At 71.5% G+C, this 55,582-nt stretch carries 54 protein-coding genes, 1 pseudogene and 1 riboswitch (2 of these 56 running past the window's edge); of the genes and pseudogenes, 30 read left to right on the top strand and 25 right to left on the bottom strand.

Annotated features, from left to right (window positions below):
• Window positions 1-1,377: the 3' portion of an aminotransferase class V-fold PLP-dependent enzyme gene (locus tag ACFQ6S_RS31320; protein WP_383417127.1), read on the top strand. It extends 6 nt beyond the left edge of the window; 1,377 of the gene's 1,383 nt are visible here — the last part of the coding sequence; the start codon falls outside the window, past its left edge; it ends in the stop codon at window positions 1,375-1,377.
• Here the strand turns inward: ACFQ6S_RS31320 and ACFQ6S_RS31315 are convergent.
• From ACFQ6S_RS31315 to ACFQ6S_RS31305, 3 genes and pseudogenes are all read right to left on the bottom strand, one after another.
• Window positions 1,332-1,871 (bottom strand): annotated as a pseudogene (locus ACFQ6S_RS31315) (glycerate kinase); the annotation flags it as partial. The gene ACFQ6S_RS31320 and the pseudogene ACFQ6S_RS31315 overlap by 46 nt on opposite strands.
• Window positions 1,872-1,905: 34 nt before the next feature.
• Window positions 1,906-2,187 (bottom strand): Lrp/AsnC ligand binding domain-containing protein, encoded by a 282-nt coding sequence (locus ACFQ6S_RS31310; protein ID WP_328428302.1) that lies wholly within the window; start codon window positions 2,185-2,187, stop codon window positions 1,906-1,908.
• The gene (locus ACFQ6S_RS31305) at window positions 2,184-2,951 is read right to left on the bottom strand and encodes a rhomboid family intramembrane serine protease (RefSeq protein WP_383417124.1); all 768 of its coding nucleotides are present in this window, start codon (window positions 2,949-2,951) and stop codon (window positions 2,184-2,186) included. The genes ACFQ6S_RS31310 and ACFQ6S_RS31305 overlap by 4 nt, the downstream gene beginning before the upstream one ends.
• Before the next feature lie 163 nt (window positions 2,952-3,114).
• On the opposite strand from ACFQ6S_RS31305, the gene ACFQ6S_RS31300 reads away from it, so the two are divergent.
• The 5 genes from ACFQ6S_RS31300 (at window position 3,115) to ACFQ6S_RS31280 (ending at window position 8,465) form a co-directional block, all read left to right on the top strand.
• The gene (locus ACFQ6S_RS31300; protein ID WP_383417122.1) at window positions 3,115-3,354 is read left to right on the top strand and encodes a hypothetical protein; all 240 of its coding nucleotides are present in this window, start codon (window positions 3,115-3,117) and stop codon (window positions 3,352-3,354) included.
• Window positions 3,355-3,400: 46 nt separating this feature from the next.
• A complete protein-coding gene (locus ACFQ6S_RS31295; RefSeq protein ID WP_383417120.1) occupies window positions 3,401-4,744 on the top strand; it encodes an NYN domain-containing protein in 1,344 nt (447 codons plus the stop codon).
• Window positions 4,745-4,955: 211 nt separating this feature from the next.
• A complete protein-coding gene (locus tag ACFQ6S_RS31290; RefSeq protein WP_383417118.1) occupies window positions 4,956-5,987 on the top strand; it encodes an NlpC/P60 family protein in 1,032 nt (343 codons plus the stop codon).
• Between the two features lie 229 nt (window positions 5,988-6,216).
• The gene (locus ACFQ6S_RS31285) at window positions 6,217-7,239 is read left to right on the top strand and encodes an NlpC/P60 family protein (protein ID WP_383417115.1); all 1,023 of its coding nucleotides are present in this window, start codon (window positions 6,217-6,219) and stop codon (window positions 7,237-7,239) included.
• A 32-nt stretch (window positions 7,240-7,271) separates the two neighbouring features.
• The gene (locus tag ACFQ6S_RS31280) at window positions 7,272-8,465 is read left to right on the top strand and encodes a hypothetical protein (protein WP_383417113.1); all 1,194 of its coding nucleotides are present in this window, start codon (window positions 7,272-7,274) and stop codon (window positions 8,463-8,465) included.
• 41 nt (window positions 8,466-8,506) lie between these two features.
• On the opposite strand, the gene ACFQ6S_RS31275 is transcribed toward ACFQ6S_RS31280, so the two are convergent.
• Window positions 8,507-9,742, bottom strand: a complete 1,236-nt coding sequence (locus ACFQ6S_RS31275; protein WP_383417110.1) for a glycosyltransferase 87 family protein — start codon at window positions 9,740-9,742, stop codon at window positions 8,507-8,509.
• Window positions 9,743-9,862: 120 nt separating this feature from the next.
• On the opposite strand from ACFQ6S_RS31275, the gene ACFQ6S_RS31270 reads away from it, so the two are divergent.
• Window positions 9,863-11,005 (top strand): glycosyltransferase family 4 protein, encoded by a 1,143-nt coding sequence (locus ACFQ6S_RS31270; RefSeq protein ID WP_383417107.1) that lies wholly within the window; start codon window positions 9,863-9,865, stop codon window positions 11,003-11,005.
• An 87-nt stretch (window positions 11,006-11,092) separates the two neighbouring features.
• On the opposite strand, the gene ACFQ6S_RS31265 is transcribed toward ACFQ6S_RS31270, so the two are convergent.
• A complete protein-coding gene (locus ACFQ6S_RS31265) occupies window positions 11,093-12,889 on the bottom strand; it encodes an AMP-dependent synthetase/ligase (protein WP_383417104.1) in 1,797 nt (598 codons plus the stop codon).
• Between the two features lie 296 nt (window positions 12,890-13,185).
• On the opposite strand from ACFQ6S_RS31265, the gene ACFQ6S_RS31260 reads away from it, so the two are divergent.
• The 6 genes from ACFQ6S_RS31260 (at window position 13,186) to ACFQ6S_RS31235 (ending at window position 18,399) form a co-directional block, all read left to right on the top strand.
• Entirely contained in the window at window positions 13,186-13,983 is a 798-nt protein-coding gene (locus ACFQ6S_RS31260) for a metallophosphoesterase (protein WP_383417101.1), read from the top strand.
• Window positions 13,984-14,126: 143 nt separating this feature from the next.
• Window positions 14,127-14,567: an SRPBCC family protein gene (locus ACFQ6S_RS31255; protein WP_383417098.1), complete on the top strand. Its 441-nt coding sequence runs from the start codon at window positions 14,127-14,129 to the stop codon at window positions 14,565-14,567.
• Window positions 14,568-14,713: 146 nt separating this feature from the next.
• Window positions 14,714-15,892 (top strand): ArsA family ATPase, encoded by a 1,179-nt coding sequence (locus ACFQ6S_RS31250; protein ID WP_383417096.1) that lies wholly within the window; start codon window positions 14,714-14,716, stop codon window positions 15,890-15,892.
• A 57-nt stretch (window positions 15,893-15,949) separates the two neighbouring features.
• On the top strand, window positions 15,950-16,456 hold the full coding sequence (locus tag ACFQ6S_RS31245; protein WP_383417093.1) for a DUF5304 domain-containing protein: 507 nt from the start codon (window positions 15,950-15,952) through the stop codon (window positions 16,454-16,456).
• A 111-nt stretch (window positions 16,457-16,567) separates the two neighbouring features.
• Window positions 16,568-17,521 (top strand): ROK family glucokinase, encoded by a 954-nt coding sequence (locus ACFQ6S_RS31240; protein ID WP_383417090.1) that lies wholly within the window; start codon window positions 16,568-16,570, stop codon window positions 17,519-17,521.
• A gap of 128 nt (window positions 17,522-17,649) precedes the next feature.
• Window positions 17,650-18,399 (top strand): endonuclease/exonuclease/phosphatase family protein, encoded by a 750-nt coding sequence (locus tag ACFQ6S_RS31235; RefSeq protein ID WP_383417088.1) that lies wholly within the window; start codon window positions 17,650-17,652, stop codon window positions 18,397-18,399.
• A 1-nt stretch (window position 18,400) separates the two neighbouring features.
• On the opposite strand, the gene ACFQ6S_RS31230 is transcribed toward ACFQ6S_RS31235, so the two are convergent.
• Window positions 18,401-19,033 (bottom strand): hypothetical protein, encoded by a 633-nt coding sequence (locus ACFQ6S_RS31230; RefSeq protein ID WP_383417086.1) that lies wholly within the window; start codon window positions 19,031-19,033, stop codon window positions 18,401-18,403.
• Window positions 19,026-19,805, bottom strand: a complete 780-nt coding sequence (locus ACFQ6S_RS31225; protein WP_383417084.1) for an alpha/beta hydrolase — start codon at window positions 19,803-19,805, stop codon at window positions 19,026-19,028. Before ACFQ6S_RS31225 ends, ACFQ6S_RS31230 begins: the two co-directional genes overlap by 8 nt.
• A 191-nt stretch (window positions 19,806-19,996) precedes the next feature.
• Between ACFQ6S_RS31225 and ACFQ6S_RS31220 the strand changes: the two genes are divergently transcribed.
• The 5 genes from ACFQ6S_RS31220 (at window position 19,997) to ACFQ6S_RS31200 (ending at window position 25,019) form a co-directional block, all read left to right on the top strand.
• Window positions 19,997-20,728, top strand: a complete 732-nt coding sequence (locus ACFQ6S_RS31220) for a lysophospholipid acyltransferase family protein (protein ID WP_383417081.1) — start codon at window positions 19,997-19,999, stop codon at window positions 20,726-20,728.
• Window positions 20,729-20,823: 95 nt separating this feature from the next.
• Window positions 20,824-22,053, top strand: a complete 1,230-nt coding sequence (macS, locus tag ACFQ6S_RS31215) for a MacS family sensor histidine kinase (RefSeq protein ID WP_383417078.1) — start codon at window positions 20,824-20,826, stop codon at window positions 22,051-22,053.
• The gene (locus tag ACFQ6S_RS31210; protein WP_383417075.1) at window positions 22,050-22,742 is read left to right on the top strand and encodes a response regulator; all 693 of its coding nucleotides are present in this window, start codon (window positions 22,050-22,052) and stop codon (window positions 22,740-22,742) included. The genes macS and ACFQ6S_RS31210 overlap by 4 nt, the downstream gene beginning before the upstream one ends.
• Before the next feature lie 159 nt (window positions 22,743-22,901).
• On the top strand, window positions 22,902-23,930 hold the full coding sequence (locus ACFQ6S_RS31205) for a 6-phosphofructokinase (RefSeq protein ID WP_383417072.1): 1,029 nt from the start codon (window positions 22,902-22,904) through the stop codon (window positions 23,928-23,930).
• A 93-nt stretch (window positions 23,931-24,023) separates the two neighbouring features.
• Window positions 24,024-25,019 (top strand): 2-hydroxyacid dehydrogenase, encoded by a 996-nt coding sequence (locus ACFQ6S_RS31200; protein ID WP_383417070.1) that lies wholly within the window; start codon window positions 24,024-24,026, stop codon window positions 25,017-25,019.
• Here the strand turns inward: ACFQ6S_RS31200 and ACFQ6S_RS31195 are convergent.
• Window positions 24,971-26,851, bottom strand: a complete 1,881-nt coding sequence (locus tag ACFQ6S_RS31195) for an anthranilate synthase family protein (protein ID WP_383417068.1) — start codon at window positions 26,849-26,851, stop codon at window positions 24,971-24,973. The genes ACFQ6S_RS31200 and ACFQ6S_RS31195 overlap by 49 nt on opposite strands.
• 124 nt (window positions 26,852-26,975) lie before the next feature.
• A complete protein-coding gene (locus ACFQ6S_RS31190) occupies window positions 26,976-27,032 on the bottom strand; it encodes a trp operon leader peptide (protein ID WP_071528813.1) in 57 nt (18 codons plus the stop codon).
• Window positions 27,033-27,128: 96 nt separating this feature from the next.
• On the opposite strand from ACFQ6S_RS31190, the gene ACFQ6S_RS31185 reads away from it, so the two are divergent.
• Both ACFQ6S_RS31185 and ACFQ6S_RS31180 read left to right on the top strand, forming a co-directional pair.
• Window positions 27,129-28,481 (top strand): class II 3-deoxy-7-phosphoheptulonate synthase, encoded by a 1,353-nt coding sequence (locus tag ACFQ6S_RS31185; protein ID WP_383417065.1) that lies wholly within the window; start codon window positions 27,129-27,131, stop codon window positions 28,479-28,481.
• A 143-nt stretch (window positions 28,482-28,624) separates the two neighbouring features.
• Window positions 28,625-28,858, top strand: coding sequence for a bacterioferritin-associated ferredoxin (locus tag ACFQ6S_RS31180; RefSeq protein WP_383417266.1), 234 nt, complete (start codon window positions 28,625-28,627; stop codon window positions 28,856-28,858).
• Here ACFQ6S_RS31180 and bfr read toward each other — a convergent pair.
• On the bottom strand, window positions 28,855-29,331 hold the full coding sequence (bfr, locus tag ACFQ6S_RS31175) for a bacterioferritin (protein ID WP_383417062.1): 477 nt from the start codon (window positions 29,329-29,331) through the stop codon (window positions 28,855-28,857). The two genes, ACFQ6S_RS31180 and bfr, sit on opposite strands and share 4 nt — an antisense overlap.
• 176 nt (window positions 29,332-29,507) lie before the next feature.
• Between bfr and ACFQ6S_RS31170 the strand changes: the two genes are divergently transcribed.
• Window positions 29,508-30,140, top strand: coding sequence for a sulfite oxidase-like oxidoreductase (locus tag ACFQ6S_RS31170; RefSeq protein ID WP_383417060.1), 633 nt, complete (start codon window positions 29,508-29,510; stop codon window positions 30,138-30,140).
• 22 nt (window positions 30,141-30,162) lie between these two features.
• Here the strand turns inward: ACFQ6S_RS31170 and ACFQ6S_RS31165 are convergent, their stop codons facing one another.
• The 6 genes from ACFQ6S_RS31165 to thiO all read right to left on the bottom strand — a co-directional run bounded on the left by ACFQ6S_RS31165 (window position 30,163) and on the right by thiO (window position 36,017).
• The gene (locus ACFQ6S_RS31165; RefSeq protein WP_383417057.1) at window positions 30,163-30,648 is read right to left on the bottom strand and encodes a DUF4396 domain-containing protein; all 486 of its coding nucleotides are present in this window, start codon (window positions 30,646-30,648) and stop codon (window positions 30,163-30,165) included.
• Window positions 30,649-30,724: 76 nt separating this feature from the next.
• On the bottom strand, window positions 30,725-31,588 hold the full coding sequence (locus tag ACFQ6S_RS31160) for a deoxyribonuclease IV (protein WP_383417054.1): 864 nt from the start codon (window positions 31,586-31,588) through the stop codon (window positions 30,725-30,727).
• Between the two features lie 163 nt (window positions 31,589-31,751).
• Window positions 31,752-33,725, bottom strand: a complete 1,974-nt coding sequence (pknB, locus tag ACFQ6S_RS31155; RefSeq protein WP_383417051.1) for a Stk1 family PASTA domain-containing Ser/Thr kinase — start codon at window positions 33,723-33,725, stop codon at window positions 31,752-31,754.
• A gap of 118 nt (window positions 33,726-33,843) precedes the next feature.
• Window positions 33,844-34,638, bottom strand: a complete 795-nt coding sequence (locus ACFQ6S_RS31150) for a thiazole synthase (RefSeq protein ID WP_383417049.1) — start codon at window positions 34,636-34,638, stop codon at window positions 33,844-33,846.
• A 3-nt stretch (window positions 34,639-34,641) separates the two neighbouring features.
• Window positions 34,642-34,854: a sulfur carrier protein ThiS gene (thiS, locus tag ACFQ6S_RS31145; RefSeq protein WP_383417046.1), complete on the bottom strand. Its 213-nt coding sequence runs from the start codon at window positions 34,852-34,854 to the stop codon at window positions 34,642-34,644.
• Window positions 34,851-36,017, bottom strand: a complete 1,167-nt coding sequence (thiO, locus tag ACFQ6S_RS31140) for a glycine oxidase ThiO (protein ID WP_383417043.1) — start codon at window positions 36,015-36,017, stop codon at window positions 34,851-34,853. The genes thiS and thiO overlap by 4 nt, the downstream gene beginning before the upstream one ends.
• Window positions 36,015-36,126, bottom strand: a riboswitch (TPP riboswitch). It overlaps the preceding gene by 3 nt.
• A 52-nt stretch (window positions 36,127-36,178) precedes the next feature.
• Between thiO and ACFQ6S_RS31135 the strand changes: the two genes are divergently transcribed.
• The 6 genes from ACFQ6S_RS31135 (at window position 36,179) to ACFQ6S_RS31110 (ending at window position 41,255) form a co-directional block, all read left to right on the top strand.
• Window positions 36,179-36,529 carry a hypothetical protein gene (locus ACFQ6S_RS31135; protein WP_383417040.1) on the top strand — a complete coding sequence of 117 codons (351 nt, stop codon included), beginning with the start codon at window positions 36,179-36,181 and terminating at the stop codon, window positions 36,527-36,529.
• Between the two features lie 32 nt (window positions 36,530-36,561).
• Window positions 36,562-37,779, top strand: coding sequence for an NAD(P)/FAD-dependent oxidoreductase (locus ACFQ6S_RS31130; RefSeq protein ID WP_383417037.1), 1,218 nt, complete (start codon window positions 36,562-36,564; stop codon window positions 37,777-37,779).
• Between the two features lie 77 nt (window positions 37,780-37,856).
• Complete coding sequence (locus ACFQ6S_RS31125; protein WP_383417034.1) at window positions 37,857-38,222, top strand: Rv2175c family DNA-binding protein; 366 nt, start codon at window positions 37,857-37,859, stop codon at window positions 38,220-38,222.
• Window positions 38,223-38,500: 278 nt separating this feature from the next.
• On the top strand, window positions 38,501-39,163 hold the full coding sequence (gene thiE / locus ACFQ6S_RS31120; RefSeq protein WP_383417031.1) for a thiamine phosphate synthase: 663 nt from the start codon (window positions 38,501-38,503) through the stop codon (window positions 39,161-39,163).
• Between the two features lie 160 nt (window positions 39,164-39,323).
• The gene (metF, locus tag ACFQ6S_RS31115) at window positions 39,324-40,247 is read left to right on the top strand and encodes a methylenetetrahydrofolate reductase [NAD(P)H] (RefSeq protein ID WP_383417028.1); all 924 of its coding nucleotides are present in this window, start codon (window positions 39,324-39,326) and stop codon (window positions 40,245-40,247) included.
• A gap of 57 nt (window positions 40,248-40,304) precedes the next feature.
• Entirely contained in the window at window positions 40,305-41,255 is a 951-nt protein-coding gene (locus ACFQ6S_RS31110; protein WP_383417026.1) for a hypothetical protein, read from the top strand.
• 46 nt (window positions 41,256-41,301) lie between these two features.
• On the opposite strand, the gene ACFQ6S_RS31105 is transcribed toward ACFQ6S_RS31110, so the two are convergent.
• From ACFQ6S_RS31105 to ACFQ6S_RS31085, 5 genes are all read right to left on the bottom strand, one after another.
• A complete protein-coding gene (locus ACFQ6S_RS31105; protein ID WP_383417023.1) occupies window positions 41,302-42,816 on the bottom strand; it encodes a phytoene desaturase family protein in 1,515 nt (504 codons plus the stop codon).
• Between the two features lie 55 nt (window positions 42,817-42,871).
• Window positions 42,872-43,486, bottom strand: a complete 615-nt coding sequence (locus ACFQ6S_RS31100; protein WP_383417020.1) for a DUF4126 domain-containing protein — start codon at window positions 43,484-43,486, stop codon at window positions 42,872-42,874.
• A gap of 387 nt (window positions 43,487-43,873) precedes the next feature.
• On the bottom strand, window positions 43,874-44,503 hold the full coding sequence (locus ACFQ6S_RS31095; protein WP_383417017.1) for a TetR/AcrR family transcriptional regulator: 630 nt from the start codon (window positions 44,501-44,503) through the stop codon (window positions 43,874-43,876).
• A gap of 23 nt (window positions 44,504-44,526) precedes the next feature.
• The gene (locus ACFQ6S_RS31090) at window positions 44,527-46,611 is read right to left on the bottom strand and encodes a YhgE/Pip family protein (RefSeq protein ID WP_383417015.1); all 2,085 of its coding nucleotides are present in this window, start codon (window positions 46,609-46,611) and stop codon (window positions 44,527-44,529) included.
• Window positions 46,583-47,368 (bottom strand): ATP-binding cassette domain-containing protein, encoded by a 786-nt coding sequence (locus tag ACFQ6S_RS31085; protein ID WP_383417012.1) that lies wholly within the window; start codon window positions 47,366-47,368, stop codon window positions 46,583-46,585. The genes ACFQ6S_RS31090 and ACFQ6S_RS31085 overlap by 29 nt, the downstream gene beginning before the upstream one ends.
• A gap of 172 nt (window positions 47,369-47,540) precedes the next feature.
• Here ACFQ6S_RS31085 and ACFQ6S_RS31080 point away from each other — a divergent pair, with 172 nt between their 5' ends.
• From ACFQ6S_RS31080 to ACFQ6S_RS31070, 3 genes are all read left to right on the top strand, one after another.
• A complete protein-coding gene (locus ACFQ6S_RS31080) occupies window positions 47,541-48,113 on the top strand; it encodes an SAV_6107 family HEPN domain-containing protein (RefSeq protein ID WP_383417009.1) in 573 nt (190 codons plus the stop codon).
• A 243-nt stretch (window positions 48,114-48,356) separates the two neighbouring features.
• On the top strand, window positions 48,357-49,184 hold the full coding sequence (locus tag ACFQ6S_RS31075; RefSeq protein WP_383417006.1) for a methyltransferase: 828 nt from the start codon (window positions 48,357-48,359) through the stop codon (window positions 49,182-49,184).
• Window positions 49,185-49,475: 291 nt separating this feature from the next.
• Complete coding sequence (locus ACFQ6S_RS31070; protein ID WP_383417003.1) at window positions 49,476-49,868, top strand: DUF3040 domain-containing protein; 393 nt, start codon at window positions 49,476-49,478, stop codon at window positions 49,866-49,868.
• Window positions 49,869-50,036: 168 nt separating this feature from the next.
• On the opposite strand, the gene ACFQ6S_RS31065 is transcribed toward ACFQ6S_RS31070, so the two are convergent.
• The 4 genes from ACFQ6S_RS31065 to ACFQ6S_RS31050 form a co-directional block, all read right to left on the bottom strand.
• The gene (locus ACFQ6S_RS31065) at window positions 50,037-52,424 is read right to left on the bottom strand and encodes a DUF3488 and DUF4129 domain-containing transglutaminase family protein (protein WP_383417000.1); all 2,388 of its coding nucleotides are present in this window, start codon (window positions 52,422-52,424) and stop codon (window positions 50,037-50,039) included.
• Complete coding sequence (locus ACFQ6S_RS31060; protein ID WP_383416997.1) at window positions 52,421-53,794, bottom strand: DUF58 domain-containing protein; 1,374 nt, start codon at window positions 53,792-53,794, stop codon at window positions 52,421-52,423. The genes ACFQ6S_RS31065 and ACFQ6S_RS31060 overlap by 4 nt, the downstream gene beginning before the upstream one ends.
• On the bottom strand, window positions 53,791-54,834 hold the full coding sequence (locus ACFQ6S_RS31055) for an AAA family ATPase (RefSeq protein WP_383416994.1): 1,044 nt from the start codon (window positions 54,832-54,834) through the stop codon (window positions 53,791-53,793). The genes ACFQ6S_RS31060 and ACFQ6S_RS31055 overlap by 4 nt, the downstream gene beginning before the upstream one ends.
• Before the next feature lie 259 nt (window positions 54,835-55,093).
• A protein-coding gene (locus ACFQ6S_RS31050; RefSeq protein ID WP_383416991.1) for a beta-class carbonic anhydrase crosses the window boundary here: on the bottom strand, window positions 55,094-55,582 show its 3' portion. The gene runs 60 nt beyond the window's last position; 489 of the gene's 549 nt are visible here — the last part of the coding sequence; its start codon lies beyond the right edge, outside the window; the stop codon is at window positions 55,094-55,096.

Raw genomic sequence — 55,582 nt, 5'->3', positions numbered from 1 at the left:
GTCTCCACCGCTGCCACCGTTCAGTCCGTTTGTGCCCCGCTGCCCGTTCTGGGCCGTGATGTCACCGTCCCGCTCGTCACGGGCGGCGAGGTCAGCTATGCCGCGCTCGACTACGCCGCCAGCGCCCCCGCCCTCCAGCGCGTCTGGGACGACGTCGCCGCCTACGCGCCGTACTACGGCAGCGTCCACCGCGGTGCCGGGTACCTCTCGCAGCTCTCCACCGACCTGTTCGAGAACGCCCGCAGGACCGTCGTCGAGTTCCTGGACTGCCGAGCCGACGACCAGCTGGTCTTCACCCGGTCCACCACCGACTCGCTCAACCTCCTGGCCGCCGCCCTTCCCGCCGACTGCCAGGTCTTCGTCTTCGAGACCGAGCACCACGCCTCCCTGCTGCCCTGGCGGGACGCCCGTGTCACCTACCTCAACGCGCCCCGCACCCCCCGCCAGGCCGTCGAGACCCTGGAGCGCGCCCTCGCCGACCGTACTGTGTCGATTGAAGGGGGCCACGGCCCGGCCCTGGTCTGTGTCACCGGCGCCTCGAACGTCACCGGCGAGCTGTGGCCCGTGCGGGAGCTGGCGGCCGCCGCCCACGCCCACGGCGCCCGGATCGTGCTCGACGCCGCCCAGCTCGCCCCGCACCACCCGGTGAGCGTCCGTGATCTGGACGTCGACTGGATCGCCTTCTCCGGGCACAAGCTGTACGCCCCCTTCGGCTCCGGCGTCCTCGCCGGCCGCGCCGACTGGCTGCGCGAGGCCGAGCCGTACCTCGCGGGCGGCGGCGCCAGCCGCAAGGTCACCCGGCGTGCGGACGGGGGAGTGGACGTCGACTGGCACGAGAGCGCCGCCCGTCACGAGGCCGGCTCCCCGAACGTCATCGGCGCCTACTCCATCGCCTCCGCCTGCAAGGCCCTCACCGAGGCCGGCTTCGACACACTCGTCGCCCGTGAGCAGCACCTGATCGAGAAGGTGCGTGCGGGCCTCGCCGAGGTTCCCGAGGTCCGGGTCCTCTCGCTCTTCGGCGACGACGCCCCCCGCGTCGGCGTCATCTCCTTCGTCGTCGAGGGCTGGAACAGCTCCCACTTCGCCGCCGCCCTCTCCGCCGAGTACGGCATCGGGGTGCGGGACGGGCTGTTCTGCGCCCACCCGCTGGTGCGGACGCTGCTGGGCAGCGACCCGCAGGCCCAGGGCGAGTGCGGTGCGCCCGAGGCCGCTCCGGGCGAGAAGTCCCTCAACGCGATCCGGGTGAGCTTCGGGGCCGGTACGCCCGACGAGCACGTCGAGCGGTTCGTGAACGCCGTGAGGGAGCTCGTCACGGACGGCGCCCGCTGGAACTACCGCACCGAGGACGGCCGTTGCGTCCCGGACACCTCCGCGTGAGCCGGTAGCCGGGCGCCCAGCAGGATCATCCGCAGGGCGCGTTCGGTCGCGTCCGTGAGGAGTTCGGAGGCCCGCACCAGGGCCTCCGCCAGGGCCATCGGCGCCGGCAGGATGCCGCTGAACGCGTCGACCCCGGGCACCTCGTGCGCGCCCTCGCCCAGCGTGCCCGCCAGCACGAGCACCGGGCGGCCGTACAGCTTGGCCCGGCGGGCCACCTCGGCCGGGACCTTGCCCTTGGGCGTCTGGTGGTCCAGGGCGCCTTCGGCGGTGACGACCAGGTCGGCGCGGGCGAGGCGGGTGTCGAGGTCGAGGTGGTCCAGGAGGACGTCGAAGCGGGGGAGGAGGCGGGCGCCCAGGGCGGCGAGGCCCGCGCCCAGACCGCCGGAGGCTCCGGTGCCGGGGCCGAGGTGCAAGACGGTGCCCGCAGCGCCGAGGTCGCGGGTGAGGACGTCCGCCCAGTTCTCCAGGCCGGCCGACAGATGCTCGACCTGTGCGCTCTTCATCCGAGTGAGCGTGAGCGCGGGACCCTCAGCTGTCCAGGCCGATGGCGAAAGCGGCCTCGATGTCGTGCTGGGAGTACGTACGGAACGCCACGTGCGTGTCCGTCCCCTCGACGCCGGGGATCTTGCTGATCCGCCCGGGGATGACCTCGGCCAGGTCCTCGTGCTCCTTCACCCGCACCATCGCGATCAGGTCGTAGGTGCCGGTGACGGAGAAGACCTCGGTCACGCTCTCCAGCGAAGCGATCCGCTCCGCGATCTCGGGGATCCGGTCCACGCTGGTCTTGATCAGGACGATCGCGGTGATCACGGCTGGTTCTCTCCCTCGGGGGCCGGAGCTGGGGCGGCCTTCACTCTAGTCGGCCGCCCGAACCGGGCCCACGCGTAGCCGAAGCCCAGCCCGAAGCCCACCAGATGCGCCAGATACGCCACCCCCGGGCCCTGGGCCGCCCGACCCGCGGCCACCCACTGGAGGGCCACCCAGAAGGGCAGTACCACCCAGGCAGGGAAGCGCAGCGGCAGGAACAGCAGGAACGGCAGCAGGCTTGTCACCCGCGCTCCGGGGAAGAGGAACAGGAGAGCGCCGAGGACGGCCGAGATCGCGCCCGACGCGCCGACCAGGGACTGGGTGGAGTCGTCGTTGGCGGCGGCATAGCCCAGCAGGGCCAGATAGCCGCAGCCCAGGTAGAAGAGAGTGAACTGGATGCGGCCCATCCGTTCCTCGGTCATCACGCCGAACACAAAGAGGAAGAGCATGTTGCCGAGCAGGTGCACCCAGCTGCCGTGCACGAAGAGGGCCGTCGCGGGAGTGAGGGCGGCCCGGGGCGAGCCCTCGAACAGCTCCGCGGGCACCACGCCCCAGTGGTGGAAGTAGGCCCGCTGCGCCGTCAGCAGTCCCTCGCCCGAGCCGTACACCGGATTGAGCCCCGCCGCCGGTCCCACCAGGAACAACAGGCAGCACAGGGCGATCAGCCCGTAGGTCACCGGCGCGGAGGAGCCGAAGGCGGAACGGACCGATCGGCCCGCCCTGCCGAACCGAGCTCCGAAACGCGCCACGCTCCAGTTGCCGATCATGAATACAGAGCATGACGTAACGGGACGCAGCCGCACAGAGCGCCTCGCCGCCTGGTACGGACGGGCGACGAGTACCCGCCAGGCCGTAGGGTTACGAGCCACACGCACCGAGCACGACGCGTCACGGACAATAGAAGGCCTGGAAGAAAAGAGCGCAGTCACGATGACGGTTCCCCTGCCGACCGCCACGACGCGGTGGCGCTGCACCCTCTGCGGCAACCTCACGCGTTTCGACGTGACGCGCTCGTCCAAGGTCGTGGAGTACATGCACCTCGATCTGGCCGGTGAGCCGAAGGTCGAGGAGCGTGAGGTGCTCAGTGAGACGATCGAATCGGTGCGCTGCCGCTGGTGCAACGCGGTCGACAAGGTGGAACTCGTGGACAGGCCGGGCGCCGGCTCCTGACGACGGGGGTCCGGGAGGGCCCCGCACAGATAGTGGGGTGTGACGGATGGTGGAGACACAAGGCGGGGGGCCGGGCGACGGCGCCGCCGAGGTGCTCGACCGTCCGCTGCCCGACGGTGTGCGACGCAAGGTCGTACAGATCGTGTCCGACGGCTTCGGCGGGCTGACCGTCGGCGAACTGCCCGCGCAGCTTCGGCAGTACGCCAGATTCGCACCGAACCGGCGGGCCAAGTTCGCCGGCAACGCGATGGCCGCCGCGCTGGAGACCGATCCGCTGTTCCGCCAGCGCATCGGCGAGAAGCTCAGAGAGGCCCAGCCGGAGCTCACCGGCGCCCTCGACACAGGCTCGGCGCCCCCGGCCGCGGACCCGCTCGACGTGGCGGCCGCGGCCTATGTTCTGCGGCCCACCGGCTGGGTCAAGCTGGTCACCGCGGCCGGCGAGGAGGCCCAGCGCGCGGACGCCGAGCGCGCCGACGAGGAGACCCGGGCCGAGCTGGACCGGCTGCGCGAGGAGCTCGCCCAGGCCCGCGAGCACACCCGGCACGAGAACGAGCGGCTGCGCGCCGAGCTGGACGCGGCGAAGAAGGAAGCCGAATCGCTTCACCGCAAGCTGCGCTCCGCCCTCAGTGACGTCAAGCGCGGCGACGCCGCCCTGCGCAAGATCCAGGGCGAGATCGAGGCCGTGCGCGCCGAGGGGCACGCGCAGGTCTCCTCGGCCGAGAGTGAGACCCGTCGGCTCAAGGCGCGGCTCGGAGAGGCCGAGTCGGCCCTGGAGGCCACGCGCAGAGCGGCACGCGAGGGGCGCAGCGTCGAGGACATGCGCGTACGGCTGCTCCTCGACACCCTGCTGGACGCCGCTCAAGGGCTGCGCCGGGAACTGGCGTTGCCGCCGGTCTCCGTACGGCCCGCCGAGACCGTGGACGCGGTCGAACCGGGACGAATGACCCCGAAGGACATCGCCGCCCGGGCCCTGTCCGAGAACGACCCCGCGATCCTCGACCAGCTCCTCGCCCTGCCGCAGGCGCACTTGGTGGTCGACGGCTACAACGTCACCAAGACCGGCTATCCCCAGATGCCGCTGGAGAAGCAGCGCCTCCGGCTCCTCGGTCAGCTCTCCCAGCTCGCCGCGCAGACCGGCGCCGAGGTGACCTGTGTCTTCGACGGGGCCGAGCTGGCCGCGCCGGTGCTGCTGGCTCCGCCGCGCGGGGTGCGGGTGCTGTTCTCCAAGCCCGGCGTGACCGCGGACGAGTTGATCCGCCAGCTGGTGCGCGCCGAGCCGCCGGGCCGTCCGGTCATCGTCGCCTCCACCGACCGCGAGGTCGCCGACGGGGTGGCACGCGCCGGCGCGCGACCGGTGGCTTCTGCGGTGCTTCTGAAGCGACTGTCCTGAATCGGCCAACGTACGGACGCAATGCCCGAATTGGTGGGACCGTCACGCAACGTAGCGTCAACCGCGCATCACACCATGTGAGTTGTGTGTAAAGAATGATGTGTGTGACGAGATTTTTCCTGTGAGGATTTGATCTGATCACAAGAGGGTCACTAGGGTCTGGCGTCGAACCTCCGAGCGGGTGATCACTCACAAGAAGGGTTTCACCTCAGTGGCTTCCCACCGTCGACCCAAGCAGCCGAGCCGAGCACGCGTGACCGTGCTCACCACCGCGGCGGCTGCTGCCGTGGCCATCAGTTCGCAGGCGGCCAACGCGGCCCCCAGCGAGAAGCCGAGCAAGGACGAGGTCAAGGCCAAGGTCGACAAGCTCTACGAGCAGGCCGAGCAGGCCACCGAGAAGTACAACGGGGCCAAGGAGAAGCAGGAGAAGCTCCAGAAGGAGATCTCCACCATCCAGGACAACGTGGCCCGCGGTCAGGAAGACCTGAACGAGCTGCGTGACTCGATGGGCCTCGCGGCCGCCTCCCAGTACCGCACGGGCAGCATCGACTCCTCGATCCAGCTGTTCCTGTCGTCCGACCCGGACGACTACCTGGACAAGGCGTCCACGATGGACCAGCTGAGCGCTCAGCAGGTCGAGTCGCTGAAGAAGGTCCAGGAGAAGCAGCGCGAGCTCGCCCAGCAGCGCGCCGAGGCCGCCGAGAAGCTCAAGGACCTCTCCTCCACCCGCACCGAACTGGGCAAGAAGAAGAAGGAAGTCCAGGGCAAGCTCGCCGAGGCGCAGAAGCTCCTCAACAGCCTGACGGCCGCCGAGAAGGCCGCCCTCGCCGCCCAGGAGGACCGCGCCAGCCGCTCCGCCGCCGACCGCGTCGACCTCGGGAACACCGGGTCCGCCTCCGGCCGTGCCATGGCCGCCTTCCAGGCCGCCCAGAGCCAGCTCGGCAAGCCGTACGTCTACGGCGCCACCGGCACCGCCTCCTACGACTGCTCGGGCCTGACCTCCTGGGCCTACGCCCAGGCCGGCGTCGGCATCCCCCGCACCTCGCAGGCCCAGGCCGGGGCCGGGACGCACCTCTCGATGAGCGAACTCAAGGTCGGCGACCTGGTCATCTTCTACGGCGACCTGCACCACGTCGGCCTCTATGCCGGCAACGGCCAGGTCATCCACGCCCCGCGCAGCGGCACGGTCGTCCGCTACGAGTCGATCAACAACATGCCGTTCCAGTTCGGCGTCCGCATCTGATCCCGGCCCAGCGCCTGCAAGATCAACACAGAGTGCCGCCCGAACGAGCGAATTCCGGCATCGCCGACTGACCCCACGCCCCGCCGATGACCTGCGTCAGAGGCGGGGCGTCACTTTGCGTGTCCGGCGCGGTCGTTGGTCGCCGCCCCCGCACGGAGCTACTGTCTGCCGCGTTTCCCCGACGCCGGGGAAATGGTCCTGTCCGCCAGCGGAAGGAGAGCGGCTTCCCGTGGGGTCCCATCGTCGCCTTGCATCGCCCGGGTTCGACCGGGGCGCCAACGCAGCGCTCTGCGTCATGTCGGCCGCCGCCGCGGCCCTCGGGGTCACTCCGGCCACGGCCGCGCCACAGGACGACACCCGCGCCAAGGTGGACCGCCTCTACGAGGAGGCCGAGAAGGCCACCGAGGCCTACAACCAGGCGGACGAGCGCGCCGAGAAGCTCCATGAGCAGGTGGGCCGGGCGCAGGACCGGATCGCCCGCCAGCAGGAGCACATCAACTCCATGCGGGACGTGCTCGGTTCGCTGGCCGGCGCCCAGTACCGTTCCGGCGGCCTCGACCCCTCCCTCGCGCTGCTGCTCTCCGACGACCCCGAGGACTACCTCGACAGGGCCGCCGCGCTCGCCCGGATCAGCGCGCACCAGGCTGGCCAGCTCAGAAAGCTCCAGGGCGCCATGCGCGAACTCGCCCAGGAGCGCAGCGAGGCGACCGGCAAACTCCTCGAGCTGGAGAAGAGCCGCAAGGCCGTCGCCGCCCACAAGCGGACCGTCGAACGCAAGCTCGCCGAGGCCCGCAGACTCCTCAACTCCCTCACCGCCGGCGACCGCGCGGCCTACGAACGCGCCTCCCGCTCCGGTCGCGCCGGCATGCCGGGCTTCGACGGCTTCGGGGGAGCCCTGCCGGCCTCGGGCCGCGCGGCGGCCGCCGTCGCCGCCGCCCAGTCCGCGCTGGGCCGGCCGTACATCTGGGGTGCCAACGGGCCCTCCGGCTTCGACTGTTCGGGCCTGATCCAGTGGTCGTACGCCCAGGCCGGCGTCTCCCTGCCGCGCACCTCGCAGGGCCAGCGGTACGCCGGGCGGCAGGTCCCGCTCTCCGAGGCCCAGCCCGGCGACGTCGTCACCTACCGTTCCGACGCCAGCCATGTCGGGATGTACATGGGCAACGGCCAGGTGATCCACGCGCCCTACCCCGGCGCACCCGTGCGCTACGACCCGGTGGGCATGATCCCCGGGGCGACGGTCACCAGGGTCTGACCTTCGCGCCCCCGCCGCCGTACGATCGGGAAGTGGCTGGTCGAAGGCGGGCGTCGGGAACGCGAGTCGTCGTGGCGCTCTGTCTGCTTCTCATCCCTCTGGTGGGCTGCGGCGGGCGGACCACGACCGACAGCGCCAAGGCCGATGTGCAGAGCCTGCTCGACCGGCGGGCCGGCGCGATTCTCGACCACGACGAGACGGCGTACCTGCGCACGGGCGCGCGGGACCGGTTCGACAATCTGCGCGCGGTACCCCTGGCCGACTGGTCGTACCGGCTGACCGGCCTGCGCCGCACCGGCGACACCGCCGTCGCCGGCGCCGAGCTCCGCTATCGCGTCCAGGGCTACGACCGGGCCCCCGTCCGGGCCGGCCGCACCCTGAGCCTGGGGCTGGACGCGGCCGGCCGCTGGTACGTCGAGTCGGAGCGGCCCGCGAAGGGCTCCGCCGAGCAGCTGTGGGACCAGGGCGAGGTGAACGTCCTGCGCGGCGACGCCAGCCTCGTCCTGGGCGTCGGGCAGACCACCGCCCGGCTGCGGTCGTTCGCGGAGCTGGCCGACCACGCGGTGCCGGCCGTGGCCCAGGCCTGGGGCCCGAACTGGGCCCGGCATGTCGTCGTCCTCGTACCGAGGTCGCTGACCGCCATGGCGGCGCTGCTCGGCGCGCCCGCGTCCTCCTACCGCGGGATCGCCGCGGTCACCACCGGCGAGACCGGCGCCTCCGCGGGCGCCCCGGCGGACCGGATCATCCTCAACCCCGACGCGTACGGCGTCCTCGGCGCCACCGGCAAGCAGGTCGTCCTCACCCACGAGACCACCCACGTCGCCACCCGCGCCCACACCACCCCCGCCACCCCGCTGTGGCTCTCCGAGGGCTACGCCGACTGGATCGGCTACCTCGGCAGCGGCCGCTCGCCCTCCGAGGCGGCCCCCGAACTGCGCCGCGCGGTGGCGGAAGGCCGCACACCCGAGAGCCTCCCGACCGACCCGGACTTCGGCTTCGGGGGCGACGCGACCAGGCTGGCCCAGGCCTACGAGGGCGGCTGGATGGCCTGCCGCATGATCGCGAACCGCTGGGGCGAGGTCAGACTCGCCGAGTTCTACCGCGCCGTGGGTGCCCATGACCGCCGGGCGGGCGCGGTCGAGGCCGCGCTGAAGGACGTACTGGGGACTTCGCTGGAGGAGTTCACGCGGGAGTGGCGGGAGTATCTGCCGGCGCAGCTCGGCTGATCCGGCCGTGCCGCGGTGCGGCGCTCACGCCGGGCCGGTCGTCAGGAGGGCAGGGACGTTTCCTTGGCGCGGGTGGTCTGAGCCGGTACGGCGGCGGGGGTCGCCCGGATCGCCGTCGCGTGCCAGAGTTCGCGGGCCGCGAGGAGGGTGGCGACGACCAGCAGGCCGTTGCGGAGGAACAGCAGGGTGATGCCGAGCGAGTCGCTGGCGACGACGTGGGCGAACCAGACGGGGAACTCCAGGACCGTCACCAGCGAGGCCGCGAGCACCAGGGCGACCGGGCGCCGCATTTGGCTCTCCCGGAAGCACAGGCACACGGCCGCGAGGCCGACCAGCCACACCATGTACTGGGGGCTGATCACCCGGCTGGTCGTCGTGAACATCAGCACCGCCACGAAGGCCGCGTCCGCGAGCGTGTGCGCCTCGAACCGCCGGGCCCGCAGCCGCCACAGCAGCAGCCAGCCGAAGGCGAGCCCGCTCAGGGCCAGGGCGGCCGTACTGACGACGTCGACGTACGGGCCGAGGAACTCCACCGAGCCGTAGTTCAGCAGCACCTGGCCGTCCCAGCCGTGCTGCCGGGCCACATGGAAGACCAGCGCGCCCAGCGACTCCACCTCGGTGCCCCGGTCCCGCTGGAAGGTCAGGAAGGCGAAGGCGCCGGGCATGGCGAGGGCGAACACCGCGGACAGGACGCCGATGGTCAGCGCTGCCCAGCCCCAGGCGGCGCGTCCACGGGCCGCGAGCAGCAGCAGGACCGGCCACACCTTGACCATCGCGCCGAAGGCCGCCAGCGCGCCCATCAGCCGGGGACGCCGGGTGCCCGCGAGCAGCGCGGCCACGGCGACGGCGGTCACCATCACGTCGTAGCGCGCGTACACGGTGGGTCCGAGCAGCGGTACGCCCGCCACCCACACCCAGGTCCCGCGCAGGGTGCGGCCGGGGCGCAGGCCGGCGTACAGCAGGAGGAGCAGGACCACCAGGTCGGCGGTGAAGGCCAGGACGAAGAAGGCGGACGGGTAGTCCAGCCAGAACACCAGCGCGGGGGAGAGTATCGGCAGCGCCGCGGCGGGCGGGTACTGCCAGGTGACGTCGCCCAGGGGGAACGTTCCGGTGCGCAGCACGTCGTACCAGCCCTGGTAGATCACCGACACGTCGCTGGTGACGTCCGGCCCGGGGAAGACGTACACCTTGAACACGAACAGCAGCAGGACCACCCTGGTCAGACCCCAGACGCCCAGAAGCCACGCCATGGACCGCCGCGTGCCCGTCGTCTCCACCGGATCCCCTGCCGTTCGCTTCCGCCTTGAATGGAACATGATGTCGTGTCCGGCTGTGTGCGGGCCACAGGCGTGGCCGGGCCCCGGCTGTGAACAGCGGCTTCGGTAAGGTCGGCGGCGATGGACAAGACCCTGATCGTGACCAACGACTTCCCGCCCCGTCCCGGCGGTATCCAGGCGTTCCTGCACAACATGGCGCTGCGGCTGGACCCGGAGCGGCTGGTCGTCTACGCCTCCACCTGGAAGCGCGGCCGCGAGGGTGCCGAGGCCACGGCCGCCTTCGACGCCGAGCAGCCCTTCACGGTCGTACGGGACCGTACGACGATGCTGCTGCCGACGCCCGGGGCGACCCGGCGGGCGGTCGGGCTGCTGCGCGAGCACGGCTGTACGTCGGTGTGGTTCGGGGCGGCGGCCCCGCTCGGTCTGATGGCCCCCGCACTGCGCAAGGCGGGCGCCGAGCGCCTCGTGGCCACGACCCACGGTCATGAGGCGGGGTGGGCCCAGCTGCCCGCGGCCCGGCAGCTGCTGCGCCGGATCGGGGAGTCGACGGACACGATCACCTACCTCGGCGAGTACACGCGCTCGCGGATCGCGACCGCGCTGACGCCGGACGCGGCCTCGCGGATGGCGCAACTGCCGCCGGGGGTCGACGAGAAGACCTTCCATCCGGGGTCGGGCGGCGACGAGGTGCGGGCGCGGCTCGGGCTGACCGACCGGCCGGTGATCGTGTGTGTGTCCCGGCTGGTGCCGCGCAAGGGACAGGACACGCTGATCCTGGCCATGCCCCGCATTCTGGCCGCCGAGCCGGAGGCCGTGCTGCTGATCGTCGGCGGCGGGCCGTACGAGAACGACCTGCGCAAGCTGGCCGCCGAGACCCGGGTGACCGACTCGGTCCGCTTCACCGGCGCCGTGCCCTGGTCCGAGCTGCCCGCGCACTTCGGTGCCGGCGACGTCTTCGCGATGCCGTGCCGGACCCGCCGGGGCGGCCTCGACGTCGAGGGTCTCGGCATCGTCTACCTGGAGGCCTCGGCGACGGGACTGCCGGTCGTCGCCGGCGACTCGGGCGGGGCGCCGGACGCGGTGCTCGACGGGGAGACCGGCTGGGTGGTGCGGGGCGGCTCCGCCGAGGACACCGCCGAGCGCGTCGTCGCCCTCCTCGGCGACGCCGAGCTGCGCCGCAGGATGGGGGAGCGGGGCCGGGAGTGGGTCGAGGAGAAGTGGCGCTGGGACCTGCTGGCGGAGAAGCTCAAAGCCTTGCTGTGAGCGGGGCCGGCTCGCTCGCCGAACGCATCATGGCGCGGGTCCTCCTGGAGGACACCGCGCCATGAGCCGTCGTACGAAAGGGGCTTGCTACTTCTGGTAGATCGCCTCGATCTCGTCCGCGTAGTCCTTCGCCACGACGTTGCGCTTGAGCTTCAGCGACGGCGTCAGATGGCCCGAATCCTCAGTGAACTGGGCCGGCAGAATACGGAACTTCCGCACCGATTCCGCCTTCGACACCGCGGCGTTGCCATCGTCGATCGCCGACTGGATCGCGGCCAGCAGGTCCGGGTCCTCGCGCAGCGACACCGCGGTGGAGCCCGTCGGCTTGCCGTGGTCGGCGCACCAGCGGTCCAGGAACTCCTCGTCGATGGTGACCAGCGCGCCCACGAACGGCCGTCCGTCGCCGACCACCATGCACTCCGCGACCAGCGCGTGCGCCCGGATACGGTCCTCGATCACGGCCGGGGCGACGTTCTTGCCGCCCGCGGTGACGATGATCTCCTTCTTGCGGCCGGTGATCCTGAGGTAGCCGTCCTCGTCGAGGGTGCCGATGTCACCGGTGTGGAACCAGCCGTCGGCCAGCGCCTCCTCGGTCGCGCCCGGGTTGTTCCAGTACTCCTTGAACAGGTGCTCGCCGTGCAGCAGCACCTCCCCGTCGTCCGCGATCCGCACCACGGAACCCGGCAGCGGCTGACCGACCGTGCCGATCTTCTGCCGGTCCCAGGGGTTGAACGCGGTGGCGGCACAGGACTCGGTCAGGCCGTAGCCCTCCAGGACCGTGAAGCCGATGCCGCGGAAGAAGTGCCCGAGCCGCTCGCCCAGCGGGGCGCCGCCGGAGATGGCGTACTCGCCCTTGCCGCCGAGCACCGCGCGCAGCTTGCTGTAGACCAGCTTGTCGAAGACCTTGTGCTTGATCTTCAGACCGACGGCCGGGCCGGTCGGGGTGTCCAGCGCCTTGCTGTAGGCGATGGCGGTGTCCGCCGCCTTGTCGAAGATCTTGCCCTTGCCGTCGGCCTGCGCCTTGGCGCGCGCCGAGTTGTAGACCTTCTCGAAGACGCGCGGCACGCCGAGGATCAGCGTCGGCCGGAACGAGGCCAGCTCGTCGGTGAGGTTCTTGATGTCCGGGACGGTGCCCAGCTTGATCGGCGCCATCATCGGCGCGACCTGCACCAGGCGGCCGAAGACGTGCGCCAGCGGCAGGAAGAGCAGGACCGAGCACTCGCCGGTGCGGAACAGGGGCCGCAGACGCTCGACGATGTTGCCGCACTCGGCGAAGAAGCTGCGGTGGGTCAGCACACAGCCCTTGGGACGGCCGGTCGTGCCCGAGGTGTAGACGATGGTCGCCGGGTCGTCGGCCTTGGCCAGCGAGCTGCGCTCCTCGACCGCCGCGTCGCTGATGTCCTGCCCGAGCCGGCCCAGCTCCTCGACGCCGCCGGCCTCGATCTGCCAGACGTGCTTGAGGGCGGGCAGCCGGTCGCGCACCGACTCGACGGCGGCGGTGTGGCCGTCCAGCTCCGTGACCATGGCGGTCGCGCCCGAGTCGCCGAGGATCCACTGCACCTGCTCCGGCGAGCTGGTCTCGTACACCGGCACGGTGACCGCGCCCGCGGACCAGATCGCGAAGTCGAGCAGGGTCCACTCGTAGCGGGTGCGGGACATCAGGCCCACCCGGTCGCCCGGCTGGACGCCGGCGGCGATGAGCCCCTTCGCGGCCGTGTGCACCTCGGTGAGGAAGGTGGTGGCCGAGACGTCCTGCCAGGCACCGCCGACCTTGCGGGCGATGACGGCCACGTCCGGGTGCTGCGCGGCGTTTCTGCGGACGATGTCGGTCAGATTGCCGTCCGCAGGGACCTCGTACAAAGCCGGAAGGCTGAACTCGCGCAAGACTGCTGCTCCTCATAGGGCGCCGGCGCCACGACGTTGTGTGATGCGACGGTGCGGTCCAAGGCTCGGGCAGGTGCTCAGGAATTCACATGTTGAAATCCTGAGCACGACTGGACTGCCCGGACGTTACCCGCCGGTATGGCGTCTTCGACAGGGGGGTCCGGCGAGATGTTCGCTGCGTCACACGGATTGGTGTTTCTGCGCGCACAGTAGTCGAGCGGTCTGACGACTGGCCAGTAACCGTCGATTCGGCTGCCACTGTTCACGTATGCCGCACACGCCTACCCTTGATCGCCATGGCACCGACACCGACGGGAAACCGCAGAACGCGCGTTCATGTGGTCAGCGATGTGCACGGCAACGCCCGCGACCTGGCCAGGGCCGGTGAGGGCGCGGACGCCCTGATCTGCCTCGGCGACCTGGTGCTGTTCCTGGACTACGCCGACCACTCGCGCGGCATCTTCCCCGACCTGTTCGGGGTGGAGAACGCCGACCGCATCGTGGAGCTGCGCACCGCGCGGCGCTTCGAGGAGGCGCGGGAGTTCGGGGCGCAGCTGTGGGCCGGGATCGGCTCGGACCGGCGGGCCGCGATCGAGAAGGCGGTGCGCAAGCAGTACGCCGAGTTGTTCGCGGCGTTCCCGACGCCGACGTACGCCACCTACGGCAATGTCGACATGCCGCCTCTGTGGCCGGAGTACGCCGGGCCGGGCACGACCGTGCTGGACGGAGAGCGGGTCGAGATCGGCGGCCGGGTCTTCGGCTTCGTCGGAGGCGGGCTGCGCACCCCCATGCGCACGCCGTACGAGATCAGTGACGAGGAGTACGCGGCGAAGATCGAGGCCGTCGGGGAGGTGGACGTGCTGTGCACGCACATCCCGCCCGAGGTCCCGGAACTGGTCTACGACACGGTCGCGCGGCGCTTCGAACGGGGAAGCAAGGCGCTGCTGGAGGCGATTCGCCGGACGCGTCCTCGTTACTCCCTCTTCGGACATGTGCATCAACCGCTGGTCCGGCGGATGCGGATCGGCGCCACGGAGTGCGTGAACGTGGGGCACTTCGCCGGCTCGGGGAAGCCGTGGGCGCTGGAATGGTGAGCGAATTCGGATGCGGTGGGCGGTTTCGCGACGATGGCGCAGGTGGGGGTGAAGTCGGCCGGTCGGGCGCGCGGTAGCCTTCACGCGGCACTTGCGTGCGCACCACGACTTCCTACCGGCCCGCATCTGGAGGAGCCACGGCGATGGCGGAACACACCAGCTCGAGCATCACGATCGAGGCGGCACCGGCCGATGTGATGGGGGTGATCGCGGACTTCGCCCGCTACCCGGACTGGACCGGCGAGGTGAAGGAGGCGGAGGTCCTCAAGTCCGACGACCAGGGCCGCGCCGAACAGGTCCGTCTCGTCATGGACGCCGGGGCGATCAAGGACGACCAGGTGCTGGGGTACACCTGGACCGGTGAGAACGAGGTGTCCTGGACGCTGGTGAAGTCCCAGATGCTGCGCTCCCTCGACGGCTCGTACATCCTCAAGCCGGCGGGCGCCGGGTCGACCGAGGTCACGTACCAGCTGACGGTGGACGTCAAGATCCCGATGCTCGGCATGATCAAGCGCAAGGCCGAGAAGGTCATCATCGACCGGGCGCTGGCGGGGCTGAAGAAGCGGGTCGAGTCGGGCAAGTAGGCGGTTCGCCGCGGGTGGGCGGGGGTACGCGATACGCGTTGTCCACCCGTCCGTCTGCCGGGCCCGCTGTCGGGCCCACCCACCTGCCATGACGCCGGGTGACGCGAAATCGGCCCGAACTCCGACGTCCGTTACGGTTCACCCCCATGCGCACCATCCTGATCACGGGCCCCGGCGGCAGCGGCCGTACCACCGTCGCCGCCGCCACCGCGCTCGCCGCCGCACGTGAGGGCACCCGCACCCTCGTCCTCAGCGCCGACCGCACCGACACCCTGGGCGCGGCACTCGGCGTGCGCACGGGAGCGGCGCCGACCCGGGTCGCCGAGGGCCTCACCGCCTGGCGCCCCGACGCCGACACCGGATTCCGGGACGACCTCGCCGCCTTCCAGGAGCGCGCCACCACCGCCCTCGACCTCCTCGGCGCCTCCCGGCTCGACCCGGAGGAGGTCACCCCCCTCCCCGGCGCCGAGGAACTCGCGCTGCTGCGGGCCCTGCGGGACGCCGCGCTCACCGAGGCCCACGACCTTCTCGTCGTCGATCTGCCCGCCACCCCGCACGCCCTCGCACTGCTCTCCCTCCCCGAGGAACTGCGCCGCTATCTGCGCCGGCTGCTGCCGCCCGAGCGGCAGGCGGCCCGTGCGCTGCGCCCCGTCCTCGGACGACTGGCCGGCGTGCCGATGCCCGCGGAGTGGCTGTATGAGACCACTGCCCGCTGGGACCTCGAGCTCGCCGCCGTGGAGGCCGTCGTCGCCGACCGCCACACCGTCGTACGACTGGTCGCCGAACCCGGACCGGGCGGCGCCGACGCCGTGCGTGCCGCCGGCCTCGCCCTCGCCCTGCGCGGTCTGCGCCCCGACGTGCTGATCGCCAACCGCGTCCTGCCGGAGACGGAGGCGGCGGCCGGCAGCTGGCTCGCCGGGCCCGTGGCCCAGCAGCGCAAGGTCCTGGAGGAGTGGCGCGAGGACGGCTACGACGTCCGGGGCGTCGCCCACCTCGGGCGGGACCCGCGCGGCACCGACGACCTCGCCGCGCTCGCCGTGCCCGCCGTCAACGACACGTCGTCCACCGTCGAGTGGCCCGTCACCGACCGGCTCGCCGAGGACGGCGTCCTCGTCTGGCACATCCCGCTGCCCGGCGCCGCACGCGACGAACTCGACCTCATCCGGCGCGGCGACGAACTCGTCGTCACCGCCGGGCAGTTCCGGCGCATCGTGCCCCTGCCGTCCGCCCTGCGCCGGTGCGCCGTGGACGGGGCCGCGCTGCGCGACGGCGAGCTGCGGATCCGGTTCGCGCCGGATCCGGGTCTGTGGCCACGGACCCGGTGAAGCAGGTACGCCCGTTCGGGTAACGTCGGAGAGACGAACCGTAGTCAGGAGTCCGTCATGAGCGAAGAGCTCCCCCCGTCCGAGGGCACCGAGCAGGAGGCCGTCGACGAGGTACGGGCGAGCGACGCCGACGCCTGGGCGACGGCGTGCGCCGAGGACCTCGCCGAGGAGAAGGCCCGCCGTCGCGCCGAGTACGGGGCGCCGCCCGGCTCGGCCGCCGAGGAACTGCGCAAGCTCGTCGACGCCGTCGCGGACAAGCTGTCGACCATCCAGTCCCCGCTGCTCGGCGCGGTCGCCGGACCCGCCGCCCAGCAGGTGGTCAAGCAGGTCGTGCAGCAGGCCAAGGCCGCCGTCGAGCCCGTCATCGACCGCAACCCGGACGTCTTCGACCACCTCGCCGCGGCCGGCAACGAACTCCTCGCCGCCTACCGCTCCGCGGTCCAGAACCAGGAACGGCGCTGGACGAGCGGCCCTGACGACGCCCAGGAACTGGACGAGCTCGACGACGACAAGCGCGACCCGGGCGAGGGCACCGGCCCCGGCCAGCGCATCGACTTGGACTGACGCGGCACGACTCCCTCCCGGGCCCGTCCCGCCGGGCGGACGACGGGAACCCGGCCTCAGGGCCTCGGGTACGGTTGGCCGTAGCGGGGCTCGACCGAAACTGAGGGATTCATGGGACTCACCATCGGCGTCGACATCGGCGGTACCAAGATCGCGGCCGGTGTGGTCGACGAGGAAGGCAACATCCTCTCGACCCACAAGGTGCCGACCCCGGGCACGCCCGACGGGATCGTGGACGCCATTGCCTCCGCCGTCGAGGGAGCGCGCGCCGGACACCAGATCGTCGGCGTGGGCATCGGTGCGGCCGGATATGTCAACCGTCAGCGTTCGGAGGTCTACTTCGCCCCCAACATCGACTGGCGCAACGAGCCGCTGAAGGAGAAGGTCGAGGCCCGCGTGGGCCTCCCCGTCGTCGTGGAGAACGACGCCAACGCGGCCGCCTGGGGCGAGTACAAGTTCGGCGCCGGCAAGGGCCACCGCAACGTCATCTGCATCACGCTGGGCACCGGCCTCGGCGGCGGCATCATCATCGGCAACAAGCTGCGCCGCGGACACTACGGGGTCGCCGCGGAGTTCGGCCACATCCGGATGGTCCCGGACGGGCTGCTGTGCGGCTGTGGCTCGCAGGGCTGCTGGGAGCAGTACGCCTCCGGCCGCGCCCTGGTGCGCTACGCCAAGCAGCGCGCCAACGCCACCCCGGAGAACGCCGAGATCCTGCTCGGCCTGGGCGACGGCAGCCCCGAGGGCATCGAGGGCAAGCACATCTCCATGGCCGCCCGCCAGGGCGACCCGGTCGCCGTCGACTCCTACCGCGAGCTCGCCCGCTGGGCCGGCGCGGGCCTCGCCGACCTGGCCTCCCTCTTCGACCCCTCCGCCTTCATCGTCGGCGGCGGCCTCTCGGACGAGGGCGAACTGGTCCTGGACCCCATCCGCAAGTCCTACAAGCGCTGGCTGGTGGGCGGCAACTGGCGCCCCGTGGCCGATGTCATCGCCGCCCAACTGGGCAACGAGGCGGGCCTGGTGGGCGCGGCGGACCTGGCCCGGGAGCCGGACCCGATCATGTAGCGCCGGCTTCTCGGGGTGCGCCCACAGTGCCGACCCAAGGGGCGCGGGGAACTGCGCGACAAGCCACAACGAACCGGCAGTCGCGAACAAACCTCGCGCCCCGAGGCACTGGGCGTAAATTGATCGACATGGCGCTGCTCCCCGAGTCCCGCACAAACCCTGACGGTTCAGCCCTCATCCGCGTCCTCAGCTACAACATCCGCTCCATGCGCGACGACACGACGGCCCTCGCCCGCGTCATCACCGCCTGCGACCCCGACGTGGTCCTCATCCAGGAAGCCCCCCGCTTCTTCCGCTGGCGCAAGAAACTCGCCCGCCTGGCCCGCGCGGCGAACCTCGTCATCCTCACCGGCGGCGCCACGGCCGCGGGCCCGGCGATCCTGTGCAACCTCAGGACCACCGTGGAGCGGACGCAGGACGTGCTCCTGCCGCTCACCCCCGGACTGCACCGGCGCGGCTTCGCCACGGCGGTGCTCCGCTTCGGCGGCGCCCGCCTCGGCGTCCTGTGCTGCCACCTCTCCCTGCAGAAGGACGAGCGCTACGCACAGGGCGGCATGCTGCTGGACCGCCTCGCCGGCCTGGGCGTGGAGCACGCGATCGCCGGCGGCGACCTCAACGACCGCCCCACCGGCCGCACCTTCCGCCGCCTCGCCGACAGCCTCCAGGACTGCTGGGCCACCGCCCCCTGGGGCAGCGAGTACACCTCGACCCCGCTCGACCCGCACCAGCGCATCGACGCGATCTTCGCCACCAAGGGCGTAGAGGTACTCGGCTGCGGAGTGCCCCTCGGGCAGCCCGGCATCACGCAGAAAGACCTGAGGGCGGCCACGGACCACCTTCCGGTCCTGGCCGCCCTCAGAATTCCCGCAGCTCAGTAGGTCAGACGACCGCGCCCCGCCCCGGATCGTCGTCCTCGTCGTCCGTCTTCATCCGCATCACCAGCGTGGCGAACCCGCCCAGGAACCCGCCGATGCCGAGCGTGGCCAGCCACCACGTCATGTCCCAGCCGAGCACGACGGCGAGCAGCAGCAGGATCGGTCCGCCGATCACCGCGAGCCAGGCGAACTTCGCGGTCGGGTCGGCGGCGGGCAGGGGCGGTGGCTCGGGCGGGACGAAGTGGCCCTCGTCCTCGGCGTCGAGGTCGTCCTCGGACGGCTCGGGCACGCTGTAGTCGCGGGGGCCGATGCCGGGAGCGAAGGACACCGAGCTGCCGAGCGGCTTGGCCGGCTTGGCCTCGCCGGGCTCCTCGTCCTGTTCGTCCTGCTCGCCCTGGTCGGTCTTCTCCGTCTTCGGTCCCGCGCCCGTCCCGCCGCTGGTCCCGTCGTTCGCGTCGGACTCGGGCAACGCCAGGTCCTCGATCGACTTGAACGGCTTCGCGCCCGGCGGGTCCGTGGGCTCGTCGCCGTACCCGGCGACGATCGCGGCCCAGGCGGCGTCCTCGTCGAACGGGACGTGCTGCTCTTCCGGCTCGCGGTCCTCGCGATCCTCGCGGTCGGAGTCGTGCTCAGCCACGTGCAGTCGTCCCTTCTCTGCCGACGCCGGTCGCGACCCGGCCGATGAATCCGAGGCTCTCCTCGAAGATCCGGTCCGCGTCATGGTCCAACGTCGCCACGTGATAACTCTGTTCCAGCACGATCTCCGTTACGTCCGTGGACGACACCCGGCTCAGGATCCGCGCCGAGTCCACCGCCGGCACGGTGTGGTCCTGCCGGCTGCGCAGAAGCAGCAGCGGCTGGGTGACCTGCGGCAGTTCGCCGTCGACCTGCCGGAAGAAGTTCCGCAGGGAGTGGGCCGCGTGCAGCGGCACCCGGTCGTACCCGATCTCGGCGCCGCCCTCCTTGGCGATGTCGCTGACGATCCCCGGCGCCGTACGGACGAAGTGGCGGGAGACCGGGAGGGTGTACGCGGGCAGGCCGTGGACCTTGTTCGCCGGATTGACGACCAGGACGCCGGCCACCTTCTCGCCGTGCTTCGCGGCGAGCCGCAGGGCCAGGGCGCCGCCCATGGACAGGCCGGCCACGAAGACCCGCTCGCAGCGGTCGCGCAGACCGCGCAGCTCGCGGTCCACCTCGGCGTACCAGTCCTGCCAGCCGGTGAGCTGCATGTCCTCCCAGCGCGTGCCGTGTCCCGGCAGCAGCGGCAGCGAGACGGTGAGCCCGCGCTCGGCGAGATACTCCGCCCAGGGGCGCAGCGACTGCGGGGAACCGGTGAAGCCATGGCAGAGGAGGACCCCGACCTCCCCGCCCTCGTGGCGGTACGGCTCGGCTCCAGGAAGGACCGGCACCTTACGGTCTCCCGTTCGTGAGAGGGACGGCATGGACGGGTGCGACGACATGAACCCGCGCTGCGGAGCCGCACATCGAAACAGCAGGTGTCCTTCACCGTACGCGACCGCACTGACACCGACCAGGGCCGTCGGGCTCATTGACAGCGCTCCGGGTTAAGGTCTGACCGACACAAACAGGAGGCACTCGGTTGTTGTACGGCGCGATGAAGGTGACCATCGGGGGACCGCTGAAGGTCGCCTTCAGGCCCTGGGTGGAAGGCCTGGAGAACGTCCCCGCCGAGGGCCCCGCGATCCTGGCGAGCAACCACCTCTCGTTCTCCGACTCGTTCTTCCTGCCCGCGGTCCTCGACCGCAAGGTGACCTTCATCGCGAAGGCCGAGTACTTCACCACCCCAGGCGTCAAGGGCAGATTGACGGCCGCCTTCTTCAAGGGCGTCGGCCAGCTGCCCGTGGACCGCTCCGGAGCGCGCGGCGCGGGTGAGGCCGCGGTCAAGAGCGGCATCGAGGTCCTGGAGCGCGGCGAGCTGTTCGGCATCTATCCCGAGGGCACCCGCTCGCCCGACGGCCGGCTCTACCGGGGCAAGCCCGGCGGCCTCGCGCGTGTGGCGCTCGCCAGCGGAGCGCCGGTCCTTCCGGTCGCCATGATCGACACGGAGAAGATCCAGCCGCCGGGGAAGGTCATGCCCAAGCTGATGCGCCCGGGCATCCGGATCGGCGAGCCGCTGGACTTCAGCCGGTACCAGGGCATGGAGCACGACCGTTTCGTGCTCCGCGCGGTGACCGACGAGGTCATGTACGAGATCATGAAGCTCTCCGGCCAGGAGTACGTCGACATGTACGCGACCGCCGCCAAGCGGCAGATCGCGGACGCGGCGAAGGCGGAGAAGGAACAGGCGAAGAAGGCTCAGCAGGAGAAGTAGCGGGCTCAGCAGAAGCAGGCGGACGAGGCGGAGCGGTCCGGGCCGGGACAGGGCAGTCTTGGCCGGGGCGATCCGACAACAAGGGGGGTGGGGGCGTGGCCGAGCGTGAGCGGGTCATGCGCATGTCCGTCGAGCAGCCGCTGTGGCGTGCGCTCACCGGCTACCGGGTGCTGACGATGGTGTACGCCATCGGACTCTTCGTCAGCGCCTACGACGAGGTCGCCCGCCCCTGGGTGGCCATCGCCTACTTCGCCGTACTGGCCGTGTGGACGCTGGCCACCCTGCCGCGCGTCGCCAACGCCGCGAACTGCACCAAGCGGTTCCTCACCGCGGACCTCACCATCGCGCTGGCCGGCATCCTGCTCACCCGCATCGCCGAGTCGCCCGAGCGGATCGCGGCCGGGGCCCCGACCCTGCCGTCGATATGGACGGCGGGCTCGGTCCTTGCGTTCGCCATCAAGGGCGGCTGGCGCTGGGCCGCCTTCGCCTCCACGCTGGTCGCCGCCGCCAACCTGATCCACCGCTCCGGGGTCCCGACCCGCGACACCGTCCACATGGTGCTGCTGGTCTGGATCGCCTCCATCGCCATCGGCTACGTCGTCGAGGTCGCCCGCGCCTCCGAGCGCACCCTCGCCCGCGCCCTGGAGATCGAGGCGGCGACCCGTGAGCGCGAGCGCCTCGCCCGCGACATCCACGACGGCGTCCTGCAGGTGCTGGCGATGGTGCAGCGGCGCGGTGCCGTCATCGGCGGTGAGGCGGCCGAGCTGGGCCGGATGGCCGGCGAGCAGGAGGTGGCGCTGCGCACGCTGGTCTCGGGCGGACTGGTGCCCGTGTCGCGGCTGTCGGAGGACGCCGCCGAAGGAGCCGTCGTACGCGCCGTGCAGGAGCCCGACGACTCCACCGCTCCCGTCGATCTGCGTGCGCTGCTCGCCCCCTACGCGGGCGCGAAGGTCAGCCTCGCCGAGCCGGGCGCGCCGGTGTCGCTGGCCGTGGACGCCGCACGGGAGCTGGCCGCCGCCGTGGGGGCCGCGCTGGACAACGTACGCAAGCACGCAGGCGAGCACGCGCGCGCGTGGATCCTCGTCGAGGACGAGCCCGGCGAAGTGATCGTCACCGTAAGGGACGACGGCCCCGGCATCCCCGAGGGCCGGCTCGCTCAGGCCGAGGGCGAGGGCCGGCTCGGCGTCGCCCTGTCGATCCGGGGGCGGCTGCGGGACCTCGGCGGCAGCGCCGAACTGATCTCGGTGCCGGGGCAGGGCACCGAGGTGGAACTGAAAGTACCGAAGGCCGGCAGCGCTTCACGGGGGAAGGCGGAGCAGCGATGACCGACACCGCGCACGGACGGCAGGACCCGATCAGGGTCATGGTCGTCGACGACCACCCGATGTGGCGCGACGCGGTCGCCCGCGACCTGGGCGAGTCCGGCTTCGACGTGGTCGCCACGGCGGGCGACGGCGACCAGGCGGTACGCCGCGCCAAGGCCGCCGCCCCCGACGTCCTGGTGCTCGACCTCAACCTGCCCGCCAAGCCCGGCGTCCAGGTCTGCAAGGAACTCGTCGGCCACAACCCGGCCCTGCGCGTCCTCGTCCTGTCCGCGAGCGGCGAGCACGCCGACGTCCTGGAGGCCGTGAAGTCCGGCGCGACCGGCTATCTGCTGAAGTCGGCGTCCACGGAGGAACTGCTGGACGCGGTGCGCCGTACGGCCGTCGGCGACCCGGTGTTCACGCCGGGCCTGGCCGGGCTGGTCCTCGGCGAGTACCGCCGTCTCGCCTCCGACCCGGCGCCCGCCGCCCAGGACGCCGACCAGCCGGGCGCCCCGCAGCTCACCGACCGCGAGACGGAGGTGCTGCGGCTCGTCGCCAAGGGTCTGAGCTACAAGCAGATCGCCGAACGCCTGGTCATCTCCCACCGCACGGTCCAGAACCACGTCCAGAACACCCTCGGCAAGCTCCAGCTGCACAACCGGGTGGAGCTGGTGCGATACGCGATAGAGCGCGGCCTCGACGACGAGTGACCCGCGGTTCGAGGCCGAGTGATCGTCGGCCGTCCGTTTGACGGCGCGTAAACCGAACACCCGGCGGTTCACCGGAATTGCCGGTCCGACCCATCCCGCTGTGACCTGGCTCACCATTAGCGTGGCCTCACCAGGCAACCGCGGCGAAGGGACATTTCCATGCGGGTCGGAGTACTGACCGGAGGCGGCGACTGCCCCGGTCTCAACGCCGTCATCCGGGCCGTCGTCCGCAAGGGCGTGCAGGAGTACGGCTACGACTTCGTCGGCTTCCGGGACGGCTGGCGAGGTCCGCTCGAGAACGACACCGTCCGTCTCGACATCCCCGCCGTGCGCGGCATCCTGCCGCGCGGCGGCACCATCCTCGGGTCCTCGCGCACCAACCCCCTCAAGCAGGAGGACGGCATCCGGCGCATCAAGGAGAACCTCGCCAAGCAGGAGGTCGAGGCGCTCATCGCCATCGGCGGCGAGGACACCCTCGGCGTCGCCGCCCGACTGTCCGACGAGTACGGCGTGCCCTGTGTGGGCGTGCCCAAGACGATCGACAACGACCTGTCCGCCACCGACTACACCTTCGGCTTCGACACCGCCGTCGGCATCGCGACGGAGGCCATCGACCGGCTGCACACCACCGCCGAGTCCCATATGCGGGTCCTGGTCTGCGAGGTGATGGGCCGTCACGCCGGCTGGATCGCCATCCACTCCGGGCTGGCCGGCGGCGCCAATGTCATCCTCATCCCCGAGCAGCGCTTCGACGTCGACAAGGTCTGCGCCTGGATCACCTCACGCTTCAAGGCGTCGTACGCCCCGATCGTGGTCGTCGCCGAGGGCGCCATGCCCAAGGACGGCGAAATGGTGCTGAAGGACGGGTCGCTGGACTCCTTCGGGCACGTCCGGCTGTCCGGGGTCGGCGAATGGCTGGCCAAGGAGATCGAGAAGCGCACGGGCAAGGAGGCCCGTACGACGGTCCTCGGACACATCCAGCGCGGCGGCACCCCGAGCGCCTTCGACCGCTGGCTGGCCACCCGCTTCGGGCTGCACGCCATCGAGGCGGTCCGTGACCGTGACTTCGGCAAGATGGTCGCGCTGCGCGGCACGGACATCGTCCGGGTCCCGATCGCGGAGGCCACGGCCAAGCTGAAGACCGTGGACCCGAAGCTCTACGACGAGGTCGGGGTCTTCTTCGGCTGAGCCCGGAGCCGTCACGGCGGTCGTATTCCGCCCGGCGGCATAGGGCTATGGGCCGTAATATTCGGCCCATAGCCCTATGAAACGGGAGCGGCCTTGGAGATTCTCGCCTTCGGCGTGCAGGCGGACGAGAGGCCGCTGATCGAGCGGGCCTTCCGGGGCCACCACGAGGTGCGCTGCCTGGACGTCTTCCTCAACGAGGACACCGCGCCCATCGCCACCGGCCACGAGATCGTCTGCACCAGCGTCAACTGCGACCTCGGCGACCGCGTCCTGGGGACCCTCGCGGCCGGCGGCACCAGGATGGTCGCCCAGCGCTCCACGGGCTTCAACAACATCGACCTCAAGGTCGCCGGGCGCCTCGCCATGACCGTCGCCCGGGTCTCGTACTACTCGCCGTACTCCGTGGCCGAGTTCGCCTGGACCCTCGCCATGGCGGTCAACCGCCGTATCGTGCGCGCCTCCACGCGCACACGTGACTTCGACTTCCGCCTCGACGGCCTGATGGGCCGCGACATGCACGGCCGCACCGCCGGAGTCCTCGGCACCGGAAAGATAGGCGAGGCCTTCGCCCGCATCGCCCACGGCTTCGGCATGAAACTGCTCGGCTGGGACGTCGCCGAGAACCCCGCCTGTATGCAACTCGGCATGCACTACGTCCCCAAGGAACGCCTCCTCGCCGAGTCCGACCTGGTCAGCCTGCACGTCCCCCTGATGCCGGAGACCAGCCGGCTGATCGACGCGGACGCCCTGAAGGCGATGAAGGACGACGCGATCCTGGTCAACTCCAGCCGGGGCGGCCTCATCGACACCGCGGCCCTCGTCGCCGAGCTGCGCGAGGGCCGCTTCACGGGGGTCGGTCTCGATGTGTACGAGGCGGAGGCCGGGCTCTTCTTCCTCGACAAGTCCCTCCAGGCCATCGAGGACGACACCCTGGCCCGGCTCGTCACCTTCCCCAACGTCCTGGTCACCTCGCACCAGGCGTACTACACCGAGGACGCCGTCGGCCAGATCGTCGAGACCACGCTGCGGAACGTCCTGGACTACACCGCGGGCCGCCGCTCCGAGAACGTGCTGGTCCCGCGCAACTGACCCAGCAGATCGCGTACGACGGCGGCGCCGTTCAGCGTCAGGACCGACTCGGGGTGGAACTGCACACCGGCGAAGCCTGGCCCGCGTGCGGCATGCACCTCCCCGTTGTCCGCCCGGGCGACCTCGACGCCGTGCGCGGCGAGCTCCCGCCGGGCCTCGTCGTCGCAGCGCGCCACGAAGCTGTTGTAGAAGCCGACCGTCTCCGGCCGCCCGAACAGGTCGATCGTCGTCTGCGCGCCCTGGTACGGCACTTCCTTGCGCACGATCTCCAGGCCCAGCTCGGCCGCGATCAGCTCATGGCCGAGGCAGACGCCGAGGACGCCGTGCGGGTGGTTCCGGATCACTTCGGCGGTGAGGTCGCGCAGCAGGCGCATCTTGGGGTCGGTGAGATCGGAGGGGTCACCCGGCCCGGGGCCGAGCACCACCGGCCCCTCGTGCGCGAGCACCGCCTCCCGCAGCCCGGGCTCGTCGTAGCGCCGCACGGTCACGTCGAGGCCGCTGGACCGCAGCACATGGGCCAGCATCGCCGTGAAGGTGTCCTCACCGTCGACGACCAGGGCGTGTCCGGCGAGCTCTTCGGACCGCTCCTGCATCCGCAGCCAGAACGGGGCCAGCGAGGAGCGGCGCCCGTCGAGGGCGGCACGCACGCGCGGGTCGTCGGCGAGACGTACGCGCGCGTGCTCGTCCCGGGGCCGGGACGGTCGTACGCCCAGGGCCGCCAGTACTCCCGCCGCCTTGGCGTGTGTCTCCGCGACCTCGCTCTCCGGGTCCGACCCGCGCACCAGCGTGGCGCCGACCGGCACCCGCAGCCCGCCGTCCGCGTCGATGTCGGCGGTGCGGATCAGGATGGGGGAGTCGAGGGTCTGGGCGCCGCCGGAATCCCGGCCGATCAGCGCCAGCGCCCCCGCGTAGTACCCGCGCCCGCCGACCTCGTGCCGCTCGATGACCCGGCAGGCGTTCTGCACCGGCGAGCCGGTGACGGTGGCCGCGAACATGGTCTCCTTGAGGACCTCCCGCACATCCAGGGAGGACTTCCCGCGCAGCTCGTACTCGGTGTGCGCGAGGTGCGCCATCTCCTTCAGCCGGGGCCCGACGACGACCCCGCCCATGTCGCCGACGGTGCACATCATCTTGAGCTCCTCGTCGACGACCATCGACAGCTCCTCGATCTCCTTGCCGTCGGCGAGGAAGCCGAGCAGATGCTCGGGCGTCGGGCCCTCGGCGAGATAGCGGTACGTCCCGCTGATCGGGTTCATGACGACGGTGCCGCCGGACATCCGGACATGCACCTCGGGGCTCGCCCCGACCAGCGTCCGCTCCCCGGTGTGCACCACGAACGTCCAGTACGCCCCCCGCTCACCCTCCAGCAGCCGTCTGAACAGCGCCAGCGCGTCGGCGCGGGAGAACCCCGGGATGTCACCCTCGTACGTCCGCCGGATCACGAAGTTCGCGCCCTCGCCCCGCCCGATCTCGTCCCGCAGCACCCGCCCGACGATCTCCGCGTACTCCTCGTCACCGACATCGAAGCCGCCCCCCTCCACGCGCACGTCGTGGGCCGGGAGCCGCTCCAGGGCCTCGGCCAGCGGGATGCCGTACGACTCCTCGGGGGTCAGCACCGTCAGGGGCGTGCCGTCGTCGCGGACGTCGAAGCCGCGCTCGCGGATCTGGCGGAAGGGGACCAGCGCCAGGCCCTCGTCGGGGAGGTCGGCGAGACGGTCGTATGTGGCGACCGGGCCGATCAGGACCTCGATCAGGTCGTGGCCGTGGCCCGGGGTGCGGCGGCGCAGCAGGGCGAAAGGGCGGGGGTCGTGCAGGAGCCGTGCCAGGTCCATGGTTCCTCTTCCGTCGATGTCGATCGATGCCGATCGATGCGGTCGATCTCGGTGAGGAACGGACCCCGGGAAACGCCGAAGGCCGCCCCTCGGGCGGCCTTCGCGAAGTCTTTCGTACGCGCAGTCAGTGGGCCGCCGGATGAGCGGTCCACCACCAGTTCTGGGTCGAGTGCGCGAACATGCGAGGCACCCTACCCCATGTCCGAGTCGTGTACCTCGTGTCTCAATTGCTGGGCATGGGGCAGGACGCCCGACACGACCCCGTAATGTTGAGGTCGTGACCGTGAACGCTAAGACCAGCGCGAGTGCTGGCAACACCTGGCGAAACCTGCCCGCGGCGCAGCAGCCCGAGTACCCCGACACCGAGGCTCTGCGCGCAGTCGTTGCGGAGCTGGAGTCGTATCCGCCGCTCGTCTTCGCGGGCGAGTGCGACCAGCTGCGCGCCCGGATGGCTGCCGTCGCCAAGGGAGAGGCGTTCCTCCTCCAGGGCGGCGACTGCGCCGAGGCATTCGACGCGGTGTCCGCCGACCAGATCCGCAACAAGCTCAAGACCCTGCTCCAGATGGGCGCCGTCCTGACGTACGCCGGCTCGGTGCCGGTCGTGAAGGTCGGCCGGATCGCCGGCCAGTACTCCAAGCCGCGTTCCAAGGGCACCGAGACCCGCGACGGCGTGACCCTGCCGACGTACCGCGGCGACTCGGTCAACGGCTTCGACTTCAACGAGGCCGCCCGCATCCCGGACCCCGAGCGCCTGAAGCGGATGTACAACGCCTCCGCCTCCACGCTCAACCTGGTGCGCGCCTTCACCACCGGCGGCTACGCCGACCTGCGCCAGGTGCACGCCTGGAACCAGGACTTCGTGAAGTCGTCCCCGTCCGGCCAGCGCTACGAGCAGCTGGCCCGCGAGATCGACCAGGCGCTGAACTTCATGCACGCCTGCGGGGCCGACCCGGAGGAGTTCAAGACCGTCGAGTTCTACTCCTCGCACGAGGCGCTGCTGCTCGACTACGAGTCCGCGCTGACCAGGGTCGACTCCCGCACCGGGCAGCTGTACGACGTCTCGGCGCACATGGTGTGGGTCGGTGAGCGCACCCGGCAGCTGGACCACGCGCACATCGAGTTCGCCTCGCGGATCCGCAACCCGATCGGCATCAAGCTCGGCCCGACGACGACGGCCGAGGAGGCGCTGCAGTACATCGAGCGCCTCGACCCCGACCGCGAGCCGGGCCGGCTGACCTTCATCGTCCGCATGGGCGCGGACAAGGTCCGTGACAAGCTCCCCGAGCTGATCGAGAAGGTCACGGCCTCCGGCGCCACGGTGGCCTGGGTGACCGACCCGATGCACGGCAACACCTTCGAGGCGGCCTCCGGTCACAAGACCCGCCGCTTCGACGACGTGCTCGACGAGGTCAAGGGCTTCTTCGAGGTCCACAAGGGCCTCGGCACCCACCCGGGCGGCATCCACGTCGAGCTCACCGGTGACGATGTCACCGAGTGCGTGGGCGGCGGCGACGAGATCTTCGTCGACGATCTGCACCAGCGCTACGAGACGGCCTGCGACCCGCGGCTCAACCGCAGCCAGTCCCTCGACCTGGCGTTCCTTGTCGCGGAGATGTACAGGGACCAGTGACGGGCTCGCCTGTTACAGAAGCATGAGTGGGGCGCGGATCACATTCGATCCGCGCCCCACAGCACTTTTACCGATCCTGTGAGCCGGGTAAGGTTAGGTTAGCCTCACCGATCAAGGGGATGGCACATCGATCCCGCCGGGAGGTGAACCGCGTGTACGTCTGCAGTTGCTTCGGCATCACCGAGCAGCAGGTCAAGAAGCACGCGGAGGACGGTGCCTGCACTCCCCGCCAGATAGCTTCGGCCTGCAAGGCGGGCACGGACTGCGGGTCGTGTGTACGGCGCATCCAGGCGCTCCTGGGCAGGGATGCGTGCCCTCGCCGTGAGATGGCCGACCAGGGCAAGCCGATGCTCACCGGCCTGGCGGACGCCGCCTAGCTCGGCTGCTCGATCTGCTGCGCGATGTAGAGCGCCTCGCCGAGCTTGTCGATGAGCTCCAGCTGTGTGTCCAGGTAGTCGATGTGGTGCTCCTCGTCCTCGAGGATCGACTCGAAGATGTTCGCCGACGTGATGTCGCCCTTGGTACGCATCACCTCGATGCCGCGCTTGAGGCGGTCGATCGCCTCGACCTCGACCTGCCGGTCGGCCTGGAACATCTCCGTGACCGTCTGGCCGACCCGCACATGGAACAGCCGCTGGTAGTTGGGCAGGCCGTCCAGCATGAGGATGCGCTCGGTGAGCTTGTCCGCGTGCTTCATCTCATCGATGGACTCTTCACGCGTGTACTTGGCGAGCTTCGTCCAGCCTTTGTTGTCCTGGATCCGGTAGTGCAGCCAGTACTGGTTGATCGCGGTGAGCTCGCCGGTGAGCTGCTCGTTCAGGAATTCGAGGACCTCGGGGTCGCCCTGCATCGCTTCGGGCTCCTTCCAAGCGGGGGAACTGCCAGGTTGCGCCGCATGATTGCACCGGCGGCGAAGATCGTCCAGTAAGTCTTCACTTAGTAAGTAAGTGCATGCTTAGTCCAGTTTGGACGGAATTACGGAGGGTGGGGTCAGGTGCACTGCTTCGGGTCTGTCAGGATGGAGTCATGGGTCAGCCGGTGGAGCGCGAAAGCGGAGCAGCAGCACACTCCGAGCTTCCGCCGGGGCAGCGATTGCAGCGCGGCTGGCCGGTGACGCACTACGGACCGGTCCCGAAGTTCCGTCCCGAACGCTGGGAGTTCAGGGTGTTCGGCGCCACCGCCGACGGCGAGAAGCGCTGCTGGACCCACGAGGAGTTCGCGGCCCTGCCGTACACCACCGTCGTCGCCGATCTGCACTGCGTCACGAAGTTCAGCATGCTCGGTGCGGAGTGGGGCGGCATCCCGGCCCGTACGATCCTGGAGATCGCCCCGCCCGCGCCGGCCGTCACCCATGTGATGGTCTGGGCGGAGTACGGCTTCAGCTCCAATCTCCGCCTGGACGACTTCGCCTCCGAGGGCGCGATCTTCGCCACCCACAAGGACGGCGAACTGCTGACGGCGGAGCACGGTTTCCCCCTCCGTCTGGTCGTCCCTCATCTGTACGCCTGGAAGGGGCCCAAGTGGGTCCGTGGCGTCGAGTACATGACCGCCGACCGCCGTGGCTTCTGGGAGGAGCGCGGCTATCACAACATCGGCGATCCCTGGAAGGAACAGCGGTACTCGTACCAGGAGGAGCCCGGGGACGGCCCCGAGCTCTGACTCCTGATCCCTGCCGTGGCCGTCAGTGGTACTGGTGCACCACTGCATGCCCCTTGCCGCGGCCGATCATCCACTTGTTGACCGGCGTCGTCAGGACGAAGGCGACGGCCAGTGCGATGGCCAGTACCCACCAGAACAGCGGGTCGGTGAGCTCGGCGTCCATGGCGCCCGGCCACAGCACGATCACGCCGTTGTCGACCAGCTCCATCACCGCGATGGACAGGGTGTCCGCGGCCAGCGCCACCTTGAGCGCGGTGCGCAGGCTCACGCCCGCCTTCAGGACTCCGCGCAGGGTGAGCGCGTAGCCGAAGAAGAAGGCCAGGACGATCGCCAGGATCAGGGTCGCCACGGTGCCCCAGCCGAGCGCGGTGCCGATCACCATGCCCAGCACCTCGCCGATGGCACAGCCGGTGAGGCAGTGCAGGGTGGCCTGGGCGGCCATCGCCCAGCTGCTGGTGGCGGTCGCCTCGTGGTGGTGACCGTGTGCCGCGTGCGCTTCGTGCCGCATGAGTGCCCCCAATGTCAGGTCACGGTTCCCGCATCGAGCAAGAACCGTATACCCCCCTGGGGTATTCCGTAACGGACTATGCGTCGCGAAGTTTCTTCAGCCGCTCCACGTCCGCCGCGTGCCCTTCCTTCCCGCCGGGCGTCTCGATGATCAGCGGTACGCCCTCGGTGGCAGGGTGCGTCATCAGCGCCCGGAACGGGTCCTCGCCGATGTGGCCCGCGCCGATGTTCTCGTGCCGGTCCTTGTGAGCGCCGACGACGTCCTTGGAGTCATTGGCGTGGATCAGCTTCAGCCGGCCCTCGCCGACGGTGTCCACCAGCAGGTCGAGCGTCTGGTGCATACCGGAGGGGCCGGTCAGGTCGTGCCCGGCGGCGAAGATGTGACAGGTGTCCAGGCACACGCCCAGCTTCGGGTGGGCGTCCAGCGCCTCGAAGTACGGCCCGAAGTCCCAGGTGCGCGAGCACAGCGAGAAGCCCTGGCCTGCCGTCGACTCCAGCAGCAGGAACGGGTCGTCGTCGTGGGTCAGCTCGTCCAGCAGCGGCAGCATGTGCTCCCGTACCTGCTTCAGTGCCACCGAGCGCTCCCGGCCGCCGGTCGCGCTGCCCGTGTGCACGACCACGCCGAGCGCGCCGATCTCCCGCCCGCGCCGCAGCGAGTGCCGCAGCGACTCCACCGACTTCTCGACGGTCGCCTCGGTGTGCGAGCCGAAGTTGATCAGGTACGGCGCGTGCACATACGCCGGGATCGACTCGGCCTCGCACACCGCGCGGAACTCCTCGTCCTGCCGCGGGTTCCCGGCCGGGGTGGCCCAGCCGCGCGGATTCGCGACGAAGACCTGGACCGTCTCGGCCTTGAGATCGTGGGCGTAGGCGAGCCCGACGGAGCTGAGGCCGCCGGCCACGGGGACATGGCCGCCGACGGGGTTGCGCTGAGTTGTCACCGGTCAAGGGTCCCATGGGGGTGGGGCGCTTTCCGCGGTCGGGTGACTGCACCCAGCCGGGGGCGCGGGGAACTGCGCGAGCAACTCCCACCGGCCCGCAGGCGCCCGACGGCATGACGTGGCATGTCCATCGGCGCCCGGCGCAGGCCCGGCGCAGCGTCCGTCACCGGATGGTGATCGTGATCGTCGATCCCTTCGGTGCCGTCTTCCCGCCCTTCACGGACTGCTTCTTGACCGTGTCGCCGAACAGGCCGAGCAGACCGCGGTCCTCGTCGACCTCGAAGCCGGCGCCCTGCAGCTCGGCCTTGGCGTCGTCGACGCTGTCGCCGACCACGTCCGGGACCTCGATCATCTCGGGGCCCTTGGACAGCGTGAGCGTCACGGTGTCGCCCTCGGCGGCCTGCTTGCCCTCCGTCCGCGACTGCTGGGCGACCTGGCCCGCGTCGAACTCGGAGTTGACCCGTGCGGCGGCGATCTTCACCTTCAGGCCTGCCTCCTCCAGGTCGGCCCTGGCGTCGGCCGGGTCCTCGCCGGTGACGTCCGGGACGTCCACCGGGCTGCCCTTGCTGACGGTCAGCGCGACCGCGGAGCCGGAGCGGACCTTGGTGCCGTCACCGGGGTCCGAGGAGATCACCGAGCCCCGGGTGACCTCGTCGTTGAACTCCCAGACCGCCATGCCCGGTTGGAGACCGCTCTCCTTCAGCTCGCTCCTGGCCTTGGCCAGCGGGTAGCCCTGGAGGTCGGGCACCTTCACCGTCTCCGGTCCGGCCGAGATGACCAGCGACACGGAGTCGTTGTGCCGTATGCGGGCGCCGGTCTCCGGGTCCGTACTGATGACGGTGCCGCGCTTGACGGTGTCGCTGTAGGACCGCTCCACCTTGCCGACATCCAGCCCGGCCTCCTCCAGCCGGTCCCGGGCCTGCGCCTCGGTCTTGGACAGCAGCGGCGGGACCTGGGTGAACTGGCCGGAGTTGATGTACCAGATGCCGACGCCCAGGCCGAGGGCCAGCAGGACGGCGGCGACGATGACGAACGGGCCGCGCGGCCGGCGCGAGGCGCGCGATCGGTGCGCGGGCGGTGGGGGCGGCGGGGTCTCCAGCCGGCTGGTCCGGTTGAAGACGGCCTCGGGCTCGTGGCCGTTCACGGGCAGCGGCCGCGATGGGGGTCCCCCCGCGTGAGCGGAGCCGAGAGCGGGGGAGTTGAGCGCGCGCGGGATGACGCTCGTACGGTCGTCGGCGTTGCCGTGCTGCGTCGAGAGTGCCTGCGGCGGCACCGCGTCCAGCTGGTCCGCGCTGAGCGCGGCGCGCGTCTCCCGGGTCTGCGCGAGCAGCGCCACGGCGTCGTACGGGCGGATGTCCGGGGTGCGCGCGGTGGCCGAGGCGACCAGCTCGTCGAGCTCGTACGCCAGTCCCGGCACGGCCGCCGAGGGCGGCGGGACGTCCTCGTGCAGGTGCTTGTAGAGCACCACGGCGGGGGAGTCCCCGTCGTGCGGCTTGTCGCCGGTGAGCATCTCGTAGAGGACGACACCGCACGCGTACACGTCGACGCGGGCGTCGGCGGTGCCGGGCTGCTCTATCTGCTCGGGCGCGAGATAGGAGACGGTGCCGAGCACGGCACCGGTGGTGCTGGTCACGGTGTCCACCGACCGCACGAGCCCGAAGTCGGCGACCTTGACCCGCCCGTCGTCCCCTATCAGGACGTTCTCCGGCTTCATGTCCCGGTGCACGAACCCGGCGCGGTGCGCGGCGCCGAGCGCGGCCAGGACCGGCTCCAGGATGTCCAGGGCCGCCCGGGGCTGCAGCGCCCCGCGGTCGCGCAGTACGTCGCGCAGGGTGCAGCCCGCGACGTACTCCATGGCGAGATAGACGTACGACCCGTCGGTGCCCTGGTCGAAGACCTGCACCACGTTCGGGTGCGCCAGCCGGGCGACGGACTTCGCCTCCCGGATGAACCGGTCGACGAACACTCCGTCCACCGCAAGCGCGGGGTGCATCACCTTGAGCGCGAGCACGCGGTCCAGGCGGGTGTCCAGGGCCCGGTAGACCGTGGCCATCCCGCCGACGGCGATCCGCGCGTCCACGCGGTACCGGCCGTCGAGCACCTGCCCGACCAGAGGGTCCTGAAGGGTCGTATCCACGCAGGCGAGTGTACGAGCCGTCACCGACAGCCCCGCCCGTTCGGGCGTGATCGGAGCGGGACTGGAGCCGACCTGTGACGGACGCCTCACTGGCTCAATACCTTCGTCGAACATACGTTCAGAATGCGGGCCGCTCCGGATCCAGCCGCGCCAGGCCCTCCGCCGGAGACGACGCCTCCGCGAAGTGCCGCCGCGGGATCCGCCCTGCCCGATACGCCAGCCGCCCCGCCTCCACCGCGTGCCGCATCGCGTCGGCCATCAGCACCGGCTCCTGCGCCCGCGTCACCGCCGAGGCGAGCATCACGCCCGCGCACCCCAGCTCCATCGCGAGCGCCGCGTCCGACGCCGTACCGGCACCCGCGTCCAGAATCACCGGCACGCGCGCGTGCTCCACGATCAGCTGGAAGTTGTGCGGATTGCGGATGCCGAGCCCCGACCCGATGGGCGAGCCCAGCGGCATGATCGCCGCACAGCCGACGTCCTCCAGCTTCCGCGCCAGCACGGGGTCGTCATTGGTGTACGGCAGCACCGTGAAACCGTCGTCCACCAGTGTCTCGGCGGCGTCCAGCAGCTCGATCGGATCCGGCAGCAGCGTCCGCTCGTCGGCGATGACCTCCAGCTTGATCAGCTCGCTGCCGAGCGCCTCGCGCGCGAGACGGGCCGTCAGTACGGCCTCACCCGCCGTGAAGCACCCCGCGGTGTTCGGCAGCACCCGGATCCCGAGCTTCTCCAGCACGGACAGCACCGAACCGTGCACCGACGGGTTCACCCGCCGCATCGCGACCGTCGTCAGCTCGGTCCCGGACGTCACCAGCGCCCGCTCCAGCACCTCCAGGCTGGGCGCCCCGCCCGTGCCCATGATCAGTCGGGACGTGAAGGACGTACCGCCGATGACAAAGGGATCGTCGGCCATGGGTCAGCCTCCTTGGACGGCGGTGAGGACCTCTACGCGATCGCCCTCGGAGAGGGGCGTCGAGGGCCACTGCGCGCGCGGGACGACGGTTTCGTTGAGGGCGGCCGCCACTCCGGAGGGCGCCGCGGTGAAGGACAGTACGAGCGTGTCGAGAGCCGTGCCCGGCTCGATCTGCCGACGCTCGCCGTTGACCGAGATGGTGACCGGGATGCTCATACGGGCTGCTCCGTGAGTGCGGCGGGACTGAAGCGCCTGGGCGTGAACGGACGGGCCTCGTCCGGGAGTTCACCGGTAGCCAGGACGTGCGCCATGGCGTCCCCGGTGACGGGCGTGAGCAGCACGCCGTTGCGGTAGTGCCCGGTCGCCAGCGACAGGCCCGCCAGCTCGGTCGGCCCGAGCAGCGGCGCGTTGTCGGGGGAGCCCGGGCGCAGGCCGGCCCGCGTCTCGGTGAGCGGCAGTTCCGTGATGCCCGGCACCAGCTCATGGGCGTCGCGCAGCAGTTCGTAGACGCCGCCCGCGGTCACCGTCGTGTCCCAGCCCAGCTCCTCGCTCGTCGCCCCGACGACCAGCTCCCCGCTCTCGCGCGGCACCAGATACACCTGGCTGCCGCGCACCACGGCCCGCACGGTCCGGCTCAGGAACGGCGCGTACCGCTTCGGCACCGTCAGCCGCAGCACCTGCCCCTTCACGGGCCGCACCGGCGGCAGTACGTCGTCCGGGACGCCCGCGAACTGCCCGCTGAGGCTGCCACCCGCGAGGACCACCTGGTCCGCGCCCAGCCCGGTGCCGTCCGTCGTGGTGACACCGGCCGCCCGGTCCCCTGCGACGTCGAGGCGCTCGGCCCAGGTGCGGTGGAAGAGCACGCCGGCCCGCTCGCACGCCACCACCAGGGCTCCCGCCAGCCGCCGCGGGTCGATCTGGTGGTCGCCGTCGACCCGCAGCCCGCCGCGCACCCCGGGCGCGAGCATCGGCTCCAGTCGCCGGCACTCCCGCCCCGACAGCCACTCGGAGTCCAGCCCCGACTGGCGCTGCAGGGCGTGCAGTTCGCGCAGATGCGTGCGGTCGTCGGCGTCCAGCGCCACGGCGAGCGTGCCGCACCGGCGGTAGCCGAGGTCGTGGCCGGTGAGGTCGGTGAGTTCGGCCGCGAAGTCAGGGTAGCGGCGGGCCGAGGCGAGGTTCAGGCCCAGCAGGGTCTGCTCGCCGTAGTGCAGTTCCGTGACGGCGGCCAGCATTCCCGCGGCCACCCGGGCGGCGCCGCCACCCGGCTCGGGGTCCACGACGGCCGTCGTGAACCCGCGCTGCGCGGCCCGCCACGCCGTGACCAGGCCGATGATTCCGCCCCCGATGACGAGGACGTCTGAAGTTCGCGTACGCGACATGGGCGTCCAGCCCCTCCCTTCGCCGGCATGACCCGGATCAGGTTCGTACGGTCGGAGGCCGCCAGCCTCCCTCTCAGCCCGGTGCGTCCGGGCTCCCGCGAGTGCTCTACGTTGGCCACCCTAGCCCGCCCCCGCACCTCTCAGTAAGGGAGCCCGTGTCCATGGCCCGCTCGCTCGACGGTCTCGTCCTCGCCCCCGTCGCGGACCAAGCCCCAGGTCAGGTGGGTACCCGCACCCGGTTCACGTACCACGAGAAGGACGGCGAGATCTGGGCCGAGTACGCGGGCGGGGACGTCGTACGCGGGCACCTGGTGGGCACCCGGGAAGGCGACCGGCTGGACTTCCGGTACGTCCAGCTGAAGCGGGACGGGACGACGTCGTCGGGGCACTGTGAGTCCACGGTGGCCGAGCTCGCCGACGGGCGGGTGCGGCTGGAGGAGAGCTGGGAGTGGGAGTCGCAGGCGGGCCGCGGCACCAGCGTTGTGGAGCAGGTCACTGAGCACGACTCCTGACTGACGAATTGTCAGTTGTCTATGGTGATCAGGTGAGCGAGCAGACGACGCAGTCGCAGCGGTCAGTGGTCGTCGCCGGCGCCGGCATGGCCGGAGTGCAGACGGCGGTCGCCCTGCGGGAACAGGGCTTCACCGGCACCGTCACCCTGATCGGCGCCGAGCCCCACCAGCCGTACGACCGGCCGCCCCTGTCCAAGGCCGTACTGCTCGGCAAGGCCGAGGGTTCCGCCTTCGACATCGACTTCGACGCGCTCGGCGTCGACCTGCGGCTGGGGCGCGAGGTGCAGGGCGTGCGCACCGCCGACCACGAACTGGACACCGAGGCCGGGCCCGTCCCGTACGACGTCCTCGTGCTCGCCACCGGCGCCGAACCGATCCGGCTGCCGGGCGCGGAGGGCGTACCCGGCGTGCATCTGCTGCGCACCCTGGACGACGCCGAGCGGCTGCGGCCGGTGCTCGCCCGGCAGCACGAGATCGTGGTCGTGGGGGCCGGCTGGATCGGTGCGGAGTTCGCCACGGCCGCGCGTGAGGCGGGCTGCGCGGTGACGGTCGTGGAGGCCGCCGACCGGCCGCTGGCGGGTGCGCTGCCCGCCGAGGTGGCCGCGCCGATGACCGCCTGGTACGAGGACAGCGGGACGGTGCTGCGCACGCACGCGCGCGTGGCGCGCGTCGAGCCCGGCGCGGTGATCCTCGACGACGGCTCGCGGCTGCCCGCGGGCGCCGTCGTGGTCGGCATCGGGGCCCGCCCCGCCACCGCCTGGCTGGCCGGCTCGGGCATCGAGCTCGGCGCGTACGGCGAGGTCGTCGCCGACGACCGGCTGCGCACGTCCGTGCCGGACGTCTACGCGGTCGGCGACTGCGCGTCCTTCCCCTCCGGGCGCTACGGCGAGCGGCTGCTGGTCCACCACTGGGACAACGCCCTCCAGGGCCCGCGCACGGTCGCCGCGAACATCCTCGGCGAGACCTCCGCCGTCTACGACCCGGTGCCGTACTTCTGGTCCGAGCAGTTCGGCCGCTTCGTCCAGTACGCCGGCCACCACGCCGCCGCCGACACCACCCTCTGGCGCGGCGACCCGTCGGGCCCGGCATGGACCGTCTGCTGGCTGCGGGGCGACCGCCTCGTCGCCCTTCTGGCGGTGGGCCGGCCGAGGGACCTCGCGCAGGGGCGACGGCTGATCGAGTCGGGCACGCCCATGAACGCACAGCTGCTGACGGACCCGGCGAGGCCGCTGAAGGGGGCGACGGCGTAGCGCGTTGAGGCGACAGCCCCTCCCTGGTGGACCGGCCTGACTTCCGACTGTCAGTGGCAGATGGCAGGCTTGTTTCCGTGACCGAGATTGACGCAAAGATCGATGCTCTCGTCCCCGCCTGGCTCACCCTGCCCGACATCGCCGAACAGTTCGATGTCGAGGTGACCCGCGTCCGGCAGTTGGTCAAGGAGGGCCAGCTCATCGCCGTACGCCGTGGTGAGAACCGCGCGCTGCACGTCCCTGCCGCCTTCATCGACGGTGACAAGGTCGTCAAGGGCCTGACCGGGACCCTGACGCTGCTGCGGGACGACGGCTTCACGGACGAAGAGATGCTGGAGTGGCTCTTCACCCCCGACGAGAGCCTGCCCGGCACCCCCGCGCAGGCCCTCAGTGAGAATCGCGGCACGGAGGTGAAGCGCCGCGCCCAGGCGCTCGCCGTCTGATCCGACCAGTACATCCGAACATCGTCCGGCGTACGGGCCGGGGCCTGCGGGCCACGGCCGCGGTCGACCGCGGCCGGGTGCGGGGTGTGCCGCCCATGTGGCGGAGCACCCGCCGCGCCGGGTCTCCGGGTCCTCGGACCCGGCCCGTACGCCATCGACAGACGGCACCGCCGCAGCCGCCGGCAGGTGCCGTCCGCGCGCTCCGCTGCGGCTACCGTGCCACCGTCCGGCACCCGCCCGACCCACCCGCCCGGCAACCCGAACACAGGGGGCACCCCATGTCCGACACCGTCACCGCAGGCAGCGTCCGCAGTCAGCTCGCCGACGCCCGGCTCTACCTCTGCACCGACGCCCGCAAGCGGCAGGGCGACCTCGCGGAGTTCCTGGACGTCGTGCTGGCCGGTGGGGTCGACATCGTGCAGTTGCGGGACAAGGGCATGGAGGCGGCCGAGGAGCTGGAGCATCTGAAGGTCTTTGCCGACGCCTGCGCCCGGCACGGCAAGCTTCTCGCGGTCAATGACCGTGCCGATGTGGCGCACGCCGCGGGCGCCGACGTCCTGCACCTGGGCCAGGGCGATCTCCCGGTCCCCGCCGCCCGCGCAGTCCTCGGGGACGACATCCTCATCGGCCGCTCCACGCACGCCGACGCCGAGGCCGACGCGGCCGCGGCCCAGGACGGCGTGGACTACTTCTGCACCGGCCCCTGCTGGCCGACCCCCACCAAGCCCGGCCGCCACGCCCCCGGCCTCGACCTGGTCCGGCACACCGCCGCCCTCGGCACGGACCGTCCCTGGTTCGCCATCGGCGGCATCGACCTCGGCAACCTCGACCAGGTGCTGGAGGCGGGCGCCCGCCGAGTCGTGGTCGTACGGGCGATCACGGAGGCCACGGACCCGGGTGCCGCTGCGGCGGAGTTCGCGAAGCGGCTGCGGCAGGCGTAGGTCCAGCGCGTCTCATCCAGTGGTCGCCGTGGCCGTGTTCCGGTGAACTTGGCGCCCTGTTCGGTCCTTGTTTGTCCAAGGAGTGGACAACAGGCCGACAAATCGGGCAAATGTCCGGTGTGCGGTTGGGGGACCGGGGCCCCCTGGCTAACCTGCGGGTATGGCCCTCGGCACCGCATCCACCAGATCGGACCACGCTCGTACCGTGCGCGAGATGCTCGCGACCGGCAAAACGACGTATTCCTTCGAGTTCTACGCCCCCAAGACCCCGAAGGGCGAGCGGAACCTGTGGAACGCGCTGCGCCGGGTCGAGGCCGTAGGACCCGACTTCGTCTCCGTGACCTACGGGGCGGGCGGTTCCACCCGCGCCGGCACCGTCAAGGCGACCGAGGCCATCGCCTCGGACACCACGCTCACGCCGATCGCCCACCTCACCGCCGTCGACCACTCGGTGGCCGACCTGCGCAACATCATCGGCCAGTACGCCGACGCCGGGATCCGCAACATGCTGGCGCTGCGCGGCGACCCGCCCGGTGACCCGCTGGGCGACTGGGTGCGGCATCCGCAGGGCCTCACCTACGCCGCCGAGCTCGTCGAGCTGATCAAGGCGTCCGGCGACTTCTGCGTGGGCGTCGCGGCCTTCCCCGCGATGCACCCGCGCTCCGCCGACTCGGAGACCGACGTCGGGCACTTCGTCGACAAGTGCCGCGCGGGCGCGGACTACGCGATCACGCAGATGTTCTTCGAACCGGAGGACTATCTGCGACTGCGTGACCGGGTGGCGGCCGCCGGCTGTGACACCCCGATCATCCCGGAGATCATGCCCATCGCCAGCACGAAGACGCTGGAGCGGATCCCGTCCCTCACCAACGCCGCGTTCCCCGACGCCCTGAAAGAGCGGATCCTCACAGCCAAGGACGATCCGGCGGCTGTACGCTCCATTGGCATCGAGTTCGCCACGGAGTTCTGCGCTCGGCTGCTGGCCGAGGAAGTGCCCGGACTGCACTTCATCACGCTCAACAACTCCACGGCTACGCTGGAAATCTACGAGAACCTGGGCCTGCACCACCCACCGCAGGCCTAGACCGGCCGTCCTGACATACGTCACACTGCGTAGGCGGCCACTGGGAGAGGGGCGTACATGGGCTGGACGGTCCTCTACATCGCGTTCGGCGTCGTCGCGCTGTGGCTGCTCGGCGAGGTGTTGCTGCAGTACAAGGCGCGGCTGCGCTGGCGGCTGCTCGCCTTCGTCGGCTTCCTCGGCGTCGTGGTCGGGGTGCTGATCCCGTCCGTCGTCGTCATCGGTCTGGGCGCGGCTGCCTTCGCGGTCGGCCAGACCTACGTCACGCTGTCGTTCCGCCGCGGCTTCTCAGCCGGCTGGGCTGTCTCCGCGCCCGCGCTGGGCCCCCTCGGCAGCAAGCGCCGCCGCGACGAGCCGGAGCGCCAGGAGCCGACCCTGGAGGTCTCCGACCTGGAGGCGTCCGAGAGCGCATTCGCGGGCGGCGAAGCCCAGTACGGCCGGGACGGCGCCGGCTACGGCGACGACTACGACCGCGACGACGTCTTCACCCCCTCGCGCGCACAGCCCACGGCAGCGGAGACCACCGCCGTCTACGAGCCGCAGCCCATGCCGGAGGACACCGGCTCGTACGGCATATACAACGGCGCCGCCTACGCCGCCGCCGACCAGAACTACGCAGCCACGGGCCAGCCCCAGGACCAGTACGCGACGGCCGACCAGGGCTACGCGTACGACGCCTACGCCGGCTACGACCAGCAGCAGTACGGCTACGACCCCAACGGCCAGCAGCAGTACGCCGCCTACTCCGACCCGTACATCGGCACCCAGACCTACGACGGCGCCTCCTACGACGCCTACGGCCAGCAGCAGTACGGCCAGCAGGGCTACGGCCAGGACCAGTACGCCACCGGCACCTACGGCGAGACCCCGTCCAACGGCGTCTGGGTCCCGCAGCAGCGCACCGACGAGACGTACGGCGGCGAACTCCCGCCGGAGCAGCAGTACCCCTACCAGGGCAACGGTCAGCAGCAGGGGCAGGGGCAGGGGTACGACGAGCAGTACCGTTTCTGACGGCCCCGTTTGCTGACGGCCCCGCGCGGCATGGCTCACGCGCGGGTCACTGAGAGCCGCGGAACTCCGGCCCTTCCACGATCAGCCCGGCGACCAGCGCGCCCGACATGCCGGCGTGCGGGAGCCCGCCGCCCGGGTGGGACCAGCCGCCCGCCGTGAACAGGCCCGATATCGCCGTGCTGTTGGACGGGTGCAGCAGTCGCCCCTCGGCCGCGGCCAACGCCGGTGCCGGAACCGCTCCGCCCTGCGCACCGGTCGTCTCCGCGATGTCGGCCGGGGTGCGCACCTCGTGCCAGAGAAGCCGGTCGCGCAGGTCCGGCACGGCACGCTCGGCGACGGCGATCAGGTGCTCCGCGTGCCGAACGAAGACCTCCGACTCCGCCCGGCCCGCGTCGGACTGCGCCGGCACCGTCGCGGTGAGGGTGATCGCCTCATGGCCGGCGTCCGGAACCAGCGCCGGGTCATCGGGCCGCAGCACCGTGACCGTGCCCCGTGCGGCCAGGCCGCCGGAGCCGCCGAACAGGGTGTCCAGCTCGGTCTGACGGTCCTGCGCATGCACCACCGCGCGGTGAGCCGTACCCTCCGGCCGGCCGCCGCGCAGTGCCAGCAGCACCGTCAGACGGCTCGCCGCCCCGTGCTGGGGCGCGACCTCGCCCTCGCCCCGGATCGCCGTCCCCCGGACGAGACGGTCCAGCATCCTCGGCGCGACGCCGGCGACCACGAAGTCGGCCTCCGTCACCGTCCCGTCGGCGAACTCCACCCCCGCCGCCCGGCCGTCCTTCTCCAGCACCCCGGTGACCTCCGCGCCGAAGCCGAACTCGACCTTGCGGGCCAGGCACCGCTCGTACACCGCCCGCGCCAACTCCCGCATGCCGCCCCGCACATACCAGGTCCCGAAGGCATGCTCCAGGTACGGCAGTACCGCAGCGCTCGCCGGGGCCGTGCCGGGGTCCAGGCCGTACGCCAGCGCGTGGCTCTCCAGCAGGGCGACGAGCCGGGGGTCGCGCAGCTCCCAGGCGCCGACCTCGGCGAGCGTGCCTGCCCTGCGGGTGCGCAGGAGTCGCTTGTGGGGGACCGACGGATAGGGCTCACGCCCGGCCAGCACCTGCCAGTTCGGCCACAGGGGCTCTTCCAGCAGTGGTCTGCGGGTGCGGTCCCAGGCCTCGCGGGCGCGGACCAGGAAGTCACCCCAGCGCCCGCCCGTGCCGGCGCCCAGCGCCTCGTCCAGGGCGGTGACGACACCCGCGCGCGAGGCGTTCGGCAGCGAGACCTCGGTGTCGTCCGCGAAGACGTGCCGCGCGGACGGGTCGACCTGGACCAGCTCGACGCACGCCTCCAGCGGCTCCTTGCCGGTCTTGATGAACAGATCGCGGTACACGGCGGGGAGGGGGAGCAGGCCCGGGCCCGTGTCGAAGCCGAAGCCGTCGCGCTCGAAGCGGCGCACCGCTCCGCCGTATGTCTCCGTGCGCTCGTACACCGCCACCCGGTGGCCCGCGACGGCCAGCCGGGCAGCGGCCGCCATGGCGCCCATGCCGGCGCCGATCACCGCAATCCTTGCCATGCCTGGGACTTTATCGGCCGGCACCGACAACGGCCCACTGACCTCGCAGAACGGCTCAGCCGGGCCGCTGCGTCACCGCATGCGCGAGCCGTTTCTCCGCCCGCCGCTCGGCCCGGCGGCGCAGGAAGCGGCGGATCCGCGAGACCAGGAAGTAGAGCAGGAACATCCCGGCCAGCAGCAGGGCACCCGCGACCACGGCCGCCGCCACGGGATGGAAGATCGCGAAGGTGATGATCGCGGCCACCCCGAGATCCTCGGCGAGGCTCACCACGACGTTGCTGAACGGCTCGGGCGAGGTGTTGACCGCCATCCGCGTCCCGGCCTTGACCAGGTGGCTGAGCAACGCCGTGGAACCGCCGACCGCGCCCGCCGCCAGCTCCGGCACCGACCCGCTCTGCCCGGCGAGCAGCGCGGCGACGACCGCGCCCGACACCGGCCGGATCACCGTGTGCACCGAGTCCCACGCCGAGTCGACGTAGGGGATCTTGTCGGCGACGGCCTCGCAGAGGAACAGCACGCCGGCGGCGATCAGGACGTCGGGCCGCTGCAGCGCCTCGGGCACCTCGTCGCTCAGCCCCGTCGCCCCGAATATGCCGAGCAGCAGCACCACGGCGTAGGCGTTGATGCCGCTGGCCCAGCCGCTTGTGAACACCAAAGGGAGTACAGACACGGGGGCGATCGTAGCCAGTCGGCGGCACCGGGTCCTGGGGGTGCGTGCGCAGCTCTGAGTACCCGTACCTAGCCGGTGAGATGAGTACGCGCGCGGATGGGGCGCGACCTGCGTCAACGAGAGAGTGGAGCCACGGAGAAGGGGAGCGGCTCCGGCACCGGCGACACGGGGCGCCGGAACGGAGCGTCCCCGGATCCGCTCCTTCCGCCGGCCCGGTGTCGGCGGGAGTGAGACCGGGGGACCCGGGGGAACGACCGAACGGGGGTCCAGGGGGACACGGGGGAGTACGGGGGAATCGGGGGAGCACGAGAGGGCGCCGGTTCGAGGTGGCCCGCGGGGGACGCGGCCACATCGAACCGGCGCTTTCGTGTGCGTGCGCCGGACGCCTCAGCGGCGTCCGCTCACCCGGCCCTGCAACAGCCGCGACAGCGCCGCGTGCACATCGTCCAGGGAGCGTTCCGGCTGGAAGGACTGCCAGTCCAGCGCGGCCACCAGGACCATGCCGACCAGGGCCGCCGCGGTCAGCGGAACGTCGATCTCCTCGCTGAACTCGCCGCTCTCCACGCCCTCGCGCAGCACGCCCTCGACGACGGCCACGGCCTGCTGCCGGACCACCATCAGCGTGGACTGCCAGGCCCGGTTCGTCCGCCACAACTCGGCGACGTACAGCTGGGTGAAGGACGGGTAGCGCTCGATGAAGACCAGCCCCGCGCGGATCATCGCGTCCAGGGCGTCGACCTTGCCGCCGCCTTCCCGGGCGGTCTGCTCGGCGGCCTCGCGCAGGGAGGCGGTGAGCAGGCCCACTCCGTGCCGCAGAAGCTCCTCGAAGAGGACCGACTTGCTCGCGAAGTTGTAGTAGACCGTGCCCTTCGCCACCCCGGCCCGCTCGGCGATCTCGTCGACCGTGGTGGCGGAGAAGCCCTGCTCGGCGATGAGTGTGACGGCCGCCTCGTAGAGCTTCTGCCGGGTGGCCTCACGGCGCGTGCTGCCGCCCGACGCGGCGTTGCTGCTTTCCATGCGCCTGATTGTCCCGCGCGCGCTCACAGGCTCAGCTCCGGGTGCAGCCGGTCGAGCGTCCAGACCTGGCGGCGACGGGCCGACAGCGCGGTCAGCGCGAGCGCGCCCGCGGTGAAGGCGACGAGCACCAGACACGCCTGCCACACCGGTCCCAGGCCGCCGCCCGTGATGAGCCTCCGCAGGGCCTCCACGACGTAGCTCATCGGGAGGAAGGGGTGCAGCGCGTTGAAGAAGCCCGGGCTGGTCTGCACGGGGTAGGTGCCGCCCGCGGAGGTCAACTGGAGCATCAGGAGGGCCAGGACGAGGATCCGGCCCGCCGCACCGAAGCGTGCGTTGAGCCACTGCACGATCGCCGCGAAGCACGCCGTCACCAGGAACAGGAAGCCCACCGTCCCGGCCGCCCGCACCATCTGCAGCCCGACGGCCCAGTGCAGCACCGACATCAGGGCGATGGTCTGCAGCACCCCGATCGCCACCACGGGCAGCCATCCGGCCAGCGCGATCCGCCACGCCGGGGCGCCCGCGGCGAGCGCGCGCCGGTTCATCGGCGCGATCAGCATGTACGCCACCATCGCGCCCACCCACAGGGACAGCGGGATGAAGTACGGGGCGAATCCGGTGCCGTAGTTGGGCGCCTTGTGCAGGTCCTTGGAGAGCAGCTGGACCGGGTCGGCCATCACCTCGGTGCGCTGGTCGCGGGCCTTCTTGTCGTAGTCGGGGATCTGCCCCGCACCGTCGTGCAGCCCGTCGGAGAGCTTCCCGGAGCCGTCGACGAGCTTGTAGATACCGCCGTTGAGGTCGTACGCGCCGGTCTTCAGTTCGCCCAGGCCGGTGTCCAGGTCGGCCGCGCCGGTCCGGGCGTCGCCCAGCCCCGAGTGCAGCTTCTTGGCGCCCGCGGCGACCTTCGTGGCGCCCTGGTTGAGCTTGTTGATCCGGCCGACGGCGTCGTCGAGGTCCTCGGAGAGGCGGGGCGCGCGGTCGGCGAGACCCTGAGCCTGCTTCTGGAGCGTGGCGAGGTGCTTGTCGAGCTTCTTCAGATCGCCGTCCTGGTCGGCGATCAGCGTGTTGAGGTCGTCGGCGATCGTCGCCACGTCGGCGGCCGACTGCTTCGCCTTCTTCAGGTCGGAGCAGGCCGGGTCGGGCAGCACGGCGTCCTCGCAGCGCGCTTTGTAGATCAGGGTCAGCGCGTCGGACGCCGTATGGGCGCCCTTGGCGGCGGCCGGGGCGCGCTCCACCAGGTCGTCGAGGTTGTTGCGGATCGCTCCCGAGGAGTCGGCGACCAGTTGGGCGGTGTCCCCGATGGTCTTCTCGTTGTCCTTCAGGAACGGGCCGATCTTCTTGTCGATCCCGTTGACCTTGTCGGCCAGCGTCCGCGTTCCCTCCGCGACCCGCCGGGAACCGTCCTCCAGATCGCCCGCGCCCTTGTTGAGCTTCTTCAGGCCGGTCGACAGCTTGCCGCTGCCCGCCTTGGCGTCCTTCATTCCGTCGGCGAGGTCCTTGGAGCCCTTCTCCGCCTTCCCGATGCCGCCTTCCAGCCTGTCGGCGCCGTTCGCGGCCTTGACCGTCGCGCCGTGGATGTCGGAGAACGACACGAAGATCCGGTCCAGGAACGAGCGCGACGCCTTCGTCGACGCGGCCTCGCGCACCTCGCTGAAGACCGTCCGTGAGATCTGCCCGACGATGTAGTTGTTCGCGTCGTTCGTACGCACCTGAAGGGCGCCCGTCTCCGGCGAGTCGCCCGCGCTGGAGGCGATCCGCTCACTGAAGTCGGAGGGCATGGTCAGCGACAGGTAGTAAGTGCCGTTCTCGACGCCCTTCTTGGCCTCGGCGGCACCGACCTCGCGCCAGTCGAAGACGTCGCTCTCGCGCAGCCCCTTGGTGATGTCGTCGCCGGCGGTGAGCTTCTTCTCCCCGACGGACGCCCCCTTGTCGTCGTTCACGAGCGCCACGGGGATCTTGTCGAGCCGGCCGTACGGGTCCCAGAACGACCACAGGTACAGGGCGCCGTACAGCAGGGGCAGCACCAGCAGCGCGACCAGGGCGGCGCGCGGCAGCTTCCCCCGGCCGAAGCGCCTCAGCTCAAGCGCGGCCAGCCTCGGCGAGCGCATCGGCGGCCTCCTTTCCGTCGGAATCCGCATCGTCCTGCGTCTCTTCGGCGCTGTCGGTCGCCGCCTGCGTGGACACCTTGACGGTGCCGTCCGGGGCTTCGCTGCACACCGCCACGACCGTGGTCCCGGCCTCGGCGATGGACTTCAACAGCGCCCAGACCTCGGCCCGTTCGGCGTCCGAGAGCTTGAGGTCGGTGTCGTCGACACCGAGCAGCCGGGGACGCCCGATCAGGGCCAGCGCGACGGACAGCCGCAGCGCCTCCGAACGCTCCAGATCCCGTACGGCCGTACGGGAGCCCTTCGGCAGCGAGTCCAGGTCGAGGCCCGCAGCCTTCAGGGCGGCGTCGACCCGAAGCCGTTCCGCCGCCTTCCGCTCGGCACGCGGGCGCACCAGCCCGCGCAGCGAATCGCCGAACCGCCGCTGGAGCAGCGCCCGTTCGTGGAGGTGCTCGGCGACGGTCAGGGCCGGGTCCAGGTCGGTCACACCCGGAACGTGGGCCAGGGCGCTGACGCGCCGTACCGCCGCCAGGCGCTTGGGCACTGTCGCCCCGTCCACCGTGGCGCTTCCCTCGGTGGGCTTCATCCGCCCGGTGAGCGCCATCAGCAGGCACGTACGGCCGGTGCCCGACGGCCCCTCGATCGTGATCAGCGAGCCGGGCTCCGCCTCGAAGGAGACCCCGCGGAACGCCCATCCGCGGGGCCCTTCGAGCCCGAGGCCCTGGGCCGTGACGCCGGCTCCGGTCACGGTTCCCCCCATCCCTGCCCCCATTCCCCAATTTGAACTGACTGGTCAGTGCAAAACTTAGTCCGAACTTTCGCTCGAAGCAAAAGCGCAGGTCAGAACGGATTGTCAGTGCCATACCTCACGATGGGCACATACGGCATCCCGTATCGGGCATGCCGTCACACAGACGACCAGGAGGTTCGTCATGGCCAGCTATAACGCAGCCGCCGCCCGCCGGCGCCGCGCCACCGGCCCTGCCCCCTCACTGACCGGCCCGGCGAGCGACGTGCACCCCGTGCTCCGCCGGACCACGGCCCCGCCCGCCGCCCTCGACCTGCTCGCCCAGGCCCGTGCCGGACTGGACGAGGCCACCGTTCTGGAAACGCCGAACGAGCGCTATGCCACGGCCCACCTGGCCGCCCTGCGCATCGCCGCCGCCGTGCTCGCCGCGCGCGGGCGCCCGGAGCCCACGTCCAGGCGGCGGCCCCGCATCAGGAGCGCTTGGGAAGTGCTCCCCGAGATCGTGCCCGAACTCACCGAGTGGAGCGCCCTGTTCGCCTCGGGCGCCCGGCGCCGCGCCCGTGCCGAGGCAGGCATACAAGGCGCGGCGAGCCGCCGGGACGCCGACGACCTGATACGCGACGTGGCGATGTTCCTGCGCCTCGTCGAGCGGATGCTGGTGCTCCAGCCGGTCCTGCCCCAGCCGCGCCCGGACGCGGACGAGGAGGGGGCGGGCAGCACGGGTCACGGGCGCGACGACATCCCGGACGCGGGCTGACACGGACCGGCGGGCGTCGTGCCGCACCCGGCCCTGCGCCCGGTCGTGGCCCTTGACCGCCGCCCGGCCGTCCGTCGGGCGAGACGCACGGCGTCGCGCGGCACCGCGATGGCGGGGTGGGACGTCGCAGGCAATAGGGTGGAGGGCGCCTGAAGCCTTCCCGTCCCCGTGACCCGGGCCCGGGAAGGCAGCCCGTTCGCTCCGCCGTGCAGACGGCGGTGCCGCTCCGAGGAGCCAAACGCCGTGTCGGACCCGATGCGCCCGCCCGTCTCCCACCACCACCCTCAAGCGACGTCGCTGCGCTCCGGTACCTCTCGACCCCGCGCAGCTCTCCGTACCGCCGTGGTCTGGGAGGTCCTTCAGGACGCCCTGGACCGCCGCGTGAAGGCCACGGGTCGCCAGGCGCTGGACGTCCTCGACACCGGCGGCGGCAGCGGCAACTTCGCCGTGCCCCTGGCCCGCCTCGGCCACCGCGTCACCGTCGTCGACCCCAGCCCGAACGCGCTCTTCGCCCTGGAGCGGCGCGCCGCCGAGGCCGAGGTCGCCGACCGGGTGCAGGGCGTGCAGGGCGACGCCCACGGCCTGTTCGACGTGGTCGAGCGCGGCGGGTACGACGTCGTGCTGTGCCACGGCGTCCTGGAGTACGTCGACGACCCCGCCGAGGGCGTCCGCAACGCCGTGGCCGCCCTGCGCTCCGAGGGCGTGCTCAGCCTGCTCGCCGCCGGTCTCGGCGGTGCCGTGCTGGCGCGGGCCCTCGCCGGCCACTTCAAGGAGGCCAAGCAGGCCCTTCAGGACCCGGACGGCCGCTGGGGCCAGGGCGACCCCATGCCGCGCCGTTTCACCGCCGAGCAGCTCACCGGACTGGTCGAGCGGGCCGGGCTGAGGGTCGGTGCCGTGCACGGGGTGCGGGTCTTCGCCGACCTGGTTCCCGGGGTGCTCGTGGACACCGAGCCCGGGGCGCTGGAGGCGCTGCTGAAGCTGGAGGAGGCGGCGGCCGAGCTGTCCGCCTTCCACTCGGTGGCCACCCAGCTGCATGTGCTCGGCGAGACGGGGGAGACCCCTCGGGCCTGAGCCGTCCGCTGTGAGCATGCCGCAGGGGAGCGCCTTGATCAGGGACTTGGCTGCACATGGAGTACGCCACAGGCCCCCCGATCGGGCGCGCGTCGCCGTATGATCGAGGGAGACCGTTCCGGCATGACGGGTCGGCCGCTGGGGAATGAAGATCTCAGCGAGCCGGGTTGTCCATGCCGGAGCCCGGTTGGCCAATTGGCGTAGAGGGGCGGGTTTCACGGGGGCGATTCCCTGCCTATCCTGAAGGGACCCCCCGGGTCGCCCCGGCGACTGCACGATGAGGAGGACTCCGTGCCGCTCTCGGAGCACGAGCAGCGAATGCTCGAGCAGATGGAGCGAGCGCTGTACGCCGAAGATCCCAAGTTCGCGACAGCGCTTGAGGGAAGCGGGCTGCGTACGTATACCCGGCGACGGGTCTACCAGGCGGTCGCGGGCTTCCTCGTAGGTATCGCGCTCCTCATGGCTGGAATGGTCGCCAAGCAGGTGTGGCTGAGCGTGGTGGGCTTCCTCGTCATGCTGGGCTGTGCGGTACTCGCGGTGACCGGCTGGCGCAAGGCCCCCAAGCCGGGCGAACAGGCCTCCGGCGGCCCCCAGGCCCGCCGTCAGCCACGTCAGAAGCGCTCCGTGATGGACCGTATCGAACAGCGCTGGCAGCGCCGCCGTGACGAACAGGGCGGCCATTAGCTCGACGAGCAGCTCCTAGGCAGGCGCAGGGGGTGACCACCGGTCGGGTGGTCACCCCCTCCCGCGTGTCCGCACAGCTCCCCTTGCGGCTCCCTGGCGAGGGGGGTGTGCCGGCACCCGTCCGGGCGCCGGCACACCCCCTCGGCTCAGCTCGGCTTCAGCGAACCGTCACCCTTGGTTCTGCCCGGGCGCCGAGGGCCTGCGCAGCGTCGGTCGGGCCGCGGCGGCGCGCCGCTTGATGTCGGTCCACCACTCGGTCAGTGTCCACACCACCCGCGCGCTGGACCGTGGCGCCAGCTGGGCGCGCAGGTTGGTCGTCCAGCCGGCCTTGGACCGCAGGTCCGACCGGGCGCGGCGCACGTCCTCCGCGAGACCGGCCGTCGGCCGGGGGCTCGGGGCGTAGAGGACCTGCTCCACCGCGTCGGCGACCCGGTGGACCGAGTCCGCGGCCTCCGGGTCGAGCCGGCCCAGGCGGACGATGCGGGCGGCCGTCTTGCGGGGCGTCTGGGAGTCGTCCGGCGGGATGCCGAAGTCCCAGGCGGTGTCCGTCAGTTCCTGCCACACCGCCAGTGTGTGGAGCGAAACCTCCGACTCCGTGCGACCATGCCCTCCCAGCCGTACGGCTCTTGTCCGCAGCCGCCACAGCATGGGCGCCAACGGGATCAGCAGCGCCGCGGCTCCGCCGAGCACCCACGCCAGGAGGACGTACCACCTCGGGCCGTCACCGCCGGCCGCGATCGCGGCCTCCGGGGACTCGCTGGCGCACAGTTCGGGCTTCTGCCCCGCGCAGCTCTCGCTCGTCGAGGGAGTCGCGGACGGCCCCGCGCTCGTCGACTGCGAGGGCCGCGCCACGTCCGGGAGCGTGGAGCCCGGGATGTCCGACTGGGTGTACGAGGGCACCGAGCCACGGGTCGGCGTCGGTTCGAAGCGGGTCCAGCCCACGCCCTCGAAGTAAAGCTCGGGCCAGGCGTGCGCGTCCCGCAGCCCGACCGAGACGGAGTTGTCGCCCTGCGGGGTGCCGGGCGCGAAGCCCACCGCGACCCGGGCCGGTATGTCCAGCGAGCGGGCCATCGCCGCCATCGCGAAGGAGAAGTGCACGCAGAAGCCCTGCTTGTCCCGCAGGAAGCGGGCGATGGCCTGGGGGCCGCTGCCGACCTTCACGTTGGTGTCGTACTGGAACCCGCCCGCGCTGGCGAAGTACTCCTGAAGCTTGACCGCCTGGTCGTAGTGGCTGTTCGCACCCTCGGTGACCTGGCGCGCGGTACGGGCGACCACCGCGGGCAGCGAGTCGGGCAGTTTGGTGAACTCACGCTTCAGCGCGGCCGGCGGCTCCGGAGCGCCCGCGAGCTGCTCCGCCGTCGGCTGCACATCGAGGCTGCGCACGCTGTACGTGACCCCGCGTGTGGTCTGGCGGCGGTCGCCGACGACCGTCATGCCCAGCGGTTCGTACCGCCACCGGCCGTCGACGTCCACGCCGCTCGGCGGGTACGGCATCGGCAGCCAGTTCTGGGCGTACCAGTCCGCGGCCGAGACGGTCGTCTCGATCTCCGCGCGCCGGACGTCGGGGCCGAGGCCGAAGGGGGTGGGGAACTTGTCCGGCACGGCCTCGATGTTGCGCTTGGAGGGCTGCCAGGTCGTGCCGTCGAAGTCGTCCAGGGACACGATCCGCAGGTACAGGTTCGACAGGTCCGACGTGTTGGTCTTGACGGACAGGACCTCGCGGTCCTCGTCCACATTCAGACTGTCGCGCAGCGACACCAGCGGATTCACCGCGGATATGGTGCCCCCGCTCCCGCTGCCGGAGCCCACCCCGGTGCCCGCGGCGTCCAGCAGGCCGCCGTTCATCGAGGGCAGGGCGAGCGGCACCGCCAGGGCGATGCCCAGCGCGACCACGCCGATACGCCGCCCGGTGCGGACCGGCGCCACCGCGCCGGCCGGCTCCCCGTCCGGTGTCCTGGGCGCCCCGCCGAAGACCCGGCCCCACTGCGAGAGCCGGTCGCGGCCCTCGGCCAGGAGCAGCATCAGATAGCCCATGGCGGCGACCAGGAACCACAGCCAGTCCGCGCCGCCGTCCGACAGCCCGGCGGCGACGGAGTAGAGCGCCAGCAGGGGCAGCCCGGCCGGCGCGGCGCTGCGGAAGGTCACCGCGAGGGTGTCCACCGCCAGGCCGATGATCAGGACGCCGCCGATGAGCATCAGCCGGATGCCGTCGGAGAGCGGCGCCGGGATCGAGTACCGGCTGACGTCGTCCGCGCCGCTCTGCAACAGGTCGCCGAAGTGGGCGAACGCCTCCGGGCCGGGGAGCACGCCGATGATCGCCTGCTGGTTGGCGAAGGTCAGGGTCAGCAGCATCAGCCCGGTCAGGGCCTGTGCCGCCACTGTCAGCGGCCGGGCCAGCGGCACCCGCCGGGTCGCCATGCCCACGCCGGTCTGGATCGCCAGCAGGAAGATCGCCTGCAGCAGCCAGGTGACCGGGGAGACCAGCGGCAGCAGGGCGCACGCGGCCATCAGCGTGGCCGCCGCGGCGCACAGCGCCATTCGTGTCCGCCCGCTCATGCCGCTCCCCCCTCGCCGCGCACGCCACCGGCCGCCGCGGCGTCCGTACGCGCTCGGTCGGCCTGGCGCCACAGGTCGTTCAGCGAAGCGCCCCGCGGCACGCTCAGGGCCGTCCAGCCCGCCTCCCGCAGCAGCCGCAGGCGCTCCTCGCTTCTGTCCAACGCGCCGGGCACATCGGCCGGTTCCCGCACCCAGGTCCCGCTGTCCAGGACGAACGCCACCGCGCCGCCACTGCGCTGACGCATCTTGGCGGCCACCGTCGCCTGCTCCTCGTCGAGGTCGCCGAAGAAGGCGACCAGCAGCCCCTCGTTGCCGCCGCGCAGCACGTCGTACGCCCGCGACAGGCCCGTACCGTCGGAGTGGTCGATCACCGCGAGGGTGTCCATCATCAGCCCGGCCGCGTCCGCCGACTCCTGGCTCGCGCCCGCGAACCCGTCGGTGCCCTCGCCGGGCACCGAGCTGCCGGTGTCGGTCAGCAGCCGGACGGAGAAGCCCCGCTCCAGCATGTGGACCAGCGCGGACGCCGTGCCCGAGACGGCCCACTCGAAGGCCGAGTCCGGGCCCGCGCCCTGGAAGGCGGCGCCCCGGGTGTCCAGCAGCACCGTGCAGCGGGAGCGCTGCGGCTGCTCCTCGCGGCGCACCATCAGCTCGCCGTAGCGCGCGGTGGAGCGCCAGTGGACGCGGCGCAGGTCGTCGCCGTAGCGGTAGCCGCGCGGGATCACGTCGTCCTCGCCGGCCAGCGCCAGCGAACGCTGCCGCCCGTCGCCGTACCCCTTGGCCTCCCCGCTGAAGCGCACCGGCGGCAGCGGCTCCACGCGCGGGATGACCGTGAGGGTGTCGTGCGTCGAGAAGGAGCGGGTCAGCTCGCACATGCCGAACGGGTCGCTCAGGCGCAGCTGCAACGGCCCCAGCGGATAGCGGCCCCGCAGGTCGGAGCGCACCCGGTAGGACACCTCGCGGCGGCCGCCCGGCTCGACCCGGTCCAGCACGAAGCGGGGGCGCGGGCCGAGGACGTAGGGCACCCGGTCCTGGAGCATCAGCAGGCCCGTGGGCAGCCGGGAGACGTTGTCCATCCGCAGGTGCACACGGGCCTCGCTGCCGGCGGGCACGCGCGCGGGGGAGAGCCGGCGGCTGCCCGCGACCCGGTAGCGGGTGCGGTACAGCACCGCCGCGCAGACCAGCGGGAGCACCGCGAGCAGCAGGCCCACGCGCAGCAGGTCGCTCTGGCCCAGGACATAGGCGCAGATGGCGGCCGCGATGCCGGCGGCCAGGAACGAGCGGCCGCGCGTGGTCAGACCGGCCAGTGCCGTGCGGAGGCCGCTCTTCTCACCGCGGTCCGCCTCGGCCTGGCCCGTACTGCCGGAGGTCATCCCAGCCTCCGCGGCGGCTGCTGGCCGTACGCCGCGGTGCCGCGGCCGAGGCCACCGAAGCCGCTCTGCTGCTGCGGTGCGGCGGGCACCGAGGTCCGCTGGAGGATCTCCTGGACGACCTGCTCGGCCGTGCGGCGGTTCAGCTGGGCCTGCGCGGTGGGCAGCAGGCGGTGTGCCAGAACGGCCACGGCGAGGGCCTGCACGTCGTCCGGGAGCGCGTACTCCCGGCCGCTGAGGGCCGCCGACGCCTTCGCCGCGCGCAGCAGATGCAGCGTCGCGCGCGGGGAGGCGCCGAGTCTGAGGTCGGGGTGGGTGCGCGTGGCCGCGACCAGGTCCACCGCGTACCGGCGGACCGGCTCGGCCACGTGCACACCGCGCACCGCGTCGATCAGCTTCACGATGTCGTGCGCGTGGGCCACCGGCTGCATGTCCTCCAGCGGTGAGGCACCGCCGTGCACGTCCAGCATCTGCAGCTCGGCCTCCACGCTGGGGTAGCCGACGGAGACACGGGCCATGAAACGGTCGCGCTGCGCCTCGGGCAGCGGGTAGGTGCCCTCCATCTCGACCGGGTTCTGCGTGGCCACCACCATGAAGGGGCTCGGCAGCTCGTAGGTCGTCCCGTCGATCGTGACCTGGCGCTCCTCCATGGACTCCAGGAGCGCGGACTGCGTCTTCGGCGACGCGCGGTTGATCTCGTCGCCGATCACGATCTGCGCGAAGATCGCGCCGGGCTTGAACTCGAAGTCCTTGCGCTGCTGGTCCCAGATGGACACACCCGTGATGTCCGACGGCAGCAGGTCAGGCGTGAACTGGATGCGTCGCACCGTGCAGTCGATGGACCGTGCCAGCGCCTTCGCGAGCATGGTCTTGCCCACGCCCGGAACATCCTCGATCAGAAGATGTCCCTCTGCGAGCAGTACGGTCAGCGAAAGCCGTACGACCTCGGGCTTGCCCTCGATCACACCCTCCACGGAACTGCGGACACGCTCCACAGTCGCGGTCAGATCAGTGAGGCTCGCTCGATCGTCATAGGTCGTCACCCGGCCCTCCTCGGCCCGTTCTTTCCGGGCCGACGCTCTATCACGCGGACCGGCCCACCCCTGGAACACGGACACCACGCGTGAAACGTTCCGCGTGTTGCCACACTCGCATTCTTGCTGCCGTTACCGATTCGTGTCACTCGCCTGTGGACAACTGCCTGCGTTATGTCGCGTCTTACGGCCTTTTGGGCACGCCCGAGCGCAAATTGACAGGCGAACGACAGCTACGGCGGAAGGTTACGCGGGGTCCGTGGCGCCGCTACGCGGGGTCGATCTCCCGCAGCAGACCCGTCTTCACATCGAAGACAAAGCCCCGCACGTCATCGGTGTGCAGCAGGAACGGCGAGGTGCGCACGCGCTGCATCGACTGCCGTACGTCCTGGTCGACGTCCCGGAACGCCTCCACCGCCCATGCGGGACGCTGGCCGACGTCCAGCTCCAGCTCGTTGCGGAAGTCCTCGGTGATGCTCTCCAGGCCGCAGCCGGTGTGGTGGATCAGGACGACGCTGCGGGTGCCGAGCTTGCGCTGGCTGATCGTCAGCGAGCGGATCACGTCGTCCGTGACGACCCCGCCGGCGTTGCGGATGGTGTGGCAGTCGCCGAGCTCCAGGCCGAGCGCGGCGTGCAGGTCGAGGCGGGCGTCCATGCAGGCCACGACGGCTACGTGCAGGACGGGACGCGCGTCCATGCCCGGGTCGCTGAAGGCGGCGGCGTAGTGCTCATTGGCGTCGACGAGACGGTCGGTGAC

It is taken from the genome of Streptomyces sp. NPDC056479 (assembly GCF_042795335.1).
GTDB lineage: Bacteria > Actinomycetota > Actinomycetes > Streptomycetales > Streptomycetaceae > Streptomyces.
This window is presented reverse-complemented; position numbering and strand designations above follow the sequence as displayed.

Excerpts from the sequence above, each read along its gene's own strand:
- ACFQ6S_RS31060 (WP_383416997.1), bottom strand. The coding sequence starts at position 53,794 with ATGACCTCCGGCAGTACGGGCCAGGCCGAGGCGGACCGCGGTGAGAAG.
- ACFQ6S_RS31135 (WP_383417040.1), top strand. The coding sequence starts at position 36,179 with ATGGCCCGCTCGCTCGACGGTCTCGTCCTCGCCCCCGTCGCGGACCAA.
- ACFQ6S_RS31170 (WP_383417060.1), top strand. The coding sequence starts at position 29,508 with ATGGGTCAGCCGGTGGAGCGCGAAAGCGGAGCAGCAGCACACTCCGAG.
- ACFQ6S_RS31080 (WP_383417009.1), top strand. The coding sequence starts at position 47,541 with ATGGCCAGCTATAACGCAGCCGCCGCCCGCCGGCGCCGCGCCACCGGC.
- ACFQ6S_RS31090 (WP_383417015.1), bottom strand. The coding sequence starts at position 46,611 with ATGCGCTCGCCGAGGCTGGCCGCGCTTGAGCTGAGGCGCTTCGGCCGG.
- ACFQ6S_RS31300 (WP_383417122.1), top strand. The coding sequence starts at position 3,115 with ATGACGGTTCCCCTGCCGACCGCCACGACGCGGTGGCGCTGCACCCTC.
- ACFQ6S_RS31270 (WP_383417107.1), top strand. The coding sequence starts at position 9,863 with ATGGACAAGACCCTGATCGTGACCAACGACTTCCCGCCCCGTCCCGGC.
- ACFQ6S_RS31105 (WP_383417023.1), bottom strand. The coding sequence starts at position 42,816 with ATGGCAAGGATTGCGGTGATCGGCGCCGGCATGGGCGCCATGGCGGCC.
- ACFQ6S_RS31110 (WP_383417026.1), top strand. The coding sequence starts at position 40,305 with ATGGGCTGGACGGTCCTCTACATCGCGTTCGGCGTCGTCGCGCTGTGG.
- bfr (WP_383417062.1), bottom strand. The coding sequence starts at position 29,331 with ATGCAGGGCGACCCCGAGGTCCTCGAATTCCTGAACGAGCAGCTCACC.
- ACFQ6S_RS31245 (WP_383417093.1), top strand. The coding sequence starts at position 15,950 with ATGAGCGAAGAGCTCCCCCCGTCCGAGGGCACCGAGCAGGAGGCCGTC.
- ACFQ6S_RS31295 (WP_383417120.1), top strand. The coding sequence starts at position 3,401 with ATGGTGGAGACACAAGGCGGGGGGCCGGGCGACGGCGCCGCCGAGGTG.
- ACFQ6S_RS31235 (WP_383417088.1), top strand. The coding sequence starts at position 17,650 with ATGGCGCTGCTCCCCGAGTCCCGCACAAACCCTGACGGTTCAGCCCTC.
- ACFQ6S_RS31260 (WP_383417101.1), top strand. The coding sequence starts at position 13,186 with ATGGCACCGACACCGACGGGAAACCGCAGAACGCGCGTTCATGTGGTC.
- ACFQ6S_RS31205 (WP_383417072.1), top strand. The coding sequence starts at position 22,902 with ATGCGGGTCGGAGTACTGACCGGAGGCGGCGACTGCCCCGGTCTCAAC.
- ACFQ6S_RS31250 (WP_383417096.1), top strand. The coding sequence starts at position 14,714 with ATGCGCACCATCCTGATCACGGGCCCCGGCGGCAGCGGCCGTACCACC.
- thiE (WP_383417031.1), top strand. The coding sequence starts at position 38,501 with ATGTCCGACACCGTCACCGCAGGCAGCGTCCGCAGTCAGCTCGCCGAC.
- ACFQ6S_RS31150 (WP_383417049.1), bottom strand. The coding sequence starts at position 34,638 with ATGGCCGACGATCCCTTTGTCATCGGCGGTACGTCCTTCACGTCCCGA.
- metF (WP_383417028.1), top strand. The coding sequence starts at position 39,324 with ATGGCCCTCGGCACCGCATCCACCAGATCGGACCACGCTCGTACCGTG.
- thiS (WP_383417046.1), bottom strand. The coding sequence starts at position 34,854 with ATGAGCATCCCGGTCACCATCTCGGTCAACGGCGAGCGTCGGCAGATC.
- ACFQ6S_RS31195 (WP_383417068.1), bottom strand. The coding sequence starts at position 26,851 with ATGGACCTGGCACGGCTCCTGCACGACCCCCGCCCTTTCGCCCTGCTG.
- ACFQ6S_RS31305 (WP_383417124.1), bottom strand. The coding sequence starts at position 2,951 with ATGATCGGCAACTGGAGCGTGGCGCGTTTCGGAGCTCGGTTCGGCAGG.
- ACFQ6S_RS31255 (WP_383417098.1), top strand. The coding sequence starts at position 14,127 with ATGGCGGAACACACCAGCTCGAGCATCACGATCGAGGCGGCACCGGCC.
- ACFQ6S_RS31065 (WP_383417000.1), bottom strand. The coding sequence starts at position 52,424 with ATGAGCGGGCGGACACGAATGGCGCTGTGCGCCGCGGCGGCCACGCTG.
- ACFQ6S_RS31210 (WP_383417075.1), top strand. The coding sequence starts at position 22,050 with ATGACCGACACCGCGCACGGACGGCAGGACCCGATCAGGGTCATGGTC.
- ACFQ6S_RS31165 (WP_383417057.1), bottom strand. The coding sequence starts at position 30,648 with ATGCGGCACGAAGCGCACGCGGCACACGGTCACCACCACGAGGCGACC.
- ACFQ6S_RS31240 (WP_383417090.1), top strand. The coding sequence starts at position 16,568 with ATGGGACTCACCATCGGCGTCGACATCGGCGGTACCAAGATCGCGGCC.
- thiO (WP_383417043.1), bottom strand. The coding sequence starts at position 36,017 with ATGTCGCGTACGCGAACTTCAGACGTCCTCGTCATCGGGGGCGGAATC.
- ACFQ6S_RS31085 (WP_383417012.1), bottom strand. The coding sequence starts at position 47,368 with ATGGGGGGAACCGTGACCGGAGCCGGCGTCACGGCCCAGGGCCTCGGG.
- ACFQ6S_RS31095 (WP_383417017.1), bottom strand. The coding sequence starts at position 44,503 with ATGGAAAGCAGCAACGCCGCGTCGGGCGGCAGCACGCGCCGTGAGGCC.